Consider the following 57,671-nt stretch of genomic DNA (forward strand, 5'->3'; position numbering starts at 1 on the left):
CACTATGGTTAAAATAAAAATTTGTGGATTAAAAAGACATGAGGATATCCAATATGTTAATGAACTTTTACCGGATTATATAGGGTTTGTATTTGCAAAGAGTAAGCGTCAAGTGGATTTAGCTAAGGCTAAAATTTTAGGCAGTCAATTAGATAAAGGTATAAAAAAAGTTGGCGTGTTTGTCAATGAAGATGTTAAGCAGGTTAAAAAAATTGCTAAAGAGGCTTATTTAGATGTATTACAATTTCATGGTGATGAGGATGAGAGCTATTTAGCACAATTTAATGATTTTACCATATGGAAATGTAAATCAATAGATATTTCGCTGAAGAATATTGATGAACATGTTATGGATGAAATAAATATTTACCCTATTGAGGGAATTGTTTTGGATAGCAGCAGAAAGGGAGCCTCAGGAGGCCTTGGACAAAGCTTTAACTGGAATCTTTTGCAAAGACTTAATATAGAAAAAAAACTTATACTGGCTGGGGGACTTAGTAGTGAAAATGTGTGTGAAGCAATAGAAATAGCAAACCCCTATGCGGTGGATATTTCTAGTGGTGTTGAGACTGATGGGGTTAAAGATTTTAATAAAATTAAAAAATTTATAGAAAAGGTGAGGGAGCAAAAATGAAAGGTAGATTTGGAAAATTTGGAGGACAATACGTACCAGAAACTATTATGAGCGCTGTAACTGAGCTAGAAGAAGAATTTGAAAAGGCCATGAAGGATGAAAAGTTTATTTCGGAATTTAAGTATTATTTAAAGGATTATGTTGGCAGGGAATCACCACTTTATTATGCTGAAAATTTAACCAAAAGATTAGGTGGAGCAAAGATATATTTTAAAAGAGAAGATTTGAATCATACAGGAGCTCACAAAATAAATAATGCATTAGGACAAATACTTTTAGCTAAGAGAATGGGTAAAAAGAAAGTTATTGCAGAGACTGGAGCTGGGCAACACGGTGTTGCAACAGCGACTATAGCTGCTATGTTTGGCATGGAATGTGAAATATTCATGGGTGAAGAAGACATAAGACGTCAAGCACTAAATGTATTCAAAATGAAGATATTAGGAGCAAAGGTAACTTCAGTAACAGCTGGAGCAGGCACTTTAAAAGATGCCGTAAATGAAGCTATGAGGCAATGGGTTACATGTATAGATGATACTTTTTATGTTATTGGAACCGTTATGGGACCACACCCATACCCAACTATGGTAAGAGAATTCCAAAGAGTAATTGGAGATGAAGCAAGAAGACAGATACTAGAAAAAGAAGGAAGACTACCTGATTATATATTGGCTTGCATCGGTGGTGGAAGTAATGCTATGGGAATTTTTTATCCATTTATAGAAGATACGGGGGTAAAATTAATTGGAGTAGAGGCAGCAGGGCGTGGAGTTGATACGGAAGAAAATGCGGCAACTATAACTAAAGGTTCAGTTGGTGTAATACATGGAATGATGACCTATGTGCTTCAAGATGAAGATGGTCAAATACTCCCTGCGTATTCAATTTCAGCAGGACTCGACTATCCGGGAGTTGGACCTGAACATGCATATTTGCATGATATAGGAAGAGCAGAATATGTATCAATAAAAGATGACGAGGCTGTAAAAGCATTTATGAATATATCAAGTGCTGAGGGAATTATACCTGCACTTGAAAGCTCTCATGCACTTGCATACGCAATAAAATTAGCACCAACACTTTCTAAGGATAAGCTTATGATTATAAACATATCAGGTAGAGGAGATAAAGATGTTAACACTATAGCTAAAATAATGGGGGTAACTTTAAATGAATAGAATAGATTTGAAATTTAGGAAGCTAAGAGAAAAAAATGAAACGGCAATGATTTCTTTTGTAACAGCAGGTGATCCGGATTTTGAAACTACAGCTAAACTTGTTTATGCTATGGAAGAAGGGGGAGCTGACATTATTGAACTTGGAGTTCCATATTCAGATCCCATAGCTGATGGAGCTACTATCCAAAAATCTTCTGCAAGAGCTCTTAAAAATGGTACAACAATAGCAAAAATAATGGATGCGGTTAAAAACATACGTAAAAATACAGAAGTCCCACTAGTGTTTTTAGTTTATTATAATTCTGTATTTAAATATGGAATGGAAAGATTTATAGCACAATGCAATGAGGTTGGTGTTGATGGAATAATAATACCAGATTTACCCATTGAGGAAAGAAAAGATATTCTCTCTATTACAAAAAGATATGAAGTTGCACTTATTCCACTAATAGCGCCAACATCAAAGGAAAGGATAAAAAAAATAGTTGAAAATGCCAGCGGATTTATATATTGTGTTTCAACTAATGGAGTCACAGGTACAAGAACAGAAATAAATACAGATATGAAAGTCTATATGGATACTGTTTCTAAGTTTACAGATATTCCCAAAGCAATAGGCTTTGGAATATCCAGCGCAAAAATGGCAAAAGAATTAAGAACGTATTGTGACGGAATAATTATTGGCAGTGCAATTGTAAAAAAAGTGGACGCAACTGAAGACAAAGAAGAAATGCTTCGAAATGTAAAAAACTTCGTTAATGAAGTTAAGGAAGTACTTAAATAAGTTAAAGGAAATTAAGTTTTACTCTTCTTATTTTTAATTGATTATTTCTGCCACAGCAGAAATAATCAATTAAACCTGTAACTTGTCCCTTTTAACTCATAACTGCATTAAATCGCTTGACATCCATAATGAGATTTCATACAATATATTGTATTAAACTGGTTGTGAAAAGTTGGAAAATAGGTTGTGCAAATTTGAAAACAGGATGTGAGAAAAAGATGAGTGTTACTATAAAGGATGTGGCAAGAGAGGCAAATGTATCCCCTTCAACTGTATCAAGAGTGATAAGTGAGAGCCCTAGAATAAGCGAAGATACAAAAAAAAGAGTTAGAGATATAATTATAAGGTTAAATTATCATCCTAATGTAGTTGCTAGAGGTCTTGCCAATAAATCCACTAATGTTATTGGTATTATTTTGACTAGTGAAATAGAGGATTTGTCTAAGAACCCCTTTTTCATACAAGTTATGGAAGGAATAAGTTCATATGCTAAGAAGCAAGGTTATTATATAATGTATACTTTCTGTTCAAACAAAGAAGAAGAGCTTAAATGTGTAAAAGATTATGTACATGGTAACTTGGCAGATGGGATAATACTGACAACAGTTTATTATGAAGACAGTTGTATAGGCTATTTGAAAGAAGTGGATTTCCCATTTGTTGTTATTGGTAGACCCGAGGATACAAAAAATGTTTTATGGGTAGATAATGATAATTTTCAAGCTATGTACAGCGTTGTAAGTAAACTTTTGATTAGAGGGTATAGGAAAATCGCTTTTATAGGTCCTAAAAATGAAATAAGTGTGGGAAAAGATAGGCTAAATGGATATATTCAAGCTCACAAAGTACATGGTGTTAATATTAATAGGAAATTAATAAAAGAGGTAAATGGGTTTAATGAAGAATGTGGGTATGAGGCAATGAAATCTATACTAGAAGATCAAACTCCAGAGGCAGTAGTAGCCGCTGATGATTTATTGGCATTTGGAACATATAAATATATGGATGAAAAAAATATAGGAGAAATTGCAGTTATTGGTTTCAATAATACCCCATTAGCTGAGTATCATAGACCTAGCTTAACTTCTGTTGATATCAATGTTAAGAAAGTTGGATATTATGCTTCTAAGCTCCTAATTGATAAACTAAAAAATAATATGAATGAGAATCATTATGTAATAGAGACTAATTTAATTGAAAGAGAATCAACGTTTAAGGGTATAAATACAAAGGATAAGATACAAGTCACAAGGTAAGCAAAGTTTCATTAGCTTGTAACTTGAAATTATCCATTAACGGCTATAAACTATAATTTGAATATTTTAAATTTCATAGGTTCTAAGATTAAACCATTATTTAATTGAGTTTTTTCTGAGGTGAAGATATCTACAGCAGTACTAGCTAAAGGTGGCTTAATATTGTACTCTTCATCGCTATTGTTAATAGCAATCAATATGGATTTACCTTCATAACTTCTTTTAAAAACTAATACGTTATTTTCGCAATATATTGTTTTATAATCTCCATATATAAGAGCTTTATTATTTTTTCTAATGCGTATCATAGTCTTATAAAGGTTAAATAATTCCTTGTTTTGTTTTCCCTCGTCCCAGATCATGCATTTCCTACATTGAGGATCTTCACCACCATTAAGACCTACTTCATCTCCATAATAGATATAAGGCACACCTTGATAGCAGAACTGGAAGATAATTGCAAGCTTCATTCTATCTGCGTTATCATCACATTCTGTTAAAAATCTTTTAGTATCATGACTACCAATTAAATTCCAAAGTTGACTTGTTATGCTTCGCATGTAAAGAGTTCTGTTAAAAGATAATATATCATGAAACTTCTCTGCAGATATAGTTCTATTACCGAAAAAATCCACCAACGCAAATTTAAAAGGATAGTTCATTATGCTATCAAGTTGATCTCCTTTTAAGAAAGAATTTGCTTCATGCATTATTTCTCCTATAATAATTGCATCTTTATTCGCACTTTTAACTACTTTACTAAATGCTCTCCAAAAATCATGATCAACTTCGTCACAAACATCCAATCTCCAGCCATCGATACCAATTTCCTTTACCCAATATTCCCCAACCTTTAATAAATAATCTCTTACATCCTTATTATGAGTATTTAATTTTGGCATGTGGCTGATACCGTCACCAAAAGTGTAGTAGGTAACATTTTGTGTATTAACTGGATAACTATCTATAAAATACCAATCCTTATACTTAGAATTCTCCTGATTATCAAGTACATCCTTGAATGCAAAGAAATCACTACCTGAATGATTAAATACGGCATCAAAAATAATTTTAATCCCTTTTTCATGACATTTTTTAATTAAATTTTTAGCAATACTTAAGGTTCCAAATTCAGGGTCAATATCATAATAATCTGCTGTATTATATTTGTGGTTAGAACTTGATTTAAATATTGGAGTTAAGTAAATTAAATTAATGCCTAAATCCTCTAAATAGTCTAACTTTTCAATAACTCCTTGAAGGTCTCCACCAAAACTTGAATTAGTGGTTACTGGACTTCCCCATTTGGCAGTATTTTTAGGGTCATTACTTTTATCACCATTATTAAAACGTTCTAGAAAAATTTGGTATACAACTGATTCTTGTAGCCAAGTGGATTCTTTATATATATCTCCTTCTGCTAAATAAGCAAACTGAAAAGCTGAGGATTGTTCAAGTGGTGGTGCATTTTTTCTAAAACCTCTCTCATCAAAATATATTGTATTATTAGAAGTATCAACTAGTTCAAAGTAATATCTATATCTGTTTCTTGTCACCGATACTTCTGCTTCAAAATAATCATACAAGTCAGCCTGAGCTGCAATTTTCATTTCTTTAACATAGTATGGATCTTTAAAATTATACCTACTTTTATAATGTATATTGCATTTTAGAACATCACCCTTTGCTGTCCTTATTCTTAATACTAGAGTATTCAAATCTTTACCATAGGCATAAGGCGTTTCAGTAATATGATATACTGCATGTTTGTTCATTTTTATCTACCTCACTCTTATCTTTGTGTTTTCAGTACATGAAAAAATACTAAATTCAACAATTTTGATGCTATTTTATTAAAATTCAGTATATTCATTGTGCAATTATAGCATAATTATTTAGTTGTAATTGTATATAACTAATAAAATATGTATATAAATCATGCGATTTATTGTAGTATTATTGAACATGTTTATAAAAAATGATAAAGTTACATTAAAGTTTTTATTTGAAATTAAGGGGTGTAAAACAATGATTGAAACCTTTGAATCTGATATTTGTATTTTTAATAATGACATATCCTTTTTAATGGAGTCAAAAAATATATCAAAAGTATTAAATAATATAAATGAAAAACATATACAGGAAAAAGAAAATGGGCAATCAATTAGTAATAAAAAAAATGATTTGATTATTTGGAATGCTATATATACTAAGGAAATAATAAAAAATGGTGTTTCAAAGAGCGCTCTTCACCCTTTGTATAATAAATTTTATAATAAAATACAGATTATAACTAAATTATTAGATCTACAGGATTTAGAAATCAGTATGGCAAATACATATTTTAATATTTTAATAAATGATATTCAGGTTACTGATAATTTTATGATTAATAAAATGCTTCAATTCATACATGTTAATATTGAAAATCACTTGTCACTTGATAAATTAGCTAAGGACCTAAATATTTCGGTAGGTTATGCTAGCGATTGTTTTAAAAAAAACATGGGTATTTCAGTAATGAAGTATGTTCAAAAAATAAAAATAGATAGAGCAAAAAATTTATTACTGAGTACAGACAATAGTATTTTATATATTGGAATTTTATTAGGTTTTTATGATCAAAGTCATTTTAGTAGAACTTTTAAAGATATAGTGGGAGTTTCGCCTACTGTATATAGAAATAACAATTATGCATAAATTAGAAAATATATAACAGTGATTTCTGAATTTTGCTCAATTGAGTGTGTATATATGAACTACTTAGACAAAAATAAATATATTATAAGTTAAAATTTACAATAAAAAATTCAAATTGCTATTGACTATCAGGACAAACTATTCTATAATCAAATAAAACGTTGCAACCGTTTGCATGAATTTTATAAATTATTTAGAGGGGGAAAAATACATGAATAAAAAGGTAAAAATATTATGTTCAGTTTTAACAACTCTTTTATTAGCAACAGCACTAGGAGGATGTGGCTCAAGTACAAGTAGTACAACAAAGTCAGGAAAAAGTATTATAGTATGGTCTCATTTAGAGCAACCAGAAGTTGATGCATTAAATAAAGTAGCTCAACAATGGGCTAAAAAAACTGGTAACACTGTAAAGGTTCAATTAGATAAATCAGATTTTCAAACTTATTTGCAAGCAGCAAATAGTAGCAAAGCTCCTGATATTATGTATGGAATAGCTAATGACAATTTGGGAACATTTCAAAAGGCTAATTTATTGGCAGCAGTTCCATCTGGAGTAATAGACTCATCTAAATATGTAAATACATCAATTAAGGCAGTGTCTTTCGGAGGAAAAATGTATGCTGTTCCAATGAGCATTGAGACATATGGATTATTTTATAACACAGATAAAGTTACAACTGTTCCAACAACTGTTGACGATTTGATATCTCAAGCACAAAAAGTTGGATTCCAGTATGATATTAATAATTTCTATTATAGTTATGCTTTTATGGCTGCCAATGGTGGATATGTATTTAAAGATAAAGGAAAAGGTAATTTGGATTCAAGCAATGTAGGTCTTGGTAATGAGGGCTCGGTTAAAGGTTTACAGACTATTCAAGACTTAGTTACAAAATATAAATTCATGGGTAGCGATATTACAGGTGACAAAGCAAGTTCTGCATTCCAAACTGGAAAAATTGGGTTTTATATAAGTGGACCTTGGGATGTTGATGGGTTTACAAAAGCAGGTACAAAATTTGCAGTGGCACCACTTCCAGGAATGCCTTCTTTCGTAGGAGTACAAGCATCTTTTGTAAGTCAAAAATCTAAAAATCAAACAGAAGATTGGGATTTAATAAAATATATCCAAGCAAATAATTCATCAGTATTTAAAGCAGGCAATAGAATACCAGCACTTAATTCAGAATTGAATAAACCAGAATACAAAAATAACAAGATAACTTCAGCTTTTGTTACTCAAGTTAAAAATGGTCAACCTATGCCTAATATTCCAGAAATTCAAACAGTATGGACTCCAGCTAAAAATAATTTAACATTATTAACTTCAGGCAAATTGACAGCGCCAGCAGCAGCAAAGGATTTGAATGACCAAGTTGTACAAGGGATTGCAACAATGAAATAAAAAAACATTATAAGGAGAGCAAAATCTCCTTATAATAATTTATGAATATAATGTTATTTAAATATAGATTACAGGAGGGTTAGTGATGGTAAAAATCGAAAGACCAGAGAAACCAAAAAAACCAGTTACTCATAAAAATTTATATGATAAAATAAGACCATATGTGTATTTATCCCCTGCATTAATATCAATATTTATATTGGTTTTGTTACCTATTTTATATACTATTTATATTGCATTCACAAATTACAATTTAAATCATTTAAGTGATTTCCATTTAATTGGTTTTGCTAATTTTGAATCGATTTTCAATGGGCCATTTAAATCAATATTTTTTCCTGTCTTTGGGTGGACAATCATATTTGCACTTGTTGGAACATTTGGGTGTTTCATTATAGGTCTATTTATTTCTATATTATTAAATAATCCAAATATGAAAGAAGCAGCAGTTTATAAAGGATTTTTAGTTCTACCTTGGGCACTTCCTCCAACTATTGCAACTTTAGCATGGCAAGGACTGCTTGATAAGGATTATGGTGGAATTAATATCTTATTAAAAAATTTGCATCTTATTAATACAGGAATTCCATGGCTAATTGATCCATTTTGGGCTAGAGTGGGAATTTTAATTGCAACTATTTGGCTTGGCTTTCCTTATATGATGAATGTATGTATTGGAGCACTTTCTAGTATTCCAGACGTTTACTATGAAGCGGCGGACATTGATGGAGCAACTAAATTTCAAAAATTCATAAAAATAACATTACCATCTATAACTTCGGCCTCATTACCACTTTTAATATCGTCTTTTTCATTTAACTTCTCCAATTTGGGAGCAGCTTATCTTATTACAAAAGGTCTTCCTGCAATGATTACTAGTCAATATGCTGGTTATACTGACATACTTGCGTCAGCAGCATATAAGCTTTCTTTGACTTATACTAGATATGATATAGCTGCAGCATTTTCAATAATAATATTTTTTATTATTGGTGTAATTAGCTTTATTAGTTTCAAATTCACTGGAGCATTTAAGGAGGTAGATTAATTATGAAAGTAAAAACAGATGATGTTATAGAAAATGATTTAGTTTATAAACATAAATTAAGAACCGGTGAAGTGAGAAATCTTTGGGTATCAAGAATATTAATTTGGTTTTTTGTATTATTTGCACTATTTCCTATATTTTCAGTAATTTCAGCTTCATTGACTAAGGGGGACACTTTCTTTTCAACTACATTGTGGCCGAAGTCAATAACTTTCAGTAATTATACAAAGGTTTTACAAGAGACTGATTTTAAAATATGGATGAAAAACAGCTTGATTTTATGTACATCAGTTGCTCTTATACAGTTAGTTATAAGTATCTTTGCTGCATATGCTTTTTCCAGAATGAAATTTAAAGGAAGAAAAAATGGTCTTATGGGATTATTAATTCTTCAAATGTTTCCAGCAGTAATGTTCATGCCTGCAATTTTAAGTGTGTGTTTTAAAATTGGATTACTTGATCAATTTTGGGCTCTTATAATACTATTAGCAGCTGGAAGTGCATATAATATTTGGCTCCTAAAAGGTTTTATCGATAGTCTTCCTAAAGAACTAGATGAGGCAGCTATGGTTGATGGAGCTAGTCATTTTCAAGTATTTACAAAGATAATACTTCCATTATCAAAGCCAATGCTTGCTGTAATATTCTTGTTCAGCTTTATCGGTGTATATAGTGAATTCATATATACTAGCGCATTAATGAGAGATGCAGATAATCAAACGTTGGCAACAGGCTTACAACAATTTATAAATAATGCATTTTCTGCTCATTGGACTCAGTTTTCAGCAGCGGCAGTCATGGCAACTATTCCAGTAGCAATTCTATTTATGGCATCTCAGAGATTTATATCTAAAGGTCTCACTGCGGGTGCGGTAAAGGGATAATTTCAAGTTAAGAATTTTTGAGGTTTAAGGGTAAGAGTTAATAGTTTGGAGTTAAAGACGGTTTTAACTCTTAATTTTTAACTCTTAACTTTTAACTTTTAACTTGAATTCGGAGGAAAAGTTGTTTATCCACATGGTAAATGTGGCAATTTTCGTTGACTAAGGGTTAGGTTTGTTTTATAATAGCCCTATAGTGCAACCGATTGCACTATAGGGCTTAAGGAAGGACTATTTAATATGATAATCAATAAAATAGGATTAAATGATTTGTATAATGCTATATCTAAAGAGTACCTATTAACTAATGGATTAGGGGGATTTTCAAGCGCTTCTATTTGTGGATGTAATATAAATAAATATAATGCATTACTTGTTGCAGCATTAACTCCCCCAGTGAGCAGAAGGGTTTTACTTTCAAAGTTAGATGAAACTATTTGTATAGAAAATGAAAAATATAAGATTTATACTAATCAATACCATTCAGGTGAAGTTGAAAAAGGATTTATGTTTCAGCAAGATTTCCAATATGATTATTTTCCTATATTTAATTATATTGTGAAGGGAGTCATAATAGAAAAGAAAATTACTATGGTTTATAGCGAAAATAAAACGGTAATCACATACAACATAATCAATAATAGTAAACCGATGAAAATGGTCATTGATGTTTTGGTAAATAACAGGGATCATCACCAGATAACAAAAAAATATGATTTTAAGTGTAAGCAAATTACTAATAAAAATGGAACTAATATAAGTTTTGATACTAACGATACTCAGCTTTTTTTACAATCAGATAAAGGGACGTACAGTGAAAAAAACCAGTGGAATAGGAGTATTTATTATAAGGAAGAAAATGATCGAGGGTTCAAGGCAAATGAATATGATTTTAAGGCTGGAGTCTTTGAAATTTTCTTAAAGCCTATGGAAAAAATTAATTTTACTATTGTAGCTTCCACAGAAGAAATAAATGATACTCAAGGTGAAAATTATTTTATAAATGAGATTAATAGAAAAGATGAACTTATAAAAAATATTACGAATTGTGATGAAAAGATGAAGGTATTGGCATTTGCCTGTGATCAGTTTATTGTAGAGAGGCAGTCCACAAAATCAGCTACAGTAATAGCTGGATATCCTTGGTTTACCGATTGGGGCAGGGATACTATGATAGCTTTTACAGGACTAACACTTGTAACAGGGAGATATAAAGATGCAAGAGAAATACTTCTCACGTTCTCACAATATATTAAAAATGGACTAGTACCTAATATGTTCCCAGATAATGGGCAAGAGCCACTATATAACACGGTAGATGCTAGTTTATGGTATTTTATTGCTGTTTACAAATACCTTAAATATACAGGGGATTATGATTTTGTGAAGAATAATATATTTATGCATCTAACAGAAATTATAGAGTCTTATATGAATGGAACTGATTTTAATATTGGTATGGATAAAAAAGACTGCCTGCTTATTGCTGGCAATGAAGATACTCAGATAACATGGATGGATGTTAAAATAGGAAATTTTGCAGTTACGCCGAGGCAAGGGAAGGCAGTAGAAATAAACGCATTATGGTATAACGCCATATGTATTTACATGGAACTTTGCAGAAATTTTAATGTAGATTGTAAAAACTATGAAATTATAAAACAAAATGTTGTTAATAATTTTATAAAACAATTTTGGAATGATGATAAATCATATCTTTATGATTATATTAATGAAAATGAAGCTAATGAGGATATAAGACCTAATGCAATTATAGCTATAGGTCTACCATTTGAAATAGTTCCCAAAGAGTTTGCATTAAAAATAATTGCCACTGCTTTTGAAGAATTGTATACAATTTATGGACTCAGAAGTCTTAACACGGGAAACGAAAAGTACAAAGGTCAGTATATAGGGGATACCGAGACTAGAGATTTATCGTATCACCAAGGACCAGTATGGACATGGCTTATGGGACCATTTATAACTGCTATTAATAGGTATTACAAAGATAAGGAATTTACAAAACAAATTTTCGAATTATTTTATCAGCAAGTTGAGGATAAGTGTATTGGAAATGTTTCTGAAATATTAGAGGGAGATTATCCACACCTGGCAAGAGCATGTTCGGCTCAGGCTTGGGGCGTAGGAGAAATGATGAGAGTTTATTATGAAGAAGTAAAAGAGTAATGGGCTAGATACATTGGGCAATGTGTTTATTCACAAATTAGGAGGATGAATATGAAGAAAATAGAAGCTTGTATCTTTGATTTGGATGGAGTCATTGTAGATACTGCAAAATATCACTATATGGCATGGAAAAAATTAGCTAATGAGCTTGGCTTTGAGTTTACAGAAGAGCAAAATGAAAAACTTAAAGGTGTAAGTAGGATGGATTCTTTAGATATACTTTTGAAATTTGGAAATGTAAATGTGAGTTATGAAGAAAAATGTTTATTGGCAGAAAAAAAGAATAATTGGTATGTGGAATTTATTTCAAATATAAAAGATGAAGATATTCTACCAGGTGCTAAAGAATTTCTTCAAATAGTAATAAATAATAATATTAAAACAGCATTAGGTTCGGTAAGTAAAAATGCTATGACAATATTAACTAAACTTGGCCTTGAAAATTATTTTAATTCTATAATTGATGGCAATAAGGTAGTAAATGCAAAACCAAATCCCGAAGTGTTTTTATTAGGAGCCAAAGAACTAAATGTACTTCCTAAAAATTGTGTTGTTTTTGAAGATGCTGAGGCAGGAATACAAGCCGCTGTAAATGCTGGAATGTATTCTATTGGTATAGGGGATAGGGGAATTTTAAGTGGAGCAAATTTTGTTATAAATTCCCTTGAAGAAATGGAAATTGATAAGTTTCAGTTATTATAAAATTTAAATTAGAATAGGAGGATTAACGTGAAAAGGTATTTAGAGTTAGACCCTTGGAATATTGTTGAAAACAGCTTTAATGATATAAATAATAAGGTATCAGAAAGTATTTTTAGTTTGGGAAATGGTTATATGGGACAAAGAGCTAATTTCGAAGAAGGATATACAGGAAGTACACTTGCTGGCACATATATGGCAGGGATTTATTATCCGGATAAAACAAAGTTTGGATGGTGGAAAAATGGATACCCAGAATATTTTGCAAAAGTATTAAATTGTACAAATTGGATTGGTATTGATGTTTATATTGAGGATACAAAACTTGATATAGCGCAATGTGATGTTAGTAATTTCAGCAGAATATTAAATATGAAAGAGGGTTATTTATATAGAAGTTTTATTGCCACACTTAAGAGTGGTAATGAGGTGAAAATTGAGACTAAAAGATTTGTAAGTATAGTAGATAAAGAAATTGGTGCTATAGAGTATTCAATAACTCCCTTAAATTTTAATGGCAATATAACAATATCACCGTACTTAGACGGTGACATTAAAAACGAGGATGCTAATTATGATGAAAAATTTTGGGAAACAATATCAAAACAAACAGGACTAGGTAATGCATATTTAACTCTAAAAACAAAAAAAACTGATTTTTATCTTTGCTCAGCTATGAAATATGACATTTTTAAAGATAATGCAAAAGTAGCTTGTGAAATAGAAATGATAGAAAAAGAAAAATTAGTAGGGAATGTAGTGAGGTTAAATTTGATCAAGGACGAAAGAATGACCATTTTTAAATATGTGGCAAATGTTACTTCAAGAGATTTTAAAATACATGAACTAACTGAAATAGCAAAACAAAAATTAAATAAGGCATACATTAAAGGATTTTCTAAAATGGCTGAAGAACAGGCTAATGCTTGGGAAGAAAAATGGAAGGCTAGCGATATAATTATCCAGGGGGATTTAGCAGCTCAGCAAGCAATTAGGTTTAATATTTTTCAATTGAATCAGACTTATACAGGTGAAGATTCAAGACTTAATATTGGACCAAAGGGATTTACTGGAGAAAAGTATGGTGGGAGTACATACTGGGATACTGAAGCTTATTGTGTTCCATTTTATTTATCTACAGCAGATGAAAAAATATCAAAAAATCTTTTAATATATAGGTATAAGCAACTAGACAAGGCAAAAGAAAATGCAAGAAAATTGGGATATAAAAAGGGTGCATTGTATCCAATGGTAACTATGAACGGTGAAGAATGTCACAATGAATGGGAAATTACCTTTGAAGAAATACACAGAAATGGTGCAGTAGCCTATGCAATATATAACTATGTAAATTATACTGGGGACAAAGAATATTTAACACGGTATGGAGTAGATGTGCTTATTGAAATATCACGATTTTGGGAAGAAAGAGTGAATTATTCACAGGAAAAAAATAAATATGTAATTTTAGGTGTTACTGGGCCAAATGAATATGAAAATAATGTGAATAATAATTGGTATACTAATAGAATAGCAGTTTGGACCATGGAATATACCATAAAGGTTTTATCAAATATAAAGGATGAAGAACCTAAGAAATATGAAGATTTGATAAAGAAATTGAAAATTCAAGTTAGCGAAGTTGACAAGTGGAAAGATATCATAGAAAATATGTTTTATCCTAAGAATGAAAAATTGGGTATATTTCTTCAACAAGATGGTTATATGGATAAAGAACAGATTTTAGTTGACGCGTTACCTAAAGAAAACCTACCAATAAATAAGCATTGGTCTTGGGATAGAATATTGAGATCCTGTTTTATAAAACAGGCAGATGTACTTCAAGGATTGTATTTTCTTCAGCACTTATATGATTTGGAAACCATACGTAAAAACTATGAATTTTATGAGCCAAGAACTGTACATGAATCCTCATTATCTCCATGTATTCATTCAATTTTAGCATCTAAGCTAGATATGAAAGAAAAGGCTTATGAAATGTATTTGAGAACATCAAGACTGGACATAGATAATTATAATGATGATACCGAAGATGGTTGTCACATAACTAGTATGGCAGGAACTTGGATGTCTATTGTGGAGGGGTTTGGAGGACTTAAAGTAAAAGATGATATATTGACATTAGATCCTTCTATACCAAAAGAATGGCAATTATTTTCTTTTAAAATTCGCTATAGAGGTTTTTTAATTAAAGTTAAAGTAACCGAAAACAGCATAGAAATTACTAATGATAGCTCTGAGAAGTTACACATTATAGTAAAGAAAAAGGATTATATAATTTTAGGTAGTATAACTATAAAGGTATAATAAAAATTATTATTATATAGAATAATGACTAGTAGCCTTATGAAGAAAAATTAACAAATTGTTTTCTTGTAAATAATCTATAGTGTGATAAGGTCATATTATAGATTTATTTGTTATACAAGGAGGGACACAATTGAATAGATACTCAAATTTTTTTAAAAATACGTTTAAAAATTCATATGGTTTAGATAACCTTTCTAAATATTTATTACTTGTAGGTGTATTGTTTTTATTAAATAGAAATATAATCACTCTTGTAGTAGGAATAATATTAATAGGTTATGCAGCATGGAGGGTCATTTCTAAAAATAAATACAAAAGAAATCAGGAATTACAATCTTTTAATAGAGTACTTATCATAATAGGACAAAAATTTTACAGAATAAAATATAAGTTCAATGAGTTTAGAAAATATAAGGTTTTTAAGTGTCCAGAATGTTCTCAAAAGCTTAGAGTACCTAGAAAAAAAGGAAAAGTAACTATAAATTGTAAAAAATGTGGTAAACAGTTTAAAGCAAAAACTTGAAAAAAAGTGACAAGTGATAAGCTAAGGGCAAAATCCCCTTTACTTATCACTTGTCACTTTTCTTAGGCAGTTTTTTCTTGTGATTTTTCAATAAAATCGTCAATCATATTAACTAAAAGTCCTACTTCCGGTTTGCTAAGTTGACCATCAGCACCAACGGAGTCACCTTTATGTCTTAAATTATCTGTTATAAGTGAAGAAAATATAATAATAGGTAATTTATTTAAATATGGATTTTCTTTTATTGCTCGGGTAAGAGTAAGTCCATCTAATTGAGGCATTTCAATATCTGTAATAAGAATTTGCACATCTTCTTTGAAATTTTCCTTTTTATTTTCGGCTATTAGTAGTAGAGCATCTAATGCTTGTTGTCCATCGTCAAAGAATGTTAGATATTTAAAACCAGCTTTTTTTAATGTATCGGATAAAAGCCTTCTAATTAATGGAGAATCATCAGCTAAAAATAGTTTAATATCTCCTCTGTCTCTATAATCAACATTTACAATTTTATCTGCATTAATACCCGTACTTGGGTTAATATCTGTAACTATTTTTTCAAAGTCTAGCATAAGTATTATTTTTTCATCCATTATAATATTACCAACTATTAGTGAATTTGTAGATATGTCATCAGGTTTTAGAATTTCAGTCCATTTAATACGATGAACTCCTACGATGTCATCAATACTAAAAGCCACTCTAATTTTATTAAACTCACATACTATTACTTTGGATAATACTTTAGTTTTACTTTCCTTATCTAAAACATATTTTAAATCGACTAGTGTCAATATGGTATTTCTGGACAATATTAGTCCTGCGATAGAAGGATGAGCCTCTGGCAGTTTTGTTATGGTGCTGGACTGCACATCTAAAATCTCTTTTACTTTTATCACGTTTATTGCATAATGATGTTCGCCTACTACAAATTCTATTATTTCAACTTCACCTGTGCCGGATTCCAATAATATATCATTGTTCATAATATCCCACCTCACCATTTTTTAATAATTATACTATACATATAGTATCTCGTACAATTATTAAGCTAACTTTATAGACTACATAGATTATATTATATTAATAGGTTCTAAGCAATTTGTATAGTTCTAGCGTTGCTTAAAAAAACAGCTAAATTAAGTAAGAATATGATATAATATTAGGAATGTTATATGACATATTAAATTTATCAAGGGGGTAATTATGAGTTATACAATTGGAAAACAAAAGAAAATAGCATTAATAGCACATGACAATAGAAAGGAAGCTTTGATCACTTGGGCAAAAGAAAATAAAAGCACCCTAAGAAAACATTTCCTTTGTGGTACAGGCACTACTGCAAAACTTATTTCAGAGAATGTAGGGTTACCTATAAAAGCATATAAAAGTGGACCACTAGGCGGGGATGAACAGATTGGGGCGGCTATTGTTAATGGTGAAGTTGATTTTATGATTTTTTTCTGGGATCCTTTGACTTCACAGCCTCATGATCCAGATGTGAAAGCCCTTCTTAGAATTTCAGTTATGTATGATATTCCCGTTGCTATGAGTAAATCAACGGCTGATTTTTTAATGAAATCCGCGCTTTTGGATGAAGAGTATGAAACTCATGAAATTGATTATTATGATAAAATAAGAAAAGAAAATTTTTAAAAATATAAACCTGTGTAGAACAAAGTGTGCTTATGTGGAAAGTGCATTTTTATTAAAAAATGTTATGAAATAACGGAAATCCCAAATTTGTTAAAATACAAATTTGGGATTGTTTTATTTTAATAAAACAACAAACATGGTAAAAAACTACAATAAATGAAGAATAAACAAGATAATAAGAATTAAACGGGATAAAATACTGGATTTTGCATGCAACATCAACTTAACAAATCTGTTTATATGTATTATTATGGTATTATAAATAAAAAATGGGGGGATAAATATGAAGGATTATAATTTTTTTAAAGATTTTAGAAGCAATATAATTTCACAATATGAGGATTGTAATGCATATAAATTATTATGTAGCAGTCAATTCTACGACCCTAGCAAAGATTTAAATATGGAAGTGGACATGGAAAGAGTTCCATTTATTGAAACAACACTATTTAAAAAATCAGCTAATATGTATACAATATTATTAAGAACTGAACCTAAAAATTTGGAGAAATGGACTGTATCAAGCAGTACAAGTGGGGATCCAAGCATTGTTGGTAGAAGTAAAAAAGACATGTTACAAATAAAAGAATTCATTCAACTTGAACAAGAAAGAATGGATACTTCAAGTGAGTATAATTGTGTGTTTTATCCTGAGCCAGAGGTTATGAAGAAATATAAAAGTACACAGATATTGGACAGGCCTACAGAATCATATATAGGAAATATACTCAGTATATTTCCATATAGTGAAAATACAAATTATTTATTGCACCCGTCTGAAGGCGAATTTTCTGTTGATATGGAATATTTTATAAAATTTTTGAATGAACATAACCATAAAGACGATCATGTTTCTTTAAGAGGATCAACACCTTTGCTTTATAATGCTACTCAGCAACTAAAAGAGAGAATGAAACCCTTTAATCTGGGTGAAAGTGCTATAGTACACACGGGTGGAGGTGGCTTTGATGGTAAAAAGGGTACTATAAATATAGGTACTAAAATAGAAAGGTGGAGATTTGTTGAGGAGGTTTCTAGCTTTTTTGGTATACCTGAAGAAAATTTTATTGACACATACTCTTTTACAGAAAATACCTTTCCAATAACAGGACATTATTCTAAAGAGCAAAAGGATTATCTTTTTCATATACCTAGGTGGGGAAAAGTTATAATACGGGATATAAAGACATTAAGGCCACTTCATAAACAAGGGGATAGAGGTTTGATTCAGATGCTTAATGCTTATGGGACTTCTTCTTTTGCTGGAGCATCCATAATGGTAGATGATATGGCAGAGATAGTTTCTGAGACCAGATGCCCTGAATGCAACGCAGAAGTTATGACAATAAAAATTATTGGCAGGGTTAAAGGTTCAGAAGCTAAGGGATGTGGAGCTACATTGGATATAAAGGAGGTAGTAAAGGCATGAGTATTAATTATAGTTGTGGAAGTATATTAGTGGAAAAAGAAATAAATGACTATAAAATGGAGCTTAATGGATCAAGCGAAGTTGATATAAAAAGAGAAATTAAAAGGCTTAAGGAAAACAAAATAAAAGTTCATGAAATAGGTATAGAAAAAACCATAGATATTTTAGATAAATGTGCAAAACTTTGGCTTAATAGAGAGTATTCAAATAAGCATATTGAAATGCTTGGCAAAATAACCAACCAAAGTTATGAATTAGTGGCCTATGAGTTAGAGGGAAGCATGAAAATGTTACTTCGAGAAAATCTAGAAAAGACAATTACCGAGGAACTTGGAAATATAGAAATAATGGATAAGTGGGTTAGTACAAGCTATGGAAAAGTTCACAGAGAGCCAAGAGGAATGGTATTCCACAACGTATCTGGAAATGCATTTGTGGTCATACCTATGAGTATAGCTATGGGACTTTTATCTAAAAACTGCAATTTAGTGAAGGTTTCTGCGGATGAACCTTATTTTTCATATGTATTTTACAAAAGTCTATGTGAAATAGATGAAAGTATAAAAGATAGACTATCAGTAGTTTATTTTGACAGTAGCAATAAAAATATATATGAATCTATCGTGCGAAATAGTGATTGTGTTGTACATTGGGGTGGAGAATATTCAGGTAATATCATGGCAGAGCTTTGTGCTAAATATAAAGCTCATTTGATAATGCATGGCGCTAAAATAAGTTTTGAAGTTTTAGATAAGATTGATGGCATGGATAAAACAGCAGATGATGTGGCTAGAGACATAGTTTTGTGGGAACAAAAAGCTTGTTTATCTCCAAGAGTAATATTTGCAAATAAAAATATGGACTTAAATAGTTTTGCAGAAAAGCTATCCAATGCTTTTAAACGTTTTAATGAGGTACTACCTAAGGCTTATTTGAGTCCTTGGAATTCTGTGAAAACTTTGCAAGATAGGCAATACTGCTTGCTTAAATATGGAATAAATAAGGGGGAAAATGTAAAGTTATATTCTTCATTTAATGCAGATTATACTGTGATTTTAAATGAAAGTTTGCCTGATAAAGCAGATTTAGATAGATGTTTTTATAGGTTCGTATTCCTTTGTCCTTATGAAAGCAAAAATCAGGTCTATGAATATGTAGACAAAAATTTAAAAGAGTATTTGCAGACTATGGGGTATAGCGGAGATGATGAAACTTTTATAGAAAAGATGACTCTTTTAGGTGTAAGCATAGTTACAAGACCAGGAGAAATGGCTGCTCATTTTCCTGGAACTTCCCATGATGGACTACACAATCTTCAAGAAATGACTTATGTGGTAAGCAGACAAATGTGAAAGCCAAAACTCCACCTGGTTCTTAGAAATCTGATTATAATAGTATAAGTCTAAATTTATATAAAATTATCACCTGAATTATTAAAATTAAAGGCATCCCTATTGTGAATTTTAAATGTTTAGTCTTATGATGAAATAAAAACATACCAACGATACTTCCTAGGCTTCCGAAAATTATTGATATAAAAAACAAATGAGCCTCGGGAACTCTCCACTTATGATTTATTGCTCTACGTTTATCATAAGCCATAATTATTACTCCAATTAAGTTTATTAAAATAAGATAATACAACACAAATTTAATCATTTTTACCTCCAAGGTAAAATTTATCGTGGATAAAAATCACCAGTTAATTTTGTTATTGGACAAAATAAAAAAACTCGTCCAACATACTTATTCGATAACTGCTTCATTTTCACCTGCTTTATGATTAAAAATATTAAGCATAAGGTAGATTATAGGGTAGAGTTAATGAATCTACCCTATAATCATACAATCTTTCCATCAATGAATTTTCTATATTGAACAGCTTCAATGATATGTGAAGAAGTGATTTTTTCCAGGTTATTCATATCAGCAATGGTTCTTGCCACTTTTAAAATTCTGCTATAGGCTCTAGCACTTACATGAAAGCTATTAAAGAGATTTTTAATTATTTTTGAGCTATCAGGGGTTAATTTACAATATTTTTCAATATGTTTTTGCTGCATTTGTGCGTTGCAGTGGATATTATCATACTTAAATCGCTCTTCTTGAATTTTTCTTGTTTGAGTAACTCTAGTTCTTATTTCTTTTGAAGTTTCTGATTTATCTTTTTTTTTAATATCTTCATAATTAAGAGAATTAACAGAAGAAAATATATCAATTCTGTCAAGAAGTGCACCTGAAAGCTTTGCAATATATCTTTTTCTTTGATATTCGGTGCAAGTACAATCTTTATTTGACCCATAGTTACCACAGGGGCATGGATTTAATGCCGAAATAAACATAAAACTGGCAGGATAAGTTACATTACCTGTAGCTTTTGAAAATCTTATAATTCTATCTTCTAGGGGTTGTCTTAAAGCCTCAAGAACACTTCTTTTAAATTCTGGAAGTTCGTCTAAAAATAGAACACCATTATGTGCTAGGGAAATTTCTCCTGGAATAAGCTTACTGCCACCACCAACTAAAGATATGCTTGAACTGGTATGGTGGGGATTTCTAAAAGGTCTTTTAAAGATTAAGCTGCCATTATCTAAATTTCCAGAAACACTATAAATTTGAGTTACTTCAAGAGCCTCCTCATAATTTAGTGGTGGAAGTATAGTTGGTATTCTCTTTGCCATCATAGTTTTTCCAGAGCCTGGTGAACCGTAAAGCATAAGATTATGTCCACCAGAAGCTGAAACCTCAATGGCACGTTTTGAACTCTCTTGCCCTACAATCTCGTCAAAATCCAAATCAAAGTTATCTTCTATTATATTTTCATTGTATTCAAAAGGTAAAGAATCCTTATATCTAAAATAATCAACTACTTGTGATAAGGTGTCAAAAGCAAATACTTTGGACTCTTTTACCATGGAACATTCACCAGCATTTGAGGTGGGAACAACAATTTTGCAAATATTATTTTTAACTCCATAAGTAACAATGGGGAGCGCTCCTTTAATTTTTTTTAAATCACCATTTAATGAAAGCTCACCTATTATAATATAATCATTGATACAATCCTTAAGAATTTGATCTGTTGCAGCCAAAATCCCAATTGCTATGGGTAAATCAAATAGTGACCCTTCTTTTTTTAAATCAGCAGGGGCAAGATTGATAGTAATTCTTTTTATTGGAAAGGTGTAACCAGAGTTTATTATGGCAGAACGTACTCTTTCTTTGGATTCCTTAACGGAAGTATCTGCAAGTCCAACTATGTTAAAAGCAGGAAGTCCCTTTGAAATATCAACTTCCACGTTTATAGGAATTCCTTTAATACCTGTGAAAGTTGCGGCATTGATTTGGATTGTCATGATAATAATCACCTCTATATAAGTGATTATTGACAAAAATATTATTGTTAAATCAGCATCAAGCAAAATTCTTAATAACTGATATGAAGAGGATTCAAAATAAACTAGTCGTACAGGCTAATAGTATAATTGAAGCAAGTTATAGACTTAAAAGCAGTCAACAATAATTTTTGAGGATTATGTCCTCAATGATAAGCAAAGATGATGGAGGTTTAACATTGTTAAAGGAAATGAGCAACAACAAATATGAAACTGATAAAGACAACATTAATGATAATGATATAGGGGAAAAGGATTGTATATACTTGATGAACCTGAAGCAGCATTATCACCTGCAGACAAATGTCTATTATCACACGAATGCATGACTTAGTTCAGAATGATTCACAGTTTATTATTGCTACCCATTCTCCAACTATAATGGCTTATTCTGATTCAATTATATATGAAATAAAAGATGAATTGAGGAAAGTTAAATATGAAGTTCAGTGATTAGCATTAATGCTTTTGCAGAAAGTAATAAAACAGATGTAAAACCAGTAATTAAACAGTAGTTTGGGTTGAAAATGCTTATTTATGAAAGTAAAAACACCATGCTAATTACTTTATAAAATAAGGATTTCCAAGTGCTTTATATCCATTAGAATCTGTTATTTCAACACGGATGTACGTCCAAGATTTATCTATCTTAAATTCAACGTGAGTAATACCATCGTTCAAAGATAATTTATGCGGGCAATGCCAAACTGAATTTTTAAAATATACAGATTTAACAGGCGTAAAGTCCGCATAAAAAATATTATCCTCAATTATCATAAATTCCTGCAAAATCTAATTATTTTCCGGAAAGAATATCCTCTATCCAGCTAAAAATTCTCTCGTTGCCAATAAGTTTTGCACCGCACTGACAGTGTGCACCTGCACCTTCTTTGCCTATAAAGAGCATATAATCCTTTCTGCAAGTGAGAACATCATAAAGTGGCTTAGCCTGTGAATCAACAAGTCCGTCCTCATCGGTATCAATAACCAGTGTTGGGCATTTTATATTTTCTGCAATGCCTTTCATTAGATATTTTCCTGCAGCTATAACAAATTCAGATGGAGTGCTACATCCGAATACATACATGCCTTGAGATATTTTCCATCGGAATTCAGGATTTTTTTTCGTAACATCATACAGCTTCTTATTAAGAGTTTCAGAATCCTTTTCAGCAATGGTGAGTATCTGTTCTCTTGTTAAACCAAGACCCTTTATTCCGCCTCCAAGGAAATCGTAGATTCCGCTGTTTGCTATGCATGCAGCAAGACGATATTCAAAGGCTGCTGCTCGTGGTGCGAGGTATCCTCCAAAACTTTCACCCCATAGAACTATTTTTTCCGGGTCGATTGATTCATTTGCAAGGAGGTAATCTACAGCAGGGGTAACAATAGCTTCATAGTCAGCTCTGAAATATAAATGCTGCTTTTTAACAGCTTCACCTTGTCCAGGACCTTCTATGGCAAGACAGTTCATTCCGTGTTCAAGGGCTGTCATTGCTAGTCCATAGAATTCTTCCTTTGTACCATCAAATCCGGTTAAAAGTATCATAACTGGCTTTGGCTCATTTGTATCATTTAGCTGATAATAATGGGCAGGCAGAGTTGTACCTTCATATGGTACCATAACAGACTTAATTACTGGGTTATTAAGTTCCATAACCTTTGAAAAGCATTCTGTGCTTACGTTAAATAGCTCTTCGATTTTTTGGGGATTTGGATTTTCATGAAGAAAAAATTCTGCAGTACGGTAATAGTTAGAAGCACGAAGATATGCCTTTCTGGCACTTATTAAATGACCGTCCCCGAAGGCTTTGTTACCTATACTATGTAATCTTTCGGCCGTTTTAGTCCATTCATCACACCAACTGTCATAATCACCTTCTGTTATCCTATTGCTTGTAGAGATAACTTCTCCTATATCAGCTGCACAATAGGCTGTTTCACCAAGTAATCTTAGTACCTGGAAATCAAATTGATCATCTTTAAATAATATGCTCATAGTGTATTAACCTCTCTAAAATTATTTATTCTTAATATCACAGTTAAAGTCGTTGAACATTTTTTCAGCAACTACTTCTGCTCTTTTTTCAAAATCAGGTTTTATGCTTAATTCGGCAACGTAGGTACCAACAACGGTGGTTTTGAATTTATTTCCTTTATTTATATCAAAAGCACGTCTGAATATTGTTTGAATACAGTCTGCATTGTTAGCTCCTTCACCTCCGCAAGTAATTAGCAATGCTGAAAGTTTGTCTTTTAAAAGATCTTTATTCATTAGACTGAAGTGTCTGTCAATAAGTGGTTTAAGTTGAGCGGTTATATCAAAGCAAAAAAGCGGTGATGCATATATTACAGCATCTGCAGCAATCATTTGCTTAAATACCATATCCCAATCATCCTTTTGGGGACATCCATGTTCTGAGTTTTTACGTGTACATACGTAACATTCTTTACAGTTGTGAATGTTTATATCTATGGCATTAATTCTCTCGATTTCATGTCCAGCTTTTCTCATATGGTCTTCGAATAATGACAGTGTAAAAGCAGTTTTTCCGTTTTTCTTCGGACTTCCCATAATGGTTATACATTTCATTTTTATTCTCCTTAAAAATCTTTTTTGATTTTAGTCAACGCGTTGTCTAAAATCAATATATACCTTTAAAAATTTTTTGTCAACCCATTGTCTATATGTGATATAATATTTTTATTAACTATATCAGTTGGGAGGATTGAAATTGGATAACAAGGAATTTAATGAACTACAGTATATAATTGATCAGACATATGCCAGTCTCATGGCGGTTTCAAACAAACTTCAGACTGCAGGGGACAGTTACAGTGGTGATCTAACAAGCAAGCAGCTGTTGACACTCCTAGCAATACTTCATATACCCGAAGGTGATGCTACAATCATAAATATATCTGGTAAATTGGGCACCACTAAGCAGAATGCAACAAGGATTATCAAAAGCCTTGAGAAGAAAAAATATATTTCAGTAATGTTATCAGAAAATGATAAAAGAGCTGTTAATGTAGTGTTGACAGAAGTAGGCATCCGTTCTCTTTCGAAAAATGCAAAGTATGCTAAAAAAAATTTTATGAATGATATATTTAATGATTTCAACAAAGAAGAATTGGAAACACTATGGAAACTTTTGAAAAAATTATATAGTTATGATGGTGTTCCAATGGATGGATTTGAAGAAAAAGTAAAAATTCCAAATATTTCTGCTGAAGTGTTAGAATAATTGAGAAAAGAACAGTATGATTTAGGTAAGCGATGGTAGCATGTGAAAACAAAGGTGTTTGACACCAGCGAAGTGCGTCTAATTTGATTTCATACACTCTTCATGCTAATAAGCCTCTACATAACTGTACCCGAAGCTGGCGCATCAGTCTCTGAGTTCTTTTTAGACTGATGTTTACCCCACAGTTCTTAAGAGCAATGTTGATTTTGAAATATCGTACTCACGGCTTAAATCTGCAAGGGACTTTCCAGAGTTATATAATTCTACTAAAGTTTTTTTTAATTCGTCTGTATCTTTTTAGTAAATTTAAATTTATGTGGCAACATCTTTGTAAACCTATCGGTTGCCGTGGCGGTGGTTCTGTTTATTTAACAGTTTGATACTTACACTGTAACCATTGGGTATATTCATCAGTATTTTAAATGCAAGCAGATATTGTCTCTGAATCAAAGATAAAAATGGTTATTTATATTGGTAATTCTTAAATTGTTATGAATACCCCTTTTTCTATTCTGTTAAGGAACCCAATAAATTTGATTTTACAAGTTTTTGTTGACTAGTCAACTTAAATAAAGGTAGTGATAACTATAGAAAAAGAAAGCATGCAATTCATAATGATCAATAGTAAGATTTATAGAAACACACAAATTTATTTGGATAAGTTTCTAAAAGAGTATGACTAATTAGGAGATCTTGTCCACGTTTATAGGAATTCCTTTAATACCTGTGAAAGTTGCGGCATTGATTTGGATTGTCATGATAATAATCACCTCTATATAAGTGATTATTGACAAAAATATTATTGTTAAATCATTGTATTAAAAAGAAATTTCAATGTGCAAATACCATATTGATTTTAATCTCATAATATGGTACATTATGAATGATCCATTCATTCTAAAGAACGGAAGTGATAATATGGTTGATCTACGATTGGAAAGAGTATGTGAAGAAGCAAGTAAATTATTTATAAGCAAGGGTTATGCAAGAACACAAATTAACTATATAGCTAATGCTGCAGGCATATCAGTAGGTTCAATTTACACCTTGTTTACAAGTAAAAAGGCTATTTTTGATTTTGTGTTAAAATGTATTATTGATGGTAATTATATGGGAAATAATATGGCGCTACCAATTAAAGAGAGTGACTTTGCCTCATTGGATGGTGAAATTTTAAATGTTTGTAAAGAACTTAGTGAGAACTTTGAAAAACATATATTGGATGGTGACGATTCCTATGATTTTAAGCAAATGATATCGGATGTATTTGACATTATTTCAAGATACGGAGTAGCATTTTTGATTTTTCAAAGCAATGGTTCAGATTCAGGTGTATTGTATGCATATTATGTACAATTCAGAAAACTGTTTTGTGAAAATGTAGAGAAATATGTTTATAACTTTATGGAAAAAGGTGAAATTCGTAGATGTGAATTTCCAGAGCATCATGCAAGACTTATTCTTGAAACATTGTCATGGTGGGGTATGCATGTTAAATATGATGCTTTTGAAACAAATACGGGAATATCACAGGATGTATCCAAAAATGTAGCTATGGATGCTCTTTTACATGCATATACTATTTAAATTAAATAATATTGCTAGTTACTGTGAGTGAGGCAAAGGAGGTTATTATTATGCGATTTAAAGCAGAAATTTTTGATAAGCTTCAATTTTTATTTGAAACCTATAAATTCAATGACCATCAACTTCATTGCGTGATGAAGTTTGATAATAAAGTTCAAAAGGATATTATGGAAAAAGCTTTAACTTTAATGTTTCAGGTTGTTCCTATTCTTGGAAGCGCTTTTGTAGAAGATAGTGTAGAGCCTTATTGGGAAAAAGTAGAGGTTTCTAATTTTAAAGATATATTAACTATTGTAGAGAATGAAGAGGATTTTAACAACTTTATTACCTCTAGGACCAATGAATTTAGTGGGCCTCAAATGAAGGCTTGTATTTACAGTTCAAGTAAGGATTCATTAGCAGTCATTATGAATCATATGATTTGTGATGCTGCAGGTTTTAAGGAATATATGTATTTGTTAAGTGATTTATATTCAAAGCTTATAGAGGATTTTAATTACGTACCAGATCATCTGTTTAATGGTGATAGAAGCCTCAAACGAATTAACCAGAAATTTTCATTAAAGGAAAAGATAAATGTTTTGTTATTGCAAAATAAAGAAAGTAATAAATCTAGTGATTATAAGTTTCCATTAAGCCAAGGTAAAGATGTTAAACCATTTATTGTTACCAATAAAATATCTCAGATTAGATTTCTTACCATTAAAGAATATTGTAAAAAATACAAAGTCACAATAAATGATGTGGCTCTTGCTGGATTATATAGAGCACTTTACAAGATGCTAAGGTTAGATAACAATAGCGAGCTTAACGTCCCAATAATGGTGGATATGCGTAGAAATCTAAAGGTTAAAAACATGGATGCAATTTGTAATTTGGCCTCCACTGCTATTACTCATATTGATTATGATATAAATGACAATTTCACTGCAACTGTTATGAAAGTCAATAATGATATGAATTTGAAAAAGACTAGGTTTATTGGACTTAATGGGTTCGTAAAGTTGTCTTTAATTTTCAGAATTTTTAAGTACAATAGAATTAAAAAAATGATGAAAAATTTATTTAAAAATCCTTTAATTGGAATGACAAATATAGGAATTCTAGATTGTAAAAAACTAATATTTGAAGACTCATCGATAGATGAAGCTTTTATGTGCGGCTCAATAAAATACAAACCATATTTTCAAGTAGCTTTGACAAGTTTTAAAGATACCATAACTTTCAGCACAAATTTATATGGTAACGCTGAGGATAAAAAAATAATTGAAGAATTTTTGAATTTACTTGTAAGTGAACTTCCTAATAATTTTATCAAGTAAAATTATCAATAATAGAGATGAAATTGTTAACTAGTTGTGACCTAGTTTCATTTTTACGTGTGCAAATAACAATTTCATTTTTAAGATTGATGTTTTCAACATAAATTCTTGATAATTTGCCTGTATAAGCAAGTTCTTTAACCCCTATAGAAGAACAAAAAGTCACCCCATAACCGGCCATTGAAGCCACAAGTGTTTCATGTAATCCATTAAATTCAAGTGCTATGTTAGGTAAAGAAAGACCAAATGTGTGGCAGATGGATTCCAAACGTGTTCTCAAATAACTTCCTTTTTCTCTCATTATAAATGATTCCAACATAATATCACTTAGGCTAACTTTTTTATTAGCGTATTTATGATTAGGAGCAGATACAAACCATATATCATCTTCTATTATTTTATATGTATCTATTTTGGCTGTATAATTAATTGCCCCACCACCAAGAATTGCTATATCTGATTTATAGCTAATAAGATTATCAATTGCGTCATTAGTATTCATTGTTGTAATATCAATGTTTATACTTTCATTGTGTTTTTTAAAGCAAGCTGCCCATTTAGGTATTAATAAGTTAGTTGAAACATAATTGCCAACTATTTTCAAAGTACCACTCTTACCTTGTATATAATCTTCTATATGTGTTTCTATACGGTTTTCCAGTTGAAAAATGAAACCTGCCTCCGCTACCAATTGTTTACCTATTTCAGTTAAACGAATTCCCCTGCCTTGATGCAAAAATAATGTTATGCCATTTTCTTTTTCAAATTTTTTAATTTGAGAAGTTATTGCGGGTTGACTAATTTTTAATTGCTCAGATGCAATAGTCACACTACCTGTCTTTGCTACTGTATAAAACAATCTTAATCCGTGTAAATTCATAATCTAACCTCATTCATATATTTTATTTATAAATATAACAATAACATATATTATACATACAAATGTTTTTCTTTTATACTATTTTTATAAGGGGGAGATGTCAATTATGCAATATAAAAAAGATAAAGAGAGATTAAACCAAATACTTTTAACAAGTAAAAATATAAAAAACAATCAAGAAGAAATTCTTAAATTAGTTCCAGAGCTGATAATTTGTGTTGACTGTACTCAACTACACCCTAATCATATATATAATGTATATGAACACATAGAGGAAACAGTAAATAAGGTAGATTTTAATTTAATACTAAAACTCACTACATTATTTCATGATATTGGAAAGCCATATAAAAAGGTTTTTGCTGATGGGGGTGAAAGATTTGGGGGGCATGGAGAAGTCAGTGAAATACTAGCAGGATTAATACTAAAAAGGCTTGAATATAATGATGACTTAATAGCAATAGTATGTAAACTTATAAAACACCATGACTTTAAGATAAGAGCTACAACAGAGGATATTTCTCAGGTTATTGAACTAATTGGACAAGCTAATATGTCATACCTTCTTGAGGTGCAAACTGCAGATTTATTATCTCATGCACCTAAATATTATAATGTTATGATACCTATATTGAGAAGTGTACAAAAAATTTATAAAAAGAACTTCAATCATGAATTTAAAAAAATCATACCTTTATTGGTATGATTTTCTTCGGAATAAAGGAATATTATAGTAATTAACTTTAAATAATAAATAAATGACAATATATATTTATTTAAATATTTTTCTTTATAAAATCAAGAGTTTTATCTATGACAGCTTTAGTTTCATCATTATTATCTAGTGCATCAAAAGAATGCCCACCGGTATTGTGAACAATATAGTCAAATTTAATGTTACGCATCTTTGCAATTTTCATGAAATTATCTATTGATTCATTAACACCTTTAACTTTATCTTTAGCCGCCTTTACAATAAGTAAAGGTGGAAACTTATCATTCATAGCAGGAAGATAAGTTTCAGGATAATAGCTCACATATTCCTTATTAACAGCTTTTGTTCTAGTTTTAATATCAAGTAAGCCATAATAGGAGACAAGACATTTTATATAGTCAGGGGCATTTTTTATAAATTGGCTGACGTATAGACCGCCTAAGGAACATCCCCAAATACAAATCCTATCTTTATCTATATTCAGCTTCTCTGCATTTTCTCTAATATAAGTTATAGCATCAAAAATATCTTTTTTTATGTTAGAATTTTTAAAATTAAAATTCATGTGGCTACGATTAAAAGTAACTCCTATGAAATCGTTGCTTGCTGCAAGTTTACCGTAGGAAACATATAAGTTCCAGTCCTTTGCATTTCCAACAAGTCTTTCTGGACCCTCTCCATGCAAAAAAACAATTGTTGGTAGTTTGGAGTCTTTACCTATCCCTGAAGGTCTGTAAACATCCATGGGTAGAAATTTGAGTTCAGTATGTTTGTATATGATGTTCTTTGTAACATCTATTGATTTAGATTTATCAATATCATACAATAAATCCAGGTTAAAAATCCTACGAATATACAACCTGTATGCTAGTACACAAAGAAAAATCAAAACAAAACAAAAAATTAAAGCTATTAAAAATAAATTCACACTATCCACCCTCTTTATATAATTATCTGAATAAGATAATTATAAAGTATGTAGTATACTACAGTGTCAACATATTTATTCACTTTTAAAATTATTCATAAACGCTCGTATGTGTGGACAGTTTATTGCTCGCTTTTCATCGTTCTTAAGGCTTACAAGAGCTTTTTTCATCTCATCCAAACTTCCCATTTTTTTATCAATCAGGTCGGAAAAATAAGAAAAGCCTGTCGCTTTAGTCTCAGCAATATCAAACATTTCCTTAATTTCTTTAAGTGTAAATCCTGATTCTTTAGCATTTCTAATAAACTCAAGTTGGCTTAATACTGTTTCAGGATACAGTCTATATCCATTGTCTGACCTTACTATATTTTTAATAAGACCACTTGTTTCATAATATCTAATTGTTTCTGGATGAATATTAGCTATTTTTGCAACTTGTCTCCTTAAGTAGTAATTCATTTTTTTATCCCCTTTATAAATAAAAAAATAATTTAAATGTTAAAATTGTATATTTATAGATACGTATTAAAAAAATTATACTATACTATTTGTTTGCTAAAAAGTTTTTCTTACAAATTTGTAAGAAAAACAATCAATTTGTAAGCAAAGTGATATGGAGTAAAAATGGGATATTAACTATACTAAATTTATGATGAGTATTTAAGTTAAAAGTTATGTTTATAAAAGAAATTATATTAAATTAGTTAGGAGAGTAATTCATATGGAGATATTAAGAGTAGAAAATCTAAACAAGTCTTATGGAAAATGTGATACAAAAGTAGAAGCACTTAAAAATATAAATTTATCAGTTAACAAGGGAGATTTTGTAGCAATAGTAGGTGCATCTGGTTCAGGTAAAAGCACACTGCTACATCTATTAGGAGGACTTGATAGACCAACCTCAGGCAAGGTAATTATTGATGGTGAAAGTATTTATGATTATAAAGAAGCAAGACTTGCTATTTTTAGAAGGAGAAAGGTTGGTTTTATATTTCAATTTTTTAATCTTATTCCAGTATTAGATGTAGAAGAGAATATAGCTCTTCCAGCGATAATGGATAATGATAAAGTTGATAAAGTCTATTTAGATGAAATAATTCATGTGCTTGGGCTGGATGATAGGAGAACTCACCTACCTTCAGAACTTTCAGGTGGACAACAACAAAGGGTATCCATAGGACGCGCACTTTTAAACAAGCCTTCTATTATTTTTGCTGATGAACCTACAGGAAATTTAGACAGTAAAAATTCAAGAGAAGTAATTGAGCTACTAAAATATACAGCGAAAAAATATAATCAAACATTAATTCTTATCACCCATGATGTTAATATTGCTGATTTAGCAGATAGAGCTATTACCGTAGAAGACGGTGCCATAGTTTCAGACAAATTTTTGAAGAATAAATAGATGGGGGCATAATTGTTATGATACAAAGTTATAAGCAGTTAACAGGTAAATATCTTAAAGCAAATAAAAAACGGAGCGTCCTTACTATCATTGGTATAGTTTTATCGGTAGCACTTATTGCGTCAATTGGTTTCTTTTTAAGTGGAATTCAAGCAGCAGAAGTAACTCAGTATAAAAATGAATATGGTTCTTGGCATGTGGAATTTAGAAACCTTAACAGTAATCTTGCTACAAAGGTAAGAAGTAATCCTAAGGTGGAGAAAAGTGGACTTTTACAATTTAAGCCAGATATAAATCTTGGAAAAGGAGTAGTGCTTACACCTAAAATTGCATCGGATAGTGCCCTAGAATTATTACCTTATAAAATAAAAGAAGGTAGACTTCCTAATAATAAAAATGAAGTTGTTGTGGAAAAATGGGCATCTAAGTATATTCAAAAAAATATTAAAATTGGAGATACAATCAAGCTGGACAATAAAAAATACAAGCTTGTGGGGTTATTAGAAGATAGTGAGCAGAGCCAAATGCAAAACAAAGGAATATTATTATCTAAGAGTAATGATCTGCCTATAAGTGGTTCAACTCTGCTCGCAGAAATCAGTTCAAAAACAAATTTAAAAAATGCTGTTAGCGAGCTTGATAGTTTAGCAGATAAAAAAACAGTAGATAATAATAGCCATGTTATTGACTTAGAAGGTGGAGGCAGTGATTCTATAACTAAAGCATTGTTTGGAACGCTTGCAGTTGTGATTGCAATTGTTGTAATTGCGACTATTGCAGTAATATACAACTCTTTTCAAATAAGTGTTGTAGAAAGATTAAAACAGTTTGGACTTTTAAGAGCAGTAGGAATGACACCACAGCAGCTAAGAAAAATGGTACTTAGAGAGGCTACAATTCTAGCAGCAATTGGTATACCAATTGGACTACTCCTTGGTATTATAGCTATAAATGCAATCAAAATTGCATTTAAACTCATAGGTGCAGATACAGTTATGCCTATAGAAATTGCTATTTCTCCGGAAGTAATTTTAATTAGTACAGTAATTGGAATAGCATCGGTATACTTGTCAGCATTAGTACCTTCTTTCTTTGCGGGAAGAATTTCGCCTCTTGTAGCAATAAACAGTAGAACTTCTATAACTAAGGAAAAAATTAAGAGGAGTAAAAATAGAATCATAGGTAAAATTTTTGGATTTGAAGGTGGTTTAGCGGCAAAAAACATTAAAAGGAATAAAAAAAGGTATAGAATAACGGTGTTTTCCATAGTAATAAGTGTAGTTTTGTTTGTCACCTTTAAGTCTTTTATGGATATGACTTTAAATTTAAATGGGAGCGACAATGAAGGTAAAAAAATACAGTTTTCAGTTGTTCAAAATAGGTCAAACTCTGACGAAAACAATGAAAATATTAGTAATAATATTATAGACAATATAAGTAGATTAGATACAGTGAATAAAGTATATAGGGTGTATGGAGACTTTCCTTTTAAGGAATACATGGATAGCAGTAAGGAAATAGAACAAGTAAAGGCTTATCCTGATTTGTATAAAAAAGAAAAACTAAATGGAGAAGAAAAAACCATGTTTGATGGCGGGAGGGTCTCAATATATGATGATAATTCTATGGAAGAGGCTAAGAAATATGTAGAGGCAGGAAAAATAGATATATCTAAATTAAACGATGAAAATGGAGTTATTGTCGTTAATAAAAATTATGTAATTAATGAGAAAACAGGCAAAACATACTCTGGGCCTATTACCAATCTAAAGGTAGGGGACGTGATAGAACTTAAGAATTTATTAGATGGAAACAATAGAGAAAGTTCAGTAAAAAAGGTTAAAGTATTAGCAATTCTTAAAGATGACCCGTTTCAATCAACTTATCAAAATAGAGGAATCACTATTTTTACAACTGAAAAAGTTCTAAAAAATCTAACTGGGGAGGCACAGATTCAACCAGCATCTTTAAATATTGAAATTAAAGATGTAAAATTAGAGGATAAAGCACAGAGTGAAATTCAAGCTGCAATACAAGATAATCCTGCTCTTGGCACACTAAATATGATAGATGGAAATAGAAGAATCAAATCAACAATTCTAATGGTTGAAATATTAGTTTATGGTTTTATAATTGTTGTTTCTTTAATAAGTAGCGTAAATATAATAAACACACTTACAACCAATATTATACTTAGAAAAAGAGAATTCGCAGCACTTAAAGCCATAGGACTTACTCAAAAAGGCTTAAAAAAGATGATAGTACTAGAAGGGCTTTTATATGGAATAGTAGGAACTATATATGGTTCTATAATAGCATCAGGTTTATCTTATCTAATGTATAGAAGCATTAGGGGAATACAAGATTTCCCGTGGAGTGTTCCATGGCCAGCTATAGCAATTGCTGGAGGGTCCGCAATGATAATTGGATATTTGTCTGTACTTAGTCCTCTTGGAAGAATCAATAAAGAAAATATAATTGAGATTATTAGAGAAGACGGATAGGAAAAGCAGTTATCAGTTTTCAGGTAACAGTTAAGGAAGATGCAAACATATTTGTTTACACAAATGTATTTGTATCTTCTTTAATTTAAAATAATTAAACCTACCACATAAAGCATATAACTTTTTTGTAGTTTTTATCTTTTATAGTGTAAAATGTAATTAGAAAGTTTTTGTGTGGGGGTTAATTTATGACTAGACTATTATTTGTGGAAGACGATGAAGCTTTGTCTTTAGGAATAGAATTTACACTGCAAGAAGAAGGATATGAAGTATTAAGAGCAGCTAGCTTAGAGGCAGGTAAAAATATTTTTGAAAATGAAGATTTGGATTTAATTATTTTGGATATTAATTTACCAGATGGAAGTGGATATTCGTTATGTAAATATATAAGGACTAAAAGTGATGTGCCAATAATGTTTTTAACGGCGCTAGATGAAGAAGTTAACATAGTGCTCGGACTAGAACTTGGCGGTGATGATTATATTACTAAACCTTTTGGAGTAAAGGAGTTTTTATCAAGGATAAAGGTTTTAATAAGAAGAAACTATAAAAATGTAAGTAGTGGAAATAAACTAATTAGCGGAAATGTTATTGTAGATACGTCTACAGCAACAATTACAAAAAGAGGCAAGGAAATCTTTCTTAGTGCTCAGGAATATAAATTGCTCTTAATATTTATGAATAAACCTCAAATACTGCTTAAAAGAAGTGAGATACTTAATGAATTGATTGATGTGGAGGAATCTTTTTTTGATGAAAATACCCTTTCAGTTTATATTAAAAGAATCAGAGGTAAAATAGAGGAAGATGTGAAAGTGCCAGAATATATAATAACTCAGAGGGGTTTAGGTTATAGGTGGAATAAAACTGTTGTTAAGGAGTAGATTAAGATGGGAAGATATTTTATAAACCCAGAACTAAAAAAAAGTACAATGGCTATTTTGTTCTTAAACATATTATTTTTAGTGGCGGTGCTTTCAGTAGTACAAATAAATAACAATAATTTGAAAGCAAATTATATAAAAAGTTTGGCAGCTGTTACAAATAAAATAAGCGAAGAAGACCCAAGAATGCTAAAGGATATTATCCCAATAACGACTAAAGAAGTTTCAGAACAAGATGCAAAAAGAGGCATGGTAATTTTAAAACAATATGGATTAACACCGCAGCTACAGAATCAGCTATTTCCTTATGTAAATAAAACTATAGTATATAATACATATTTTATTATAGGCATTTTTGTTATTATGGCAACTGTATTTTTTATTCTCAATTATGTGCAGTATGTTTATTTTTATAATAACATAAGAAAGATTACTTTAGCAGCTAAAAAAGTAGTGGATGGAGAGTATGATATATGGATTAATGAAGATAAAGAAGGAGATTTTGCAAAATTATTCACTTCCTTTAACTCTATGAGAACAATAATTAGAAATAATATAGAGGAACTAAATAAGGAAAAACATTTTTTAGTTGACTTGCTTTCGGATATATCACATCAACTAAAAACTCCACTATCTTCAATGTTTGTTTATAATGACATTTTACTTACCAAAGAGCTCACAGAGGAAAAAAGTCAATTTTTTCTGAAAAACAATAAAAAACAACTCCATAGAATGAATTGGCTTATAAAAAGTATATTAAAACTGGCAAGACTGGATTCAAAGTCCATAGAATTCGCCAAAGAACCTGGAGATTTAAATGAAACTATAAGAAACTCAATAGATACGCTTAGGGAAGAAGCAGAAGGAGTAATGGTAAAAGTAAAATTTAATAAAAATCAAGAAGTGATTTTTAATCATGATAGATTATGGCTAGAAGAGGCCTTTATAAATATAATTAAAAATGCTATAGAACACACTAATGTTAATGGAATAATAAATATAGAATTAACAGAAAATCCACTTTATCGAAGGATTGAAATAGAAGACAATGGAGAAGGCATAAGTGAAGAAGATTTACCAAATATATTTAAAAGATTTTATAAGGCAAAAAACTCTAAAAACAGTGATTCCATAGGCATAGGGTTGGCCCTAGCAAAATCAATAATAGAAGCTCATGATGGGTTAATTGAAGTTAAGAGTAATGTAAATATAGGAACAAAATTTATTATTACTTTTTTGAAGTATTAATAATATAAAAAACACTTATTTATTAAGTTGACAGCAAAAGCTAATAGGCATAAAATAGCTTCTAAATAATATAAAAAATATTTTGTAAAGTGAGAGGAAGATATAATGGCGAAGGTATATTTTAAATCCGTGGACTCATATTCTAAAACTGAGTTAATACAAAAAGTATCAAAAGAATTATTAGATAAAATAGTAATTGATGAAGGTATAAAACTTGAAAGCTTTATACCATTAAAAGTTCACTTTGGCGAAAAAGGTAATAACACATATATAGCATCAGAAAGCTACCTAGGAATAATTGATTATTTAAAAGAAAAAAATATTGATAGTGCCTTTATTGAGACGAGCGTATTATATAGAGGTGAGAGAAATTCTAAGGAGAAACATACGAAACTAGCCCTTGAACATGGCTTTACTCAGCTGCCTATAATAATAGCAGATGGAGACCATGGTGAGGATTATGAAGAGGTGGAGATAGATAAAAATAATTTTAAAACATGTAAAGTTGCAGGAGAAATAGCAAGAAGTAAACAAGTTATAATTTTAAGCCATTTTAAAGGACATGCTTTAGCTGGATTTGGGGGCGCTATAAAGCAACTTGGAATGGGCTGTGCATCTATCGGAGGAAAACTGGCCCAACATGCAAATTCTAAGCCTAATATTAATTATTTTAAGTGTAAAGCCTGTAATGCCTGCGTTAATAAATGCCCAGTAAGTGCTATAACTATTAATAAAAAAGCTAAAATTGATAAGGACAAGTGTATTGGTTGTGCTTCATGTATATCAGTGTGCCCTCATGGTGCTATTTCCAATAGCTGGGTAGCTAGTATATCAAAGTCATTTAATGAGCGACTTGTGGAATATGCATTTGCTGCGGCTAAGAACAAAAATAATATATATATTACTTTTGCCTTTAATATAACAAAAGGCTGTGATTGTGAAGGTCACAACATGAAAAATATAGCTAAAGATTTAGGAATATTTGCATCTATAGATCCTGTGGCAATCGATATGGCATGTTTAGATATGGTGGATAAAACCAATAATAAAACCGTATTTAGAAGAGGTAGGTATACTCTCCAGTATGCCGAAAAAATTGGTTTAGGTTCTAGTAAATATGAGCTAATTGAGATATAATATCACTAAAGAAGCTAGGAGGGTTAACCTATGAAAAAAATAATATTTGCAGGTGGTTGTTTTTGGGGTGTAGAAGCATATTTTAATACAATTGATGGTGTTTTGGCCACAAAGGTTGGATATGCAAATGGTAATACAGAAAATCCTACGTATGAAGAGGTCTCTGGACATGAAACTGGATATGCAGAAGCTTGCTATTTAGAATATGATGAAAATAAAGTTCAGCTTAAACAACTTTTATCAGCCTACTGGAAAGTTGTTGATCCAACATTACAGGATAGACAAGGTCACGATGTAGGAAACCAATATCGTACAGGAATATATTATGTGGATGATAAGGATTTAGAAGTTATTCTTGAATCAAAGGAAGAAGAACAGAAAAATTATAAAAATACAATTGTAACGGAAATATCAACCTTGAAAAATTTCTATGATGCCGAGGTTTATCATCAAAAATATTTAGATAAAAATCCTAATGGATATTGCCATATTCCCAAAAGTTTATTGAAAAAATAGATAGGAAGGTAGTTTTACAATAATCGGATTGCCAATTTAAAGGTGAAACTTTAAGTTGGCAATTTTTTAGTTATATTAAAATAGTAGCAATTACAGGAGATGAAGGTATTGGAAATTATAAGTTCTATATTTTATTTTATTTTAGCAGGACTGTTTGAAATCGGAGGAGGATATCTCGTCTGGTTATGGATTAGAGATGGAAAAAGCATATTATTTGGGGTAGCAGGCGCGGCGTGTTTAATTGTTTATGGATTAGTGCCAACATTGCAACCACCAAATAGTAGTTTCGGTAGGGTTTATGCTGCTTATGGAGGTATATTTATAGTATTGTCTATTCTCTGGGGGTGGAAGATTGATAAGGTTATTCCAGATAAGTTTGATTTGATTGGTGGTGGGATTGCTTTAATAGGGGTTTTAATAATAATGTATTTCCCGAGGAATTAATGTTTATTCATTTGAAGGCAAAGTAGAGCATAATTAAGTTTTTTATTTTGCATGGTAAATTATAAATAAAACTCAGAATTCTAAAATAAACTCTGAGTTTTACTTATTTATTTATTTATAGTACATGTAAAGCTATGGCGAATAAAAGTACGAAAGCTAAAATTCTATGAACCTTAAGCCAAGCACCACGCTTATTTTTGCTTATTTTGAAACCATAAATTCCTAGAATGACTACTATAAGCATAATAATACCGGCAATAACACCAGTAAATTTAATTCTTCCAGAAGAATATGTGGCATAAAAATGAGCCGCTAAAAATATTATTGCTAAAATACCAGCAATTTTGTGATATTTTACAATCGGTTTCATAAAAGTTCTGTAAATTTGTTTCAAATCTTTTTTATCATTTCCTAGCTTGTTAATGTACACTTTATTTATGTATTTTACGAAAAAATTAAGTATGGCGAAAGTAAATGCAATACCTATTAAAATGCCAAAGGGAGTAACTAAAAATCTTAAATTCATGAGTATTCCACCTTTCTGATGCATTGCCTCTAGTATACTATAAAAAACATGATTTACACTTAAATTTTCTGGAAATAAAGAATATTTATTTCAATTTGTAAAATAATATATAATGATATAAATTGTGAGAGGATGCGAAGAAGATGGCGATAAATAATGTTATGACAGGAGATTTCCTGCGTTCAGCCTACGGAGGAGAAAGTATGGCTCATATGAGATATTTGATATGGGGAGAAGATGCTGAGAAAAAGGGATTACCCAATATAGGAAGACTATTTAAGGCCGTAGCAAATGCAGAATGGGTTCATGCAAAAAATCATTTTAATGTGCTTAAAGATGAAGTAGGAGATAGCGGGGTCTGTGCTGGGGCTGTTTTTGGCAACACAGATGTATCTAGCAATCTCCAAGGAGCTATAAACGGAGAACTACATGAAGTGAATCAAATGTATCCAGTATATTTGGAAACGGCTAAATTCCAAGCTGAAAAGGATGCAGAAAGGTCTTTTCATTATGCACTAGAAGCTGAGAAAATACATGCTCAGTTGTTTAAGGATGCACAGGAAAAGGCTAAACAGGGTCAGGATATTGGGACGGATAAGATATATGTTTGCCCAGTTTGTGGATATACGGAAATAGGCGATAATGTGGACAAATGTCCAGTATGTGGAACTAAAAAAGAGATGTTTGAGAGTTTCTAATATTAAGATTACTAAGTTTTAACAAATTAAAAGGTAAGAATTAAGGGATTTTTTATTGAATAGCATAGAAAAAAACACTTTGGGTAAATGAAGCCCAAAGTGTTTTTTTCTTAATTAAATGATAACTTATTTAGAGAATATGATATTATAAGGATATATTAGTAAAAAACAGGATGGATGAGTTAGCTACCTCATTTTCATTTAAGCTGTATTGCTACCTCATGTGCAATCACAAAGTCTAAGGAGGTAAAGTATTGAAAAAGTATATATTATTAGCAGGTACCGTGGCAATTGTTTTAGTTATTAGCGGATGTACAAATAATAAGTATAGTAATGAAACTATGAATAATAAGCCAACAATCTCTAATAAAACTACAGCAACTCAAAAGAAAAGTGATTCAAAGAAGGCTAATGAAGAGGTTGATAAAGATTTAGAGGCATCGTATAAAGAAATAAATGGTATAAAGAAGCCGAATATAGAAGATGCTAGGAATTTTGAAACATCCCTAAAAAATGGTAGTGTAATAATGATTTCTAGGGATAATAGTACAGAGAAAGAAGTGTATAATATATCAATGCTAGATAAATTTCTTGATTCATTTAATAACGGTAAAGAAGGTTATGTGCGCATAATTAAGGGAAGCATAGTAAGTGGTAAACTTTTAGTAAATAAACTTGACGAGTATGAAACTGATGGCAAAGTTATTAAAGTGACAGTGTATGATACGTATACTGATAAAAATAAATTCATACAAGGAACACCAGGATATTTTCCTAAAATGGCAAAAACATCTTCAGGTAATGCAATTAGATATGCTCTTCTTGAAAGTAAAGATACTCCAGATAATATGGGAGCAACTGTAATTAGTTTTGATAAAAATAGTATAAAAAATTAACCAAGGGGTAGTGTAAATATATTTGTTTGTGTAATTACAATACCTATAGTTAGCAAATGCGTTTTATGGTATAATCTACAAATAAAGGTGGGGATTTTATGTGTAATATATATATATATTATTCTATTAAAAGTTACAACAATGGGGATCCAGAAGTGACACTTAGGGGTGAAATAATAAAGAATACAGGACATAATATTATTATTAGAGATAGTGATGGCTATGAGCAAATAATACCTATGTATAATATTGTAGCCATAGTTTATGACGGGAATTATATAGAAACTTCCTATGAGCTTAAACCTGTATATGTATATTATTCAGCTAAGGCATATGATCATTCAAAACCTGAGATAGAGTTTAATGGAAAATTGCAGACAATAAATGAAAATAATATAGTAGTAACGGGGGAACAAGGGCTTATCCATATAATATCTACCTTTCCAATAATCGCTTTTGTCCATGAAGGCGGTACTCACTATGAAATCAAGTGAAGTAGATTGGTATTTGGTGTACAAAAAGTGGACAACAAATACCGGAATATTTGAATATCTTTTTAAGTCATCTCCCTTTGTCACAGCAAAATATATGGGGGAATTTGAACTTAAGTTAGACTACGCGTATAATCTTCCAATTGATATTGAGAAAAAAATAGCAAATATTGAAGTAGATCAGCATACAATAATAATTGTGGATGTTGATGCATTGCTTGGAATAGATATATGTTTATTACTAAACAATGATTACAATATAGCACCTATATTATCCTATAATTTTTTGTTTCATCCTTATGGAGTGGTTGGAGATAACGAACTTATGGAGAGGCTTATAGCCTATTCAGGAAAGCTAAAGCATATTGAACCAATTACCTATGCATTAATTTTGGACAAAAACAGGTACATAAGTGGAGTGGATCTGGATAACCAAATGATATTTAATAACCAATATGAAATAACCGAAGAGGATTTACCAGAGCTAGATATGCTTATAACTTTAAAAAAGAGTAAAGTGAATTTTTTATATTCAGGTAAAATTAAGGAAGATATAAATTGTTATCTTCAGTACTTAAAAGAAAATAATATTATTGTTAACACTGTTGATTTAGGAGATGCAAAATATGAGTGATAAAGAAAAGACTGGTAAAACAAAAGCTTTAGCCTTAGCACTAGCTGTATCTGTAGCTATGGTAAATCCATTACTACTTTCAGGTTGCACCAACCCATATACTGTGGTGGATGAAGATCAAATGAAAAATAAACAAGACAATAACAGCACTGTATTGTACGGCGGCGGATATTACAGCCCATTTATATTTACTAATATTTCTGCAAATAGATATTTATTCAATCAGAATACAACAGTAAATAAAAATTCAGGATCGTCTGGCGCAGCTGGTGGTGGCTGGAAAACTTGGACTTCTTCAAGTAGTGGGGATTATTCTGGAGTTCATATGTCAGGATTTTCAAGTTAGTTATTTTCAGAAAATATACATCACATCTTTGACTTATTATTTTTTCGCAGATGCTGTAACTAAGGGGTTTAAGTTATGTATAAAAAATTGTCCGATAAATATTTGTTTCAATATTTTATGCTTCATTCTAGTAGAAAAGACAGCATTTATTCAGAAAAGCCTTTTTATATTACCGGGGAAGAACATAAACAATTTGTTGACACTTCAACGGTATTGAATAACCTTGTATTAAAAATCATAAATAATATAAATAGCAGGTTTGCAGATTTCAAAGCCTATATACCAGATTTTAAGTATAAGGAAAAGATTCTTAATTTAAAAAGACCAGTCCATGATGTTTTCTGGGTAAGATATGATGGCTTTCTTAAAAAAAATGGTGGCATATTTTATAGTGAATTTAATTATGATAAGCCTTGTGCTGAAAGAGAGATACTTGTTACAGGGGATATGGAAGCCTACAATAATATAAATATAAATTTTAGATACAATTTGAAAGAAGCTTTAAGACATATTATTAAAAGGCAACCAGAAAAAAAATTGTATAGAATTGCTCTTCTTGCAGATCCATGCCATTATGAAGAATCTTTATTAACATTTTTATTACAAAGTGAATTAGCACATAAAAATATTGAATTTATTAGAGTTGGTCCTAAAAATTTATGTGTAAATGATGGTCTAGTTGTTGCATTTAACAAAAGAATAGATGTGATTTGCAGATTATTTCCCACGGAATACAGCTGTGAAATAAAGGATTTTGATAAAATATTAGATGTATTTGAAATGGGTAAAGTGGATATAATTAATGATCCAAGAGTCATAATTGGACAATGCAAAAATCTCTATACGTATTTGTGGAAACTAGTAAAAAGCGGCGATGGTAGATTATCAAAAGAAGAAACTACAGTAATATCAGAAACTCTACCATATACTCAAAGTTTTAATATAATTCACAAAGAATATATTTTAGAGCATAAGGACGAAATTGTTTTAAAACCTGTTTATGGGAGATACAGCATTGATGTGTTTATAGGCACAATGTGTTCACCTGAAGAATGGATAGAGGTTTATGAATATATTAAAAATAGTGATAAATCTTTTATTATTCAAAGCTTCTGTAGTATAAGGCAAAGCGATACATTTTATACTCCAGATGGAAACTTTGTATTTCCAGTAAAAGCTTTTGCTAATATTGGATGTTTTTTAATTGAAGGCAATTTTAGTGGAGCGGCAGTTAGATGGAGTAAGGGATATTTAACAGAAGATGAGAGTACTTTTATTACACCTATTGGAGTTAAAAGTGATGTAATAGAAATAAAAAAAACAGATGTTATTAACAGGAAAAATCTTTGGAATAAAGTTACTGAAAGAGCAATGTTTGAAGCAGACTTTACAGGAAAAATGGCTGGAAATATTGAGTACATAAGTTTAGATTATATAAAACTAAAGCGAGAAAAGTACAATGAACTTGTGTTTGCCACAGAAAAATTAGCACAGATAATGGCTAAAACTCAAAATATAGTTTTAGATAACATAAAAAACTTTGCGGATGTTTTAGGCATAGGTGAATTAGAGGAAATGGTAAAGCATAGAGCTACTAATGAATTTGTATTTTTAGCAAGAATGGATTGGGCTATAGACTTTTCAGGAAAATTAAAACTTCTTGAAATAAATTCAGAAACCCCTGCAGGACTTATAGAAAGTATTTTTATTGATAAAATAATTATAGAAGAACTAAATATAAGCCAAGAGAGTAGTAATAAGGATTTAAAAGAAAAAATATTAAGGCAATTTAAAAAAATTATTCAGGATTATAAGGCTGTTCATTCTATAAAAACAATAGGTATATTGTCCAGCACATACTATGAGGATTGGTATACGGCAAATGCATTGTATAAAATAGTTAAGGATTTACCTTATGAATTTGTTGTAGGTAGTATTTATGATTGCAAGGTTACCAGTGGTGGAAAACTAAGTTTATTTGGCAAAGAATTAGACGCGGTGTACAGATATTATCCACTAGATTTTTTCATAAAAGAAAATATGGAACCTTTAATGGAGGCACTGAAAAACACATTGTCCATTAATCCAGTTCATACAATAGTTTGTCAATCAAAGGCATTCTTTGCGGTTATGTATGAATTCTTAAAGCAGGGTTTATATGATGAAGAAGAAAAAAATATTATATTAAAGTATATACCAAAAACAAGCCTTGAAGTAGGTGAACTTAATACGTTTGATTATATTGTTAAACCTGTACTTTCAAGAGAGGGAATAGGTGTTAAGTTTGCATCGGAACTCGAAAAATTACCTGAAGAAAACTGCATATTCCAAGAAAGAGTAAATACATTAAGTTTAGAACAAAATGTGTACAGTAACCTGGGAAAAACAAGGGAGACACTTTATCCTATAATTGGAACCTACGTAACTGGAAAAGAGTTTGCAGGTATATATACAAGGCTAGGTGAACTTATTACAAGTAATAAATGTGTTTATGCACCAACGTTTGTTGAATGAGGGGGAATAAAAGTTGAGTTATGATAAATACAAAAAATATAATAATAAGATATTTAAAAATAATAAAAATAATAAAAACAATGGTAAAACTAAAAGAAATATAATAATAACCATTGTGGTAAGTATTATAGTAATTGCATTTATAATTGTTATGAATCCAACTCATATTGAAGCTTTAGAAGGGTATACAGAAATTAAAGAGCAACTTATTGGAACCTATGACTTAGTACCTGAGGATGGCTATTATGCAGGTACTGGTACCCTTAATGGAATAGTCCATGCTAGATTTGAAGCTCAGAAGGATGGAAAATTATCGGATACAGTAGATGTTACCAAAAAGTTTTTTGAAGTTGTAAATACACAAAATACTTTAGATGCAAATATCAAGGCTTTGAATGGAAAGGTAAAAACATATAAGAGAACCTATAAAAAGGGAACAGACATAAAAACACATTTTTATTATGTTTTGTACGTGGATAATAGTAGTAAAGTTAAAGCTTGTGGTACATTGGATACAGATAATGATGATGATAGTGATGATTAGTAAATTTGACAAATGAAGCTTATAAAATTAGAAAAACCTATTGTTGAAACGGAAAATTGTGGATGAGAAGCATGCTATATAAAGAAGCTATAGTAAAACTTATTCTAACGATGAGAACAAATAAAAAAAATCACTTGGATTTTAGCTTCCAAGTGATTCTCTATCTAAAAATTAACTTTGAAGTGCTTCTTCAAAAACAGCTTTGACAATATCTTTAGTTGGAACTCCTTCATGTATCTTAACATTATTAACATAATATGTAGGAACATAATAGTAATCATAGTTTTTTGAAATTTCTGGTTCAAGTTCTTCATCAATTATTTTAATATCAATATCGCTGTATTTGGGATCTTCTTTTTTTAATGCATCCATGAAAGAAAATGCCTGCTTGCAGTAAGGACACCAACTTGTTATAAACATAGTTACAGGTTTCAAATTAATCACTCCTTTATTTAATTATCTCACAACAATAACAATTATTATAAAACAATTGTTATTAAATTAATTCTCTAGATTAATAATATAGTGAAACCTGTAAATTTTCAAGGGGTATTCTATAAAAAACAGGAATAATGTCTAAATTTCTGAAAAAATATCTTCTTTGATATGTTTATTAAATATTTTTTTATTAAGCATGGCAATTTCGAATTTATATGGAGGTTTTTTAGTTCCATCAGCATTAGCTAGATATGGAGTTTCTAAAATTTTAGGAATATCTTTCAGAAGCGGATGGTTTGCTATGTAGCAAAGAGCATCAAAACCAATACTACCAAAACCTATCATTTCGTGTCTGTCTTTTCTGCTACCCATAGGATTTTTACTGTCATTAAGATGTATTACCTTTAATCTATCAAGTCCTATGATATTGTCAAAATCTTTTAGTACTCCATCAAAATTATTTACAATATCATAACCAGCATCATTAATATGACAAGTATCCATGCAGATTGTAAGTTTTTCATTGTACTTTACTCCATCTATGATTTTAGCAAGTTCCTCAAAAGTTTTTCCACATTCAGAACCTTTACCAGCCATAGTCTCAAGAGCAATATTTACTGTTTGATCCTTTGTAATAACTTCATTAAGTCCCTTTATAATTTGTGCTATGCCAATTTCTTCACCAGCACCAACATGGGCACCGGGATGTAAAATAATTTGTTTCGCTTTTTTCAGAGCAGCAGTTCTGTTTATTTCCTCCCGTAAGAAATTTACACCGAGCTCAAAGGTTTCAGGTTTTATGCTATTTCCTAAATTTATTATATAAGGAGCATGTACTACTATTTCATCAATACCATTACTATTCATTTTGTCTATTGCCTCATCAATTCTAAGCTCAGCAATTGGTTTTCTAGAAGTGTTTTGAGGTGCTCCTGTATATACCATGAAAGTATTAGCACCATAGGAAATAGCTTCTTCAGTAGAACCTAAAAGCATATTTTTTCCACTCATTGAAACGTGTGAACCTATTTTCAACATATTTATCACCTCTATAAATTAATTTGTCCTATTATTGTAACACTTATTCTATGAAGTGAGAATTATATATTGCATAAAAAGAGGTAGCTAAAAATGAAATAAATGTGGCATCTTTTACTTGCCTAACTTTAGAAAAAGTAGTTTGAAATTAATAATTAATAGTATGAAACTATTATTGCTAATATATTTATAATTATGAGGAATATCGTATAAAAAGCTTCAATATCAATAATATATTGACTTTTTGATAAAAAATAGATACTATTATTAATAAATTATCAAAATAATTAATAAGAAAAAACGGAATTTTAATATAAATTTTTTATTATATAGGTACAAAATATTTATAAGAAGGGGGAGATAATTTGGTTACTTGTGAAAATATGCTAAAGATGCCAGGTATGGAAAAAATGAAATTAGTGGCAGGAAAAGGTGGAATTGGCAGAATAATAACTTGGGTTCATGTAATTGAAATACCAGAAGTAGTTGAATGGGTAGAAGGCGGAGAACTTCTATTTATTACTGGAGTAACAATAAAGGATAATACGGAAGCACTTTTAAAGCTAGTAACAGATATAGATAAAAAAAATCTCTCGGGACTTGTTATAAATGTTGGACCTTATATAAAGGCAACACCAAGGAAAGTTATAGAACTTGCAGATGCTTTGAATTTTCCAATATTTGAAGTACCTTTTGCGGTAAGGCTCATTGAAATTACTCACATAATATGCAAGGAGATATTTTCTAGTAAAATTAAGGAAGAATCCAGGAATAGTTTTATGAATGAATTGATATTTGGTAAATCAGTTATAAAGGATGAAACTATAAAAAGAGCCGTTAAATATGGATACAATATAAAAAAAAATTATTATGCAATAGTAGCCGATATTGATAATTTTAGTACGTATTTAAAAAAAAGTGGTATAGACAAAGAGAAAAAAATAGTTGAGGTTAAAGAGCATATATTACAGTTAATTGATAATGTGATAAAAAGATATAACAAAAAATATATGTATATGATAAAAAGCGATTCCTTCTATTTGATGATTGCGGTAGATAAAAATCTATCCAAAAGAAATTTTATAGAGGAAATGGCAAGAAGTATTAATGAAGAAATAATAGATAATATCAATGATATTACTGTAAGTATAGGTATAGGCAGTGAAGCCTCAGATTTAGAAGGATTTAAAAACGCGATACTGGATGCTGAAAATGCAATGGAAATATCTAAAAAATTAAGTGGAATAAATAGCATAGGTGATTCAAAAAAACTTGGTGTTTATAAGATGTTTTTCCAGATTGAAAATCAAGATGAAATGATAAATTTGTATAATGGCACATTAGGTAAATTAAAGGAATATGAAAAGCTTCAAGCAAAGGAGTTATTAAATTCTCTTCAAGTATATATTGATGAAAACAGAAATATAGGAAAGGCTTCTGAAAAATTGTTTATTCATAGAAATACTATGAAATATAGGATAAATAAGATAGAAGAAATATTAGAATGTGATCTTAAAGATGATAAGGTTATGTTTCATATAATATTGTGTTTTAAAATAGGCCACTTTTTAGGTCTCAACTAGATTTTATAAAAAGTGAAAACATAAATCCATGAATAGTTCACAAAAAAAACTATGAATATTTGTTTAGCATGGACATGGGATTTAAATTACCAATATGATATTATAATCCTATGAAATTTAATAATTCAATAATTATTAAATAGAATATTGATAAATATTCATTATAGAGGTGATCAAATGAGCTATTCGATTTTTCAAAGTCCTGTGAAAATAATTTATGGAAAAGATTCTATAACAGAAGTTGGAAAACAAGCTGGTAGTTATGGAAAAAAAATTATGGTTGTTACAGGAAGAAGTTCTTCAAAAAAAACCGGTGCATTGCAAAAAGTGCTTGAGGGTCTTAAAAAAAATAATTTGGAAGTTTTAGTTTTTGATAAAGTGGAATCAGATCCTAGCGCAAAAACTATAAGGAAAGGAACAGAAATAGCTAGAGCAGAAGGTATAGATACTATTGTAGCATTGGGCGGAGGAAGTGCACTAGATGCAGCTAAAGGAATTAGTGCTATGTGCACCAATCCTGGGGATATTACAGACTATGAAAAAAATATTCTTAAAAATATGGGGCTACCTATAATTGCAATTCCAACAACAGCAGGTACAGGTAGTGAAATTAGTAAATTCACAGTAATTACCGATACAGAAAAAAAAATTAAAATGCTTATTGGAGGGGAAGCTATACTCCCTAAAGTTGCAATTTTAGATCCATGCCTTACCATTATGATGCCAAAGAATGTTACAGCGGCAACTGGAATGGATGCACTTACACATGCAATAGAAGCTTACATATCTAAAGCAAGTCAGCCTATGACGGATATTTTTGCACTTAAAGCTATAGAACTAATAAGCAGAAATTTACCAAAAGCTGTGCTTGATGGGGAAAATATTAAAGCACGCGAAAACATGCTTATAGGACAAATGTATGCGGGATTTGCATTCAGTAATGCTTCAGTAGCATTAGTACATGCTATGGCTAGACCTTTAGGTGCCTATTTTGATGTAGCACACGGACTTGCAAATGCATTACTACTTTCAAAGGTTATGGAGTTTAACAGACCAGCTTGCCAAGAAAGATTGTTTCAAGTTGCAATAGCCATGGGAGAAAAGGTTGAAGGATTATCAACAAGGGAAGGAAGTCTTGTTGCGATAAAAGCTATAAATAATTTGTTTTTGGAAACGGGACTTCCAAAATCATTAAAGGAAGTTGGAGTTTTAAAGGAGAGTATCAGGGATTTAGCAAAAGATGCAATTGCCAGTGGTAGCGTGCTTTTAAATCCTAGAAAACCAAGTTTAGAAGAAATCATAGATATTTATGAAAAAATATATTAATTTTAGAATTTAGGGGGAAGAAATATGTCAGCTTTAGAGAGTACAATCACAGCAAAGCAAGTAAAGGAACTAGATAAAAAATATAATCTTCATTCTTGGAGTGCTCAGGGAAGTTTAAACCCTCAGGTAATTGAAAAAGCAGAAGGAATTTATTTTTGGGATAGTGAGGGAAAAAAATATTTTGATATGTCCTCTCAGCTCGTAAATCTAAATGTTGGACATGGAAATAAAAAAATAATTGAAGCTATTAAACTTCAAGCAGATAAGATGGCTTTTATGGGACCTGGTTATGCAGTAGATGTAAGATCTAGACTTGCACAAAAGGTAATAGAGAAGGCACCAGATAATATGGGAAAAGTATTTTTTACACTAGGTGGAGCAGATTCAAATGAAAACGCAATTAAAATAGCTAAAATGTTTACCGGAAGAAATAAAATATTTTCTAGATATAGATCTTATCATGGTGCAAGTTACGGAGCTGCAAATCTAACGGGAGAGCCCAGAAGGTATACTTGTGAACCTGGAATACCTGGTTTTGTAAAATTTTTCGATCCATATATTTATAGAGCCGGTATCGAATTTAAAAGCGAAGAGGATGCATCAAAATATTATGTGGATAAATTAAGAGAACAGTTAATATACGAAGGAGAAGAAAGTGTGGCAGCTGTGTTTCTTGAAACTGTAACTGGAAGTAATGGAGTAATAATACCTCCAAAAGGGTATCTTAAAGGCGTAAGAGGCGTATGTGATGAGTTTGGAATACTAATGGTGTGTGACGAGGTCATGACCGGATGGGGAAGAACAGGAGAATGGTTTGCTTGCAATAACTGGGATGTTAAACCGGATCTTATTACTTTTGCAAAAGGGATAACTTGTGGTTATGTACCACTTGGCGGAGTAATAGTAGATAAAAAAATATCAGAATATTTTGACGATAACACTTTGATGTGTGGATTAACATACAATGCTCATCCTCTTAGTTGTGCTGCTGGAATTGCCACTTTAGAGGTTTATGAGGAAGAAAAACTGATTGATAATAGTAGAAATATGGGTAAAATACTTGGAGATCTTTTAGAAAGTATTAAAGATAAACACCCGTCAGTTGGAGATGTAAGATATATTGGATTGTTTTCAGCGGTGGAACTTGTTAAGGAGAAAGGAACACGACAGGCGCTAGTGCCATATGGTAAAGATCCAGAAAAAATTATGCCTAGAATTATTGGAATGTTAAAAGAAAAAGGGTTCTCAACCTTTTCGCATGAAAACAACATAATGATAGCTCCACCACTAATTATTAAGGAAGGTGAGCTTAGAGAAGCAATGGGAATATTTGATAAAGTAATGTGTTTTGTAGATGAATATATAAAAAAATAACGTGAAATTTGTTTAAAGGCAAAAGAAATTTCAAAAATATAATCAAATATAAGAATGCAAAGGGATGTGTATTAAATGGAAAATATAAATTGTAACAGAGAAAGACTGGAAGATAAGATTGTTACATTTAGTAAATTTGGGGATACGGGAAAAGGTGGAATAACAAGATTATCTTTATCACAACCAGCACTTGATGCAAGAGCTGAATTCTCCAAAAGAATGAAAGCAGCAGGCGGGGAGATATTGACAGATGATATGGGAAATATGTATGCCACATTTGAGGGATCTGAAAATCTTCCTCGCATTGCAATGGGATCACATTGTGATTCAGTAGTACAAGGTGGAAACTATGATGGAATTTTAGGTGTAATGACTGCAATGGAAGTAGCTGAAACTATGGCTACGGAGAAGATTCAGCACCGTCATCCAATTACAGTTATTATTTGGACCAATGAAGAAGGAGCACGTTTTGACCCTGCAATGATGTCTTCCGGTGTTATTACTGGTAAATTTGCTAAGGCGAAGATGCTAGCGTCAAAAGATAACGAAGGAATAACCTTTGGTGAAGCACTAGATGCAAGTGGATATAAGGGTGAAGAAAAGAATCGAATGAATTCTAAGGAATATATGGCCTTTGTAGAACTTCATATTGAGCAAGGACCTGTGCTTGAAAATGCAAAAATGGATATCGGTGTTGTAGAAGGTGTTGTTGGTATGGTGAATTATGAATTTGAATTTATAGGTGAGGCAGGTCATGCTGGAACCGTTCCACAGAAAATGAGAAAAGATGCTCTTTTTGCAGCTTCTGAGGCTATTCAGTATTTGCACAGAGAACTTGATAAACTTGATGAAAAATTAGTTTATACTACGGGTAGAATTATTTGTTCTCCAAATGTCCATACAATTATACCGGATGATGTGAAGTTTACATTGGATGCAAGACACCAGGATCCAGCTGTGGTGCAGCAAGTGGTTGAAGTTATTAAAGAAATTCCTTCTGAACTAGCCAAATGCAAAGTTAGCTACAATGAATTATGGTCACGTAAAACAGTAGGTTATAATAAAGAATTTGTGAATTTAGTTGAAAAAAATGCAAAGCTTTATGGATATTCCAATATGAGAATGTATAGTGGGCCTGGGCATGATGCTCAATTTGTAGCTGATATGATTCCTACAACCATGATATTTGTTCCAAGTATTGGTGGAAACAGTCATTGTGAAATAGAAAAAACTACCCTTGATGATTGCCTAAAAGGTGCTAATGTATTGCTTCAAACTATTTTAGATATTGATAAGGCATCTGAAAGAAAATAACAAGTCAAAGATGCCACGGATATTTTGCGTCAGACAAGGAGACATGTCCCGCTGATAGTGGTGCTATCTAAGGGTTATGTCAACGCAGTATGACACAAAATAGACTAGTATACTGACTAGTTATTTTTTTGAAGATGCCTAAGAAGTAGAGGAATATATTTATTTTCAATGATTCATCAATAGATTTATAAAATTAGAGTGGTTAAAATAATATAAAATTAGGAGTGATAAAAATGAAAGAAGAGATGTATGAATTAAATGAAGACATGAGTTCAAGTAGTCTTTACAATAATGACTTAGCGCCGACAAAGTTAAAAGATAGAACTTGGAATACCTACAACTATACAGCACTTTGGATTGGAATGGCACATTGTGTTCCTACCTACACAATGGCAGGAAGTTTAATTGCACTTGGGATGAGTTGGATTCAAGCACTACTTACAATAACTCTTGGAAACCTTATAGTTTTAATACCAATGCTTCTTAATTCTCATCCTGGAGCAAAATATGGAATCTCTTTTCCTGTTTTTGCCAGAGCATCCTTTGGAACTAAAGGTGCTAACATAGTAGCAATTTTAAGAGCTATAGTTGCTTGTGGATGGTTTGGAATAAATACATTTATAGGTGGAAGTGCTTTAAATGTTTTAGTTTCATCATTAGTTCCAGGTTTTTCGCATATTGGAGGAAACTTTCAAGTTGCAGGACTATCTCTTTCTGCTGGAATTACATTTATGATATTTTGGGCAATTGAAATGATGATTATATATAAGGGTATGGACATAGTCAAAAAATTTGAAAACTGGGCAGCACCACTAGTTATGATTTTAGCACTTATATTACTTGTATGGATGGTGGTGTCAGCAAAAGGGTTTGGACCACTATTAAGTACACCAAGTAAATTCACAAACGCAGGACAATTTATGAAGGTATTTATACCATCACTTACAGGTACAGTAGGTTTTTGGGCAACTATATCTCTTAATATACCTGACTTTACTCGATTTGCAAAAAGCCAAAAGCAACAGATGAAAGGTCAAGCAATAGGGTTACCAGTAACAATGACAGTGTTCTCTGCAATGGGTATACTTATAACTTCTGCCAGTGTTATATTATATGGCAAATCAATGTGGGATCCCGTTGAAGTTATATCTAAATTTACAAATCCAGTTGCATTACTTGTTGGTTTCTTTGGAATAGTTGTTGCATCACTTTCAGTTAATATAGCAGCAAACATAGTATCACCTGCATACGATTTTTCAAACTGTTATCCAAAGCGTATAAGTTTTAAAATGGGTGGACTTATTACAGGTGTTATTGGAATATTGATGATGCCATGGAGACTTCTTGCAGATCCATCAGGATATATTTTCACATGGCTTGGAACTTATTCTGGAATACTTGGACCAATTGCTGCAATAATAATTTGTGATTATTGGGTTTGTAGAAAAACAAAACTTAACTTAAAGGATTTGTATAGTACTACTGGAGAATATTCTTATACCAACGGATTTAACCCAAGAGCAATAATAGCACTTATTTTAGGAATCGTTGGAGCTCTTATAGGTAAGATAGTCCCAAGTTTAAGTGGAGTGTCAGACTATGCATGGTTTGTAGGGTTTGGTTTATCATTTGTAATTTATCTTTTATTAAATAGAGGCAAAAGTGTTACAAGTACAAGTGCATCGCCAAAGGAAGAAGTAGTTTAGGAGAGGGGCAAGGGACAAGTTGAAAAATTAGGAATGGGGTGAAAGTTAAATGGATAAGATAATTAAAAATGGAACTATTATAACGGCTTTTGATACATTTAGAGCTGATATAGGCATTGAGGATGGAAAAATTGTTATGATAGCTAAGGACATAAAAGACGAAAAGGCTGAAATAATAGATGCTAAAGGAAAATACGTACTTCCAGGTGCCATAGATTCACATACACATTTACAAATGCCTTTTGGTGGAACAATATCTGCTGATAATTATGAAGCAGGAACTAGAGCTGCGGCTTGTGGTGGAGTTACTACAGTCTTTGATTTTGCACTTCAACAGAAAGGACATGGAATTGTTCAAACTGCCAAGGAAAGAGATGCACTTTGTGCACCACAGGCATGTGTTGATTATGCTTTCCACGTGGCAATAACAGATTTGAGACCAGAAGTTTTGGATGAATTTAAAGCAGCAGTAGAATTTGGAATATCTAGTTTTAAAGTATTTATGGTATATAAAAAAGAAGGACTAATGGTTAATGACGGGGTGTTATGCAAGGTACTTGAAAAAGCTAAAGAAGTTGGAGCAATTATAGCCGTACATGCTGAAAATCCAGATCTCATTGATGCAAGAACTGAGGATTTCTTAAAAGAAGGTAAAACTTCAGCTTGGTATCATTACCTTTCTAGGCCTGAATTTGTTGAAGCAGAAGCTGATATTCGTGCAATACATTGGGCTAAGTCATTAAATACACCTCTCTATATTGTCCACCTTGCAAATAAGCAAGGCATGGATGAAGTTAAAAAAGCTAGAGATGAAGGTTATGAGATTTATGCAGAAACATGTCCGCAATATTTACATTTTACAAATGAAGTATATAAAAGGGAAGATGGAAGAAATTTTGTATGTTCACCTCCAATGAAAGCACAGGAAAGCCAGGACGCATTATGGCTTGGAATTAAAAGTGGCGATATTGCAACAATTGCTACAGATCACTGTCCATTCCAAAGTTATGAGAAGGATTGGGGAAAAGATGATTTTACAAAGATTCCTAATGGTTGTATGGGAATAGAAAACATGTATCCATATATGTTAAGCGAAGCAAATAAGGGAAGAATTACATTAAATAAGGTAGTTGAACTATGCTGCAAAAATCCTGCTAAGATATATGGCTGTGCACCTGAAAAAGGAACAATTGCAGTGGGTAGTGACGCCGATATAGTTATATATGATCCAAATAAAAAATTTACGGTTTCAAAAGATAATATGCATTCTGATGTGGATTATACAATTTGGGAAGGCTTAGAACTTAATGGTTATGTGGATATGACCTTTTCAAGAGGAAAATTAGTATTTAAAGATGGAGAATTTTGTGGTGAGCCTGGCTGGGGTAAATTACTAAAACGAAAAGCTAGAAAATAACTTTATAAATATGAGGAAAATAACCGGCTAGTATGATGTGAAATATGTTAACATACTGGCTGGTTATTTTCATCCATTATTTAAGTAAAGGCTAGGCACTTTCAAAATAATAAATAGTTAGTTTGATATATTTGTTTAGGAGAAATTATATGAGGAGAGCAAATTATGAATAAAAATAAAATCATGTTAAATGAAGAATCTGCTAGATGCCTTTTATGTCATGAACCACCATGTAGCAAAGCATGTCCAGCTAAAAAAGACCCCGCTAGCATAATCATGTCACTAAGGATGGATAACTACAAATGTGCAAATATAAAAGCAAAGGAAGAATTAGAGAAATATGGAGCTTGTGGAGAGTCATGTGATAATAAAATGTATTGTCAGAGAAATTGTACAAGAGGGAAAATAGATAGACCAATAAAGATAAGAATGATTCAGGAGAGTATTTATAGGGAATGAAATTATATATAACTTAAGCAATATAAAAAAGGAGGAAAATTTAAATGAATAAGGATTTGTCTATAGAGTTTTGCGGCGTTAAATGTGAAAATCCTTTTTTTCTTTCATCTTCAGTAGTTGGAAGCAATTATGATATGTGTGCAAAAGCATTGGAAATGGGATGGGCAGGAGTAGTATTTAAAACTATAGGTTTTTATATTCCCAGTGAGGTATCACCAAGGTTTGATGTAATAGGCAAAGAAAATACACCCTTCATGGGTTTTAAGAATATGGAACAAATTTCAGATCATCCACTGGAACAAAATTTGAAATGGTTAAAAAAATTAAAGGAAAATTATCCTTCAAAGGTGATAGTTGCCTCAATAATGGGTGAAAATGAGGATGAATGGACAGAACTGGCTAGACTTGTAACTAGAACTGGAGCAGATATAATAGAATGTAATTTTTCATGTCCTCAAATGACAAGCGAGGCTATGGGCGCAGATGTTGGTCAAAATCCGGAATTAGTTAAAAAATATTGTCAGGCTACAAGACGCGGAACTAATCTTCCTATTTTGTCAAAAATGACTCCAAACCTTGGGGATATGATAATACCAGCCATTGCATCAATTGAAGGTGGAGCAGATGCAATCGCGGCAATAAATACTGTAAAAAGTATAACAAGGGTAGATTTAGATGCACTTACACCTTTTCCTATTATAAATGGTAAATCAGCAGTTTCTGGCTATTCAGGAAAGGCTGTAAAACCCATAGCATTAAGATTTATAAATGAATTGGCACAAAATAAAAGGCTTGAAAATGTTCCCATTAGCGGAATGGGTGGTATAGAAACTTGGAGTGATGCTGTTGAATTTATACTTTTAGGGGCTTCTAATATCCAAATTACTACAGCTATAATGCAATATGGATATAGAATAATAGATGATTTAATAAGTGGACTAAGTCTTTATATGGAAGAGAACGGCTTTGAAAAATTGGATGAACTAGTTGGTATGGCTTTGAAAAATATAGTTACAGCAGATAAATTAGATAGAACTTATGTTATCTATCCAAAGTTTAATAAGGACATCTGCGTTGGCTGTGGAAGATGTTATATTTCGTGCTATGACGGAGGCCATCAGGCTATAAAATGGAATAGTGAAAACAGGGAAGTTTCGTTAATTAAAAAAAATTGTGTTGGATGTCATCTTTGTATTAATGTTTGCCCTGTAAATGCTATTTCAAGTGGAGAAAAAATTTATAAATAAAATAATAAATTATAAAAAGCAAACCCTAGACAAAAATGGTAGATTTTAATCATTTGGGGTTTGTTTTTTTTATCCTATTATGCTAAATTATATTTAGTATTTATGTTTTATGGTGATTGCTATGAAATGCAATCAAGCAGAGTTATACGAGAAAGGAAGATGAGTGAAATGATACTAATTAAAAATGGTA

At 31.1% G+C, this 57,671-nt stretch carries 54 protein-coding genes and 1 pseudogene (1 of these 55 running past the window's edge); 43 read left to right on the forward strand and 12 right to left on the reverse strand.

All coding sequences use genetic code 11. The annotated features are described in order from the left end of the window. The first annotated feature begins 4 nt into the window (after nucleotides 1–4). The 4 genes from BR66_RS0103325 to BR66_RS23055 all read left to right on the forward strand — a co-directional run bounded on the left by BR66_RS0103325 (nucleotide 5) and on the right by BR66_RS23055 (nucleotide 3,852). Nucleotides 5–634 (forward strand): phosphoribosylanthranilate isomerase, encoded by a 630-nt coding sequence (locus BR66_RS0103325; protein WP_026881625.1) that lies wholly within the window; start codon nucleotides 5–7, stop codon nucleotides 632–634. Beyond that, entirely contained in the window at nucleotides 631–1,812 is a 1,182-nt protein-coding gene (gene trpB / locus BR66_RS0103330; protein WP_026881626.1) for a tryptophan synthase subunit beta, read from the forward strand. The genes BR66_RS0103325 and trpB overlap by 4 nt, the downstream gene beginning before the upstream one ends. Then, nucleotides 1,805–2,596 (forward strand): tryptophan synthase subunit alpha, encoded by a 792-nt coding sequence (gene trpA / locus BR66_RS0103335; protein ID WP_026881627.1) that lies wholly within the window; start codon nucleotides 1,805–1,807, stop codon nucleotides 2,594–2,596. Before trpB ends, trpA begins: the two co-directional genes overlap by 8 nt. A gap of 218 nt (nucleotides 2,597–2,814) precedes the next feature. Continuing rightward, on the forward strand, nucleotides 2,815–3,852 hold the full coding sequence (locus BR66_RS23055) for a LacI family DNA-binding transcriptional regulator (protein ID WP_051624084.1): 1,038 nt from the start codon (nucleotides 2,815–2,817) through the stop codon (nucleotides 3,850–3,852). 50 nt (nucleotides 3,853–3,902) lie between these two features. Here BR66_RS23055 and BR66_RS0103345 read toward each other — a convergent pair whose 3' ends face one another. Continuing rightward, nucleotides 3,903–5,627 carry an alpha-glycosidase gene (locus BR66_RS0103345; RefSeq protein ID WP_026881628.1) on the reverse strand — a complete coding sequence of 575 codons (1,725 nt, stop codon included), beginning with the start codon at nucleotides 5,625–5,627 and terminating at the stop codon, nucleotides 3,903–3,905. Between the two features lie 253 nt (nucleotides 5,628–5,880). Between BR66_RS0103345 and BR66_RS0103350 the strand changes: the two genes are divergently transcribed. The 8 genes from BR66_RS0103350 to BR66_RS0103385 all read left to right on the forward strand — a co-directional run bounded on the left by BR66_RS0103350 (nucleotide 5,881) and on the right by BR66_RS0103385 (nucleotide 15,632). After that, nucleotides 5,881–6,552 (forward strand): helix-turn-helix domain-containing protein, encoded by a 672-nt coding sequence (locus BR66_RS0103350; RefSeq protein WP_026881629.1) that lies wholly within the window; start codon nucleotides 5,881–5,883, stop codon nucleotides 6,550–6,552. Nucleotides 6,553–6,763: 211 nt separating this feature from the next. Further along, a complete protein-coding gene (locus BR66_RS0103355) occupies nucleotides 6,764–7,960 on the forward strand; it encodes a sugar ABC transporter substrate-binding protein (RefSeq protein ID WP_026881630.1) in 1,197 nt (398 codons plus the stop codon). Between the two features lie 85 nt (nucleotides 7,961–8,045). Then, on the forward strand, nucleotides 8,046–9,008 hold the full coding sequence (locus BR66_RS0103360) for a carbohydrate ABC transporter permease (protein ID WP_051624085.1): 963 nt from the start codon (nucleotides 8,046–8,048) through the stop codon (nucleotides 9,006–9,008). Between the two features lie 2 nt (nucleotides 9,009–9,010). Next, nucleotides 9,011–9,892 carry a sugar ABC transporter permease gene (locus tag BR66_RS0103365; RefSeq protein ID WP_035795366.1) on the forward strand — a complete coding sequence of 294 codons (882 nt, stop codon included), beginning with the start codon at nucleotides 9,011–9,013 and terminating at the stop codon, nucleotides 9,890–9,892. Between the two features lie 237 nt (nucleotides 9,893–10,129). Then, nucleotides 10,130–12,079, forward strand: a complete 1,950-nt coding sequence (locus BR66_RS0103370) for an amylo-alpha-1,6-glucosidase (RefSeq protein WP_051624086.1) — start codon at nucleotides 10,130–10,132, stop codon at nucleotides 12,077–12,079. A 51-nt stretch (nucleotides 12,080–12,130) separates the two neighbouring features. Further along, on the forward strand, nucleotides 12,131–12,781 hold the full coding sequence (gene pgmB / locus BR66_RS0103375) for a beta-phosphoglucomutase (protein ID WP_026881634.1): 651 nt from the start codon (nucleotides 12,131–12,133) through the stop codon (nucleotides 12,779–12,781). Between the two features lie 27 nt (nucleotides 12,782–12,808). Next, nucleotides 12,809–15,106, forward strand: a complete 2,298-nt coding sequence (locus BR66_RS0103380; RefSeq protein ID WP_026881635.1) for a glycoside hydrolase family 65 protein — start codon at nucleotides 12,809–12,811, stop codon at nucleotides 15,104–15,106. A gap of 133 nt (nucleotides 15,107–15,239) precedes the next feature. Next, nucleotides 15,240–15,632 (forward strand): hypothetical protein, encoded by a 393-nt coding sequence (locus BR66_RS0103385; RefSeq protein WP_026881636.1) that lies wholly within the window; start codon nucleotides 15,240–15,242, stop codon nucleotides 15,630–15,632. Between the two features lie 62 nt (nucleotides 15,633–15,694). Here BR66_RS0103385 and BR66_RS0103390 read toward each other — a convergent pair whose 3' ends face one another. Next, nucleotides 15,695–16,615, reverse strand: coding sequence for a chemotaxis protein (locus BR66_RS0103390; RefSeq protein ID WP_026881637.1), 921 nt, complete (start codon nucleotides 16,613–16,615; stop codon nucleotides 15,695–15,697). A 220-nt stretch (nucleotides 16,616–16,835) separates the two neighbouring features. Here BR66_RS0103390 and BR66_RS0103395 point away from each other — a divergent pair, with 220 nt between their 5' ends. The 3 genes from BR66_RS0103395 (at nucleotide 16,836) to BR66_RS0103405 (ending at nucleotide 20,066) form a co-directional block, all read left to right on the forward strand. Further along, nucleotides 16,836–17,285 carry a methylglyoxal synthase gene (locus BR66_RS0103395; protein WP_026881638.1) on the forward strand — a complete coding sequence of 150 codons (450 nt, stop codon included), beginning with the start codon at nucleotides 16,836–16,838 and terminating at the stop codon, nucleotides 17,283–17,285. 283 nt (nucleotides 17,286–17,568) lie between these two features. Next, nucleotides 17,569–18,714, forward strand: coding sequence for a LuxE/PaaK family acyltransferase (locus BR66_RS0103400; RefSeq protein ID WP_026881639.1), 1,146 nt, complete (start codon nucleotides 17,569–17,571; stop codon nucleotides 18,712–18,714). Beyond that, nucleotides 18,711–20,066 (forward strand): acyl-CoA reductase, encoded by a 1,356-nt coding sequence (locus tag BR66_RS0103405; protein WP_026881640.1) that lies wholly within the window; start codon nucleotides 18,711–18,713, stop codon nucleotides 20,064–20,066. The genes BR66_RS0103400 and BR66_RS0103405 overlap by 4 nt, the downstream gene beginning before the upstream one ends. 34 nt (nucleotides 20,067–20,100) lie before the next feature. Here the strand turns inward: BR66_RS0103405 and BR66_RS0103410 are convergent, their stop codons facing one another. Further along, nucleotides 20,101–20,373, reverse strand: coding sequence for a DUF1294 domain-containing protein (locus BR66_RS0103410; RefSeq protein WP_026881641.1), 273 nt, complete (start codon nucleotides 20,371–20,373; stop codon nucleotides 20,101–20,103). 182 nt (nucleotides 20,374–20,555) lie between these two features. Further along, nucleotides 20,556–22,070: a YifB family Mg chelatase-like AAA ATPase gene (locus BR66_RS0103415; RefSeq protein ID WP_026881642.1), complete on the reverse strand. Its 1,515-nt coding sequence runs from the start codon at nucleotides 22,068–22,070 to the stop codon at nucleotides 20,556–20,558. Between the two features lie 280 nt (nucleotides 22,071–22,350). On the opposite strand from BR66_RS0103415, the pseudogene BR66_RS26365 reads away from it, so the two are divergent. After that, nucleotides 22,351–22,553 (forward strand): annotated as a pseudogene (locus BR66_RS26365) (AAA family ATPase); the annotation flags it as partial. Between the two features lie 352 nt (nucleotides 22,554–22,905). Here BR66_RS26365 and BR66_RS0103430 read toward each other — a convergent pair. Further along, on the reverse strand, nucleotides 22,906–24,108 hold the full coding sequence (locus BR66_RS0103430; RefSeq protein WP_026881644.1) for an alpha/beta hydrolase family protein: 1,203 nt from the start codon (nucleotides 24,106–24,108) through the stop codon (nucleotides 22,906–22,908). A 21-nt stretch (nucleotides 24,109–24,129) separates the two neighbouring features. Then, entirely contained in the window at nucleotides 24,130–24,702 is a 573-nt protein-coding gene (locus BR66_RS0103435) for a flavodoxin family protein (RefSeq protein WP_026881645.1), read from the reverse strand. Between the two features lie 142 nt (nucleotides 24,703–24,844). Between BR66_RS0103435 and BR66_RS23060 the strand changes: the two genes are divergently transcribed. The 3 genes from BR66_RS23060 (at nucleotide 24,845) to BR66_RS0103450 (ending at nucleotide 28,266) form a co-directional block, all read left to right on the forward strand. Further along, nucleotides 24,845–25,357 (forward strand): MarR family winged helix-turn-helix transcriptional regulator, encoded by a 513-nt coding sequence (locus BR66_RS23060; protein WP_035795370.1) that lies wholly within the window; start codon nucleotides 24,845–24,847, stop codon nucleotides 25,355–25,357. Between the two features lie 918 nt (nucleotides 25,358–26,275). Then, nucleotides 26,276–26,944 carry a TetR/AcrR family transcriptional regulator gene (locus tag BR66_RS0103445; RefSeq protein ID WP_026881646.1) on the forward strand — a complete coding sequence of 223 codons (669 nt, stop codon included), beginning with the start codon at nucleotides 26,276–26,278 and terminating at the stop codon, nucleotides 26,942–26,944. 50 nt (nucleotides 26,945–26,994) lie between these two features. Further along, nucleotides 26,995–28,266 carry a hypothetical protein gene (locus tag BR66_RS0103450; protein WP_026881647.1) on the forward strand — a complete coding sequence of 424 codons (1,272 nt, stop codon included), beginning with the start codon at nucleotides 26,995–26,997 and terminating at the stop codon, nucleotides 28,264–28,266. Here the strand turns inward: BR66_RS0103450 and BR66_RS0103455 are convergent. Beyond that, nucleotides 28,259–29,146, reverse strand: a complete 888-nt coding sequence (locus tag BR66_RS0103455) for a LysR family transcriptional regulator (RefSeq protein ID WP_026881648.1) — start codon at nucleotides 29,144–29,146, stop codon at nucleotides 28,259–28,261. The genes BR66_RS0103450 and BR66_RS0103455 overlap by 8 nt on opposite strands. 106 nt (nucleotides 29,147–29,252) lie before the next feature. Here BR66_RS0103455 and BR66_RS23065 point away from each other — a divergent pair, with 106 nt between their 5' ends. Next, nucleotides 29,253–29,852, forward strand: a complete 600-nt coding sequence (locus BR66_RS23065; protein ID WP_084156306.1) for an HD domain-containing protein — start codon at nucleotides 29,253–29,255, stop codon at nucleotides 29,850–29,852. Nucleotides 29,853–29,922: 70 nt separating this feature from the next. Here the strand turns inward: BR66_RS23065 and BR66_RS0103465 are convergent, their stop codons facing one another. Next, nucleotides 29,923–30,789 carry an alpha/beta hydrolase family protein gene (locus BR66_RS0103465; protein ID WP_026881649.1) on the reverse strand — a complete coding sequence of 289 codons (867 nt, stop codon included), beginning with the start codon at nucleotides 30,787–30,789 and terminating at the stop codon, nucleotides 29,923–29,925. A 75-nt stretch (nucleotides 30,790–30,864) separates the two neighbouring features. Further along, nucleotides 30,865–31,248, reverse strand: a complete 384-nt coding sequence (locus BR66_RS24695; RefSeq protein WP_051624087.1) for a MerR family transcriptional regulator — start codon at nucleotides 31,246–31,248, stop codon at nucleotides 30,865–30,867. A gap of 262 nt (nucleotides 31,249–31,510) precedes the next feature. On the opposite strand from BR66_RS24695, the gene BR66_RS0103475 reads away from it, so the two are divergent. The 7 genes from BR66_RS0103475 (at nucleotide 31,511) to BR66_RS0103505 (ending at nucleotide 38,930) form a co-directional block, all read left to right on the forward strand. Next, nucleotides 31,511–32,197, forward strand: a complete 687-nt coding sequence (locus BR66_RS0103475; protein WP_026881650.1) for an ABC transporter ATP-binding protein — start codon at nucleotides 31,511–31,513, stop codon at nucleotides 32,195–32,197. A gap of 17 nt (nucleotides 32,198–32,214) precedes the next feature. Continuing rightward, on the forward strand, nucleotides 32,215–34,701 hold the full coding sequence (locus BR66_RS0103480) for an ABC transporter permease (RefSeq protein ID WP_026881651.1): 2,487 nt from the start codon (nucleotides 32,215–32,217) through the stop codon (nucleotides 34,699–34,701). Nucleotides 34,702–34,889: 188 nt separating this feature from the next. Continuing rightward, nucleotides 34,890–35,585, forward strand: a complete 696-nt coding sequence (locus BR66_RS0103485; protein WP_026881652.1) for a response regulator transcription factor — start codon at nucleotides 34,890–34,892, stop codon at nucleotides 35,583–35,585. A 6-nt stretch (nucleotides 35,586–35,591) separates the two neighbouring features. Further along, nucleotides 35,592–36,833, forward strand: a complete 1,242-nt coding sequence (locus BR66_RS0103490; protein WP_026881653.1) for a HAMP domain-containing sensor histidine kinase — start codon at nucleotides 35,592–35,594, stop codon at nucleotides 36,831–36,833. A gap of 105 nt (nucleotides 36,834–36,938) precedes the next feature. Continuing rightward, on the forward strand, nucleotides 36,939–37,970 hold the full coding sequence (locus tag BR66_RS25075; RefSeq protein ID WP_026881654.1) for a DUF362 domain-containing protein: 1,032 nt from the start codon (nucleotides 36,939–36,941) through the stop codon (nucleotides 37,968–37,970). A gap of 30 nt (nucleotides 37,971–38,000) precedes the next feature. Then, complete coding sequence (msrA, locus tag BR66_RS0103500; RefSeq protein WP_026881655.1) at nucleotides 38,001–38,486, forward strand: peptide-methionine (S)-S-oxide reductase MsrA; 486 nt, start codon at nucleotides 38,001–38,003, stop codon at nucleotides 38,484–38,486. A gap of 108 nt (nucleotides 38,487–38,594) precedes the next feature. Continuing rightward, nucleotides 38,595–38,930 (forward strand): YnfA family protein, encoded by a 336-nt coding sequence (locus BR66_RS0103505; RefSeq protein ID WP_026881656.1) that lies wholly within the window; start codon nucleotides 38,595–38,597, stop codon nucleotides 38,928–38,930. Nucleotides 38,931–39,045: 115 nt separating this feature from the next. On the opposite strand, the gene BR66_RS0103510 is transcribed toward BR66_RS0103505, so the two are convergent. Then, nucleotides 39,046–39,456 (reverse strand): hypothetical protein, encoded by a 411-nt coding sequence (locus tag BR66_RS0103510; RefSeq protein WP_035795376.1) that lies wholly within the window; start codon nucleotides 39,454–39,456, stop codon nucleotides 39,046–39,048. A 143-nt stretch (nucleotides 39,457–39,599) separates the two neighbouring features. Here BR66_RS0103510 and BR66_RS0103515 point away from each other — a divergent pair, with 143 nt between their 5' ends. From BR66_RS0103515 to BR66_RS0103545, 7 genes are all read left to right on the forward strand, one after another. After that, a complete protein-coding gene (locus tag BR66_RS0103515; RefSeq protein ID WP_026881658.1) occupies nucleotides 39,600–40,154 on the forward strand; it encodes a rubrerythrin family protein in 555 nt (184 codons plus the stop codon). Nucleotides 40,155–40,408: 254 nt separating this feature from the next. Then, complete coding sequence (locus BR66_RS0103520; protein WP_026881659.1) at nucleotides 40,409–41,050, forward strand: hypothetical protein; 642 nt, start codon at nucleotides 40,409–40,411, stop codon at nucleotides 41,048–41,050. 98 nt (nucleotides 41,051–41,148) lie between these two features. Next, complete coding sequence (locus BR66_RS0103525; protein ID WP_026881660.1) at nucleotides 41,149–41,544, forward strand: hypothetical protein; 396 nt, start codon at nucleotides 41,149–41,151, stop codon at nucleotides 41,542–41,544. Next, complete coding sequence (locus BR66_RS0103530) at nucleotides 41,531–42,175, forward strand: hypothetical protein (RefSeq protein ID WP_026881661.1); 645 nt, start codon at nucleotides 41,531–41,533, stop codon at nucleotides 42,173–42,175. The genes BR66_RS0103525 and BR66_RS0103530 overlap by 14 nt, the downstream gene beginning before the upstream one ends. Further along, on the forward strand, nucleotides 42,168–42,521 hold the full coding sequence (locus BR66_RS0103535; protein WP_035795379.1) for a hypothetical protein: 354 nt from the start codon (nucleotides 42,168–42,170) through the stop codon (nucleotides 42,519–42,521). Before BR66_RS0103530 ends, BR66_RS0103535 begins: the two co-directional genes overlap by 8 nt. Before the next feature lie 75 nt (nucleotides 42,522–42,596). Beyond that, complete coding sequence (locus tag BR66_RS0103540) at nucleotides 42,597–45,035, forward strand: glutathionylspermidine synthase family protein (RefSeq protein WP_026881663.1); 2,439 nt, start codon at nucleotides 42,597–42,599, stop codon at nucleotides 45,033–45,035. A gap of 13 nt (nucleotides 45,036–45,048) precedes the next feature. Further along, complete coding sequence (locus BR66_RS0103545) at nucleotides 45,049–45,579, forward strand: hypothetical protein (protein ID WP_026881664.1); 531 nt, start codon at nucleotides 45,049–45,051, stop codon at nucleotides 45,577–45,579. Between the two features lie 171 nt (nucleotides 45,580–45,750). On the opposite strand, the gene BR66_RS0103550 is transcribed toward BR66_RS0103545, so the two are convergent. Together BR66_RS0103550 and BR66_RS0103555 are read right to left on the reverse strand one after the other, a co-directional pair. Next, nucleotides 45,751–46,014 (reverse strand): glutaredoxin domain-containing protein, encoded by a 264-nt coding sequence (locus tag BR66_RS0103550; RefSeq protein ID WP_026881665.1) that lies wholly within the window; start codon nucleotides 46,012–46,014, stop codon nucleotides 45,751–45,753. 141 nt (nucleotides 46,015–46,155) lie between these two features. Continuing rightward, complete coding sequence (locus BR66_RS0103555; protein WP_026881666.1) at nucleotides 46,156–47,055, reverse strand: deoxyribonuclease IV; 900 nt, start codon at nucleotides 47,053–47,055, stop codon at nucleotides 46,156–46,158. A 365-nt stretch (nucleotides 47,056–47,420) separates the two neighbouring features. Between BR66_RS0103555 and BR66_RS0103560 the strand changes: the two genes are divergently transcribed. The 9 genes from BR66_RS0103560 to BR66_RS0103600 form a co-directional block, all read left to right on the forward strand. Then, nucleotides 47,421–48,638, forward strand: coding sequence for a PucR family transcriptional regulator (locus BR66_RS0103560; RefSeq protein WP_026881667.1), 1,218 nt, complete (start codon nucleotides 47,421–47,423; stop codon nucleotides 48,636–48,638). A gap of 177 nt (nucleotides 48,639–48,815) precedes the next feature. Beyond that, the gene (locus tag BR66_RS0103565; protein ID WP_026881668.1) at nucleotides 48,816–49,964 is read left to right on the forward strand and encodes an iron-containing alcohol dehydrogenase; all 1,149 of its coding nucleotides are present in this window, start codon (nucleotides 48,816–48,818) and stop codon (nucleotides 49,962–49,964) included. A 24-nt stretch (nucleotides 49,965–49,988) separates the two neighbouring features. Next, a complete protein-coding gene (locus tag BR66_RS0103570) occupies nucleotides 49,989–51,338 on the forward strand; it encodes an aminotransferase class III-fold pyridoxal phosphate-dependent enzyme (protein ID WP_026881669.1) in 1,350 nt (449 codons plus the stop codon). Between the two features lie 75 nt (nucleotides 51,339–51,413). Beyond that, nucleotides 51,414–52,652, forward strand: a complete 1,239-nt coding sequence (locus BR66_RS0103575; protein WP_026881670.1) for a Zn-dependent hydrolase — start codon at nucleotides 51,414–51,416, stop codon at nucleotides 52,650–52,652. Between the two features lie 233 nt (nucleotides 52,653–52,885). Further along, nucleotides 52,886–54,358, forward strand: coding sequence for an NCS1 family nucleobase:cation symporter-1 (locus BR66_RS0103580; protein ID WP_026881671.1), 1,473 nt, complete (start codon nucleotides 52,886–52,888; stop codon nucleotides 54,356–54,358). 49 nt (nucleotides 54,359–54,407) lie between these two features. Next, the gene (hydA, locus tag BR66_RS0103585) at nucleotides 54,408–55,775 is read left to right on the forward strand and encodes a dihydropyrimidinase (RefSeq protein WP_026881672.1); all 1,368 of its coding nucleotides are present in this window, start codon (nucleotides 54,408–54,410) and stop codon (nucleotides 55,773–55,775) included. 165 nt (nucleotides 55,776–55,940) lie between these two features. Further along, nucleotides 55,941–56,234, forward strand: a complete 294-nt coding sequence (locus tag BR66_RS0103590; protein ID WP_026881673.1) for a hypothetical protein — start codon at nucleotides 55,941–55,943, stop codon at nucleotides 56,232–56,234. A gap of 44 nt (nucleotides 56,235–56,278) precedes the next feature. After that, complete coding sequence (gene preA / locus BR66_RS0103595; protein WP_026881674.1) at nucleotides 56,279–57,481, forward strand: NAD-dependent dihydropyrimidine dehydrogenase subunit PreA; 1,203 nt, start codon at nucleotides 56,279–56,281, stop codon at nucleotides 57,479–57,481. A 168-nt stretch (nucleotides 57,482–57,649) separates the two neighbouring features. Further along, nucleotides 57,650–57,671: the beginning of an amidohydrolase gene (locus tag BR66_RS0103600; RefSeq protein ID WP_026881675.1), read on the forward strand. It continues 1,145 nt past the right edge of the window; 22 of the gene's 1,167 nt are visible here — the first part of the coding sequence; the start codon lies at nucleotides 57,650–57,652; the stop codon falls past the right edge of the window.

The sequence above is a fragment of the Clostridium akagii DSM 12554 genome, from assembly GCF_000686725.1.
Classification (GTDB): domain Bacteria; phylum Bacillota; class Clostridia; order Clostridiales; family Clostridiaceae; genus Clostridium_I; species Clostridium_I akagii.

Coding starts and splice junctions, on each gene's coding strand:
- BR66_RS0103575 (WP_026881670.1), top strand. CDS start 51,414: ATGGAAAATATAAATTGTAACAGAGAAAGACTGGAAGATAAGATTGTT.
- BR66_RS0103365 (WP_035795366.1), top strand. CDS start 9,011: ATGAAAGTAAAAACAGATGATGTTATAGAAAATGATTTAGTTTATAAA.
- BR66_RS0103510 (WP_035795376.1), bottom strand. CDS start 39,456: ATGAATTTAAGATTTTTAGTTACTCCCTTTGGCATTTTAATAGGTATT.
- BR66_RS0103455 (WP_026881648.1), bottom strand. CDS start 29,146: ATGAATTTACACGGATTAAGATTGTTTTATACAGTAGCAAAGACAGGT.
- BR66_RS23065 (WP_084156306.1), top strand. CDS start 29,253: ATGCAATATAAAAAAGATAAAGAGAGATTAAACCAAATACTTTTAACA.
- trpB (WP_026881626.1), top strand. CDS start 631: ATGAAAGGTAGATTTGGAAAATTTGGAGGACAATACGTACCAGAAACT.
- BR66_RS0103435 (WP_026881645.1), bottom strand. CDS start 24,702: ATGAAATGTATAACCATTATGGGAAGTCCGAAGAAAAACGGAAAAACT.
- BR66_RS0103355 (WP_026881630.1), top strand. CDS start 6,764: ATGAATAAAAAGGTAAAAATATTATGTTCAGTTTTAACAACTCTTTTA.
- BR66_RS0103475 (WP_026881650.1), top strand. CDS start 31,511: ATGGAGATATTAAGAGTAGAAAATCTAAACAAGTCTTATGGAAAATGT.
- BR66_RS0103570 (WP_026881669.1), top strand. CDS start 49,989: ATGTCAGCTTTAGAGAGTACAATCACAGCAAAGCAAGTAAAGGAACTA.
- msrA (WP_026881655.1), top strand. CDS start 38,001: ATGAAAAAAATAATATTTGCAGGTGGTTGTTTTTGGGGTGTAGAAGCA.
- BR66_RS0103450 (WP_026881647.1), top strand. CDS start 26,995: ATGCGATTTAAAGCAGAAATTTTTGATAAGCTTCAATTTTTATTTGAA.
- BR66_RS24695 (WP_051624087.1), bottom strand. CDS start 31,248: ATGAATTACTACTTAAGGAGACAAGTTGCAAAAATAGCTAATATTCAT.
- BR66_RS0103370 (WP_051624086.1), top strand. CDS start 10,130: ATGATAATCAATAAAATAGGATTAAATGATTTGTATAATGCTATATCT.
- preA (WP_026881674.1), top strand. CDS start 56,279: ATGAATAAGGATTTGTCTATAGAGTTTTGCGGCGTTAAATGTGAAAAT.
- trpA (WP_026881627.1), top strand. CDS start 1,805: ATGAATAGAATAGATTTGAAATTTAGGAAGCTAAGAGAAAAAAATGAA.
- BR66_RS0103565 (WP_026881668.1), top strand. CDS start 48,816: ATGAGCTATTCGATTTTTCAAAGTCCTGTGAAAATAATTTATGGAAAA.
- BR66_RS0103535 (WP_035795379.1), top strand. CDS start 42,168: ATGAGTGATAAAGAAAAGACTGGTAAAACAAAAGCTTTAGCCTTAGCA.
- pgmB (WP_026881634.1), top strand. CDS start 12,131: ATGAAGAAAATAGAAGCTTGTATCTTTGATTTGGATGGAGTCATTGTA.
- BR66_RS0103590 (WP_026881673.1), top strand. CDS start 55,941: ATGAATAAAAATAAAATCATGTTAAATGAAGAATCTGCTAGATGCCTT.
- BR66_RS25075 (WP_026881654.1), top strand. CDS start 36,939: ATGGCGAAGGTATATTTTAAATCCGTGGACTCATATTCTAAAACTGAG.
- BR66_RS0103415 (WP_026881642.1), bottom strand. CDS start 22,070: ATGACAATCCAAATCAATGCCGCAACTTTCACAGGTATTAAAGGAATT.
- BR66_RS0103395 (WP_026881638.1), top strand. CDS start 16,836: ATGAGTTATACAATTGGAAAACAAAAGAAAATAGCATTAATAGCACAT.
- hydA (WP_026881672.1), top strand. CDS start 54,408: ATGGATAAGATAATTAAAAATGGAACTATTATAACGGCTTTTGATACA.
- BR66_RS0103525 (WP_026881660.1), top strand. CDS start 41,149: ATGTGTAATATATATATATATTATTCTATTAAAAGTTACAACAATGGG.
- BR66_RS0103490 (WP_026881653.1), top strand. CDS start 35,592: ATGGGAAGATATTTTATAAACCCAGAACTAAAAAAAAGTACAATGGCT.
- BR66_RS0103400 (WP_026881639.1), top strand. CDS start 17,569: ATGAAGGATTATAATTTTTTTAAAGATTTTAGAAGCAATATAATTTCA.
- BR66_RS0103405 (WP_026881640.1), top strand. CDS start 18,711: ATGAGTATTAATTATAGTTGTGGAAGTATATTAGTGGAAAAAGAAATA.
- BR66_RS0103325 (WP_026881625.1), top strand. CDS start 5: ATGGTTAAAATAAAAATTTGTGGATTAAAAAGACATGAGGATATCCAA.
- BR66_RS0103555 (WP_026881666.1), bottom strand. CDS start 47,055: ATGTTGAAAATAGGTTCACACGTTTCAATGAGTGGAAAAAATATGCTT.
- BR66_RS0103485 (WP_026881652.1), top strand. CDS start 34,890: ATGACTAGACTATTATTTGTGGAAGACGATGAAGCTTTGTCTTTAGGA.
- BR66_RS0103580 (WP_026881671.1), top strand. CDS start 52,886: ATGAAAGAAGAGATGTATGAATTAAATGAAGACATGAGTTCAAGTAGT.
- BR66_RS0103430 (WP_026881644.1), bottom strand. CDS start 24,108: ATGAGCATATTATTTAAAGATGATCAATTTGATTTCCAGGTACTAAGA.
- BR66_RS0103345 (WP_026881628.1), bottom strand. CDS start 5,627: ATGAACAAACATGCAGTATATCATATTACTGAAACGCCTTATGCCTAT.
- BR66_RS0103350 (WP_026881629.1), top strand. CDS start 5,881: ATGATTGAAACCTTTGAATCTGATATTTGTATTTTTAATAATGACATA.
- BR66_RS0103480 (WP_026881651.1), top strand. CDS start 32,215: ATGATACAAAGTTATAAGCAGTTAACAGGTAAATATCTTAAAGCAAAT.
- BR66_RS0103410 (WP_026881641.1), bottom strand. CDS start 20,373: ATGATTAAATTTGTGTTGTATTATCTTATTTTAATAAACTTAATTGGA.
- BR66_RS0103445 (WP_026881646.1), top strand. CDS start 26,276: ATGGTTGATCTACGATTGGAAAGAGTATGTGAAGAAGCAAGTAAATTA.
- BR66_RS0103530 (WP_026881661.1), top strand. CDS start 41,531: ATGAAATCAAGTGAAGTAGATTGGTATTTGGTGTACAAAAAGTGGACA.
- BR66_RS0103390 (WP_026881637.1), bottom strand. CDS start 16,615: ATGAACAATGATATATTATTGGAATCCGGCACAGGTGAAGTTGAAATA.
- BR66_RS0103360 (WP_051624085.1), top strand. CDS start 8,046: ATGGTAAAAATCGAAAGACCAGAGAAACCAAAAAAACCAGTTACTCAT.
- BR66_RS0103515 (WP_026881658.1), top strand. CDS start 39,600: ATGGCGATAAATAATGTTATGACAGGAGATTTCCTGCGTTCAGCCTAC.
- BR66_RS0103540 (WP_026881663.1), top strand. CDS start 42,597: ATGTATAAAAAATTGTCCGATAAATATTTGTTTCAATATTTTATGCTT.
- BR66_RS23055 (WP_051624084.1), top strand. CDS start 2,815: ATGAGTGTTACTATAAAGGATGTGGCAAGAGAGGCAAATGTATCCCCT.